Annotated in this window: 47 protein-coding genes, 1 other RNA gene and 1 pseudogene (1 of these 49 running past the window's edge); 16 read left to right on the forward strand and 33 right to left on the reverse strand. The window is 39.7% G+C overall.

Annotation, left to right across the window (positions count from 1 at the left end; translation table 11 throughout):
• The 5 genes and pseudogenes from ABD915_RS03300 to ABD915_RS03320 form a co-directional block, all read right to left on the reverse strand.
• Window positions 1–184 (reverse strand): annotated as a pseudogene (locus ABD915_RS03300) (phage tail tape measure protein); the annotation flags it as partial.
• A gap of 372 nt (window positions 185–556) precedes the next feature.
• Window positions 557–1,615 carry an ATP-grasp domain-containing protein gene (locus ABD915_RS03305; protein ID WP_345115135.1) on the reverse strand — a complete coding sequence of 353 codons (1,059 nt, stop codon included), beginning with the start codon at window positions 1,613–1,615 and terminating at the stop codon, window positions 557–559.
• A complete protein-coding gene (locus ABD915_RS03310; RefSeq protein ID WP_345115138.1) occupies window positions 1,612–2,637 on the reverse strand; it encodes an MFS transporter in 1,026 nt (341 codons plus the stop codon). The genes ABD915_RS03305 and ABD915_RS03310 overlap by 4 nt, the downstream gene beginning before the upstream one ends.
• Window positions 2,627–2,818 (reverse strand): hypothetical protein, encoded by a 192-nt coding sequence (locus ABD915_RS03315; RefSeq protein ID WP_345115141.1) that lies wholly within the window; start codon window positions 2,816–2,818, stop codon window positions 2,627–2,629. The genes ABD915_RS03310 and ABD915_RS03315 overlap by 11 nt, the downstream gene beginning before the upstream one ends.
• Window positions 2,819–2,981: 163 nt before the next feature.
• Window positions 2,982–3,170, reverse strand: coding sequence for a hypothetical protein (locus ABD915_RS03320; RefSeq protein WP_345115143.1), 189 nt, complete (start codon window positions 3,168–3,170; stop codon window positions 2,982–2,984).
• A 1,022-nt stretch (window positions 3,171–4,192) separates the two neighbouring features.
• On the opposite strand from ABD915_RS03320, the gene ABD915_RS03325 reads away from it, so the two are divergent.
• Complete coding sequence (locus tag ABD915_RS03325; RefSeq protein ID WP_345115146.1) at window positions 4,193–5,593, forward strand: amino acid permease; 1,401 nt, start codon at window positions 4,193–4,195, stop codon at window positions 5,591–5,593.
• A 100-nt stretch (window positions 5,594–5,693) separates the two neighbouring features.
• Here the strand turns inward: ABD915_RS03325 and ilvC are convergent, their stop codons facing one another.
• From ilvC to ABD915_RS03340, 3 genes are all read right to left on the reverse strand, one after another.
• The gene (ilvC, locus tag ABD915_RS03330) at window positions 5,694–6,713 is read right to left on the reverse strand and encodes a ketol-acid reductoisomerase (protein ID WP_345115149.1); all 1,020 of its coding nucleotides are present in this window, start codon (window positions 6,711–6,713) and stop codon (window positions 5,694–5,696) included.
• A 764-nt stretch (window positions 6,714–7,477) separates the two neighbouring features.
• Window positions 7,478–8,212, reverse strand: coding sequence for a pyridoxine 5'-phosphate synthase (locus tag ABD915_RS03335; RefSeq protein ID WP_345115152.1), 735 nt, complete (start codon window positions 8,210–8,212; stop codon window positions 7,478–7,480).
• Window positions 8,213–8,293: 81 nt separating this feature from the next.
• On the reverse strand, window positions 8,294–9,415 hold the full coding sequence (locus ABD915_RS03340) for an ATP-dependent DNA helicase (RefSeq protein ID WP_345115155.1): 1,122 nt from the start codon (window positions 9,413–9,415) through the stop codon (window positions 8,294–8,296).
• A 962-nt stretch (window positions 9,416–10,377) separates the two neighbouring features.
• Here ABD915_RS03340 and ABD915_RS03345 point away from each other — a divergent pair.
• The 4 genes from ABD915_RS03345 to ABD915_RS10260 all read left to right on the forward strand — a co-directional run bounded on the left by ABD915_RS03345 (window position 10,378) and on the right by ABD915_RS10260 (window position 13,768).
• Entirely contained in the window at window positions 10,378–11,304 is a 927-nt protein-coding gene (locus tag ABD915_RS03345; protein ID WP_345115158.1) for a D-2-hydroxyacid dehydrogenase family protein, read from the forward strand.
• 271 nt (window positions 11,305–11,575) lie between these two features.
• Complete coding sequence (locus ABD915_RS03350; RefSeq protein ID WP_345115161.1) at window positions 11,576–12,736, forward strand: MFS transporter; 1,161 nt, start codon at window positions 11,576–11,578, stop codon at window positions 12,734–12,736.
• Between the two features lie 204 nt (window positions 12,737–12,940).
• Window positions 12,941–13,198, forward strand: coding sequence for a hypothetical protein (locus tag ABD915_RS03355; RefSeq protein ID WP_345115165.1), 258 nt, complete (start codon window positions 12,941–12,943; stop codon window positions 13,196–13,198).
• Between the two features lie 264 nt (window positions 13,199–13,462).
• Window positions 13,463–13,768: a TauD/TfdA family dioxygenase gene (locus tag ABD915_RS10260; RefSeq protein ID WP_425548181.1), complete on the forward strand. Its 306-nt coding sequence runs from the start codon at window positions 13,463–13,465 to the stop codon at window positions 13,766–13,768.
• 671 nt (window positions 13,769–14,439) lie between these two features.
• Here the strand turns inward: ABD915_RS10260 and ABD915_RS03360 are convergent.
• From ABD915_RS03360 to ABD915_RS03390, 7 genes are all read right to left on the reverse strand, one after another.
• Window positions 14,440–16,239, reverse strand: coding sequence for an acetolactate synthase 3 large subunit (locus tag ABD915_RS03360; protein ID WP_345115168.1), 1,800 nt, complete (start codon window positions 16,237–16,239; stop codon window positions 14,440–14,442).
• A gap of 227 nt (window positions 16,240–16,466) precedes the next feature.
• Window positions 16,467–17,354, reverse strand: a complete 888-nt coding sequence (gene miaA / locus ABD915_RS03365; protein ID WP_345115171.1) for a tRNA (adenosine(37)-N6)-dimethylallyltransferase MiaA — start codon at window positions 17,352–17,354, stop codon at window positions 16,467–16,469.
• Window positions 17,355–17,855: 501 nt separating this feature from the next.
• Entirely contained in the window at window positions 17,856–19,373 is a 1,518-nt protein-coding gene (locus ABD915_RS03370; RefSeq protein WP_345115174.1) for a Do family serine endopeptidase, read from the reverse strand.
• A gap of 152 nt (window positions 19,374–19,525) precedes the next feature.
• Window positions 19,526–20,464 (reverse strand): protease modulator HflC, encoded by a 939-nt coding sequence (gene hflC / locus ABD915_RS03375; protein ID WP_345115176.1) that lies wholly within the window; start codon window positions 20,462–20,464, stop codon window positions 19,526–19,528.
• Window positions 20,465–20,466: 2 nt separating this feature from the next.
• Window positions 20,467–21,612 carry an FtsH protease activity modulator HflK gene (gene hflK / locus ABD915_RS03380; protein ID WP_345115389.1) on the reverse strand — a complete coding sequence of 382 codons (1,146 nt, stop codon included), beginning with the start codon at window positions 21,610–21,612 and terminating at the stop codon, window positions 20,467–20,469.
• Between the two features lie 119 nt (window positions 21,613–21,731).
• Window positions 21,732–22,241: a dihydrofolate reductase gene (locus tag ABD915_RS03385; protein ID WP_345115179.1), complete on the reverse strand. Its 510-nt coding sequence runs from the start codon at window positions 22,239–22,241 to the stop codon at window positions 21,732–21,734.
• On the reverse strand, window positions 22,238–23,032 hold the full coding sequence (locus ABD915_RS03390) for a thymidylate synthase (protein WP_345115182.1): 795 nt from the start codon (window positions 23,030–23,032) through the stop codon (window positions 22,238–22,240). The genes ABD915_RS03385 and ABD915_RS03390 overlap by 4 nt, the downstream gene beginning before the upstream one ends.
• A gap of 186 nt (window positions 23,033–23,218) precedes the next feature.
• Between ABD915_RS03390 and ABD915_RS03395 the strand changes: the two genes are divergently transcribed.
• The 3 genes from ABD915_RS03395 (at window position 23,219) to ABD915_RS03405 (ending at window position 28,263) form a co-directional block, all read left to right on the forward strand.
• Window positions 23,219–24,526 carry an MFS family transporter gene (locus ABD915_RS03395; protein WP_345115185.1) on the forward strand — a complete coding sequence of 436 codons (1,308 nt, stop codon included), beginning with the start codon at window positions 23,219–23,221 and terminating at the stop codon, window positions 24,524–24,526.
• Between the two features lie 576 nt (window positions 24,527–25,102).
• On the forward strand, window positions 25,103–26,410 hold the full coding sequence (locus ABD915_RS03400) for an MFS family transporter (protein WP_345115188.1): 1,308 nt from the start codon (window positions 25,103–25,105) through the stop codon (window positions 26,408–26,410).
• Window positions 26,411–26,955: 545 nt separating this feature from the next.
• On the forward strand, window positions 26,956–28,263 hold the full coding sequence (locus ABD915_RS03405) for an MFS family transporter (protein ID WP_345115191.1): 1,308 nt from the start codon (window positions 26,956–26,958) through the stop codon (window positions 28,261–28,263).
• Between the two features lie 77 nt (window positions 28,264–28,340).
• On the opposite strand, the gene ABD915_RS03410 is transcribed toward ABD915_RS03405, so the two are convergent.
• Entirely contained in the window at window positions 28,341–28,646 is a 306-nt protein-coding gene (locus tag ABD915_RS03410; protein WP_345115194.1) for a DUF2853 family protein, read from the reverse strand.
• A 95-nt stretch (window positions 28,647–28,741) separates the two neighbouring features.
• Between ABD915_RS03410 and ssrA the strand changes: the two genes are divergently transcribed.
• The 5 genes from ssrA to ABD915_RS03435 all read left to right on the forward strand — a co-directional run bounded on the left by ssrA (window position 28,742) and on the right by ABD915_RS03435 (window position 32,692).
• Window positions 28,742–29,099, forward strand: a transfer-messenger RNA (tmRNA) gene (gene ssrA, locus ABD915_RS03415).
• 170 nt (window positions 29,100–29,269) lie between these two features.
• Complete coding sequence (locus tag ABD915_RS03420; RefSeq protein WP_345115197.1) at window positions 29,270–29,815, forward strand: SspB family protein; 546 nt, start codon at window positions 29,270–29,272, stop codon at window positions 29,813–29,815.
• An 8-nt stretch (window positions 29,816–29,823) separates the two neighbouring features.
• The gene (locus tag ABD915_RS03425; RefSeq protein WP_345115200.1) at window positions 29,824–30,012 is read left to right on the forward strand and encodes a DUF4169 family protein; all 189 of its coding nucleotides are present in this window, start codon (window positions 29,824–29,826) and stop codon (window positions 30,010–30,012) included.
• Window positions 30,013–30,018: 6 nt separating this feature from the next.
• The gene (locus ABD915_RS03430; RefSeq protein ID WP_345115204.1) at window positions 30,019–30,270 is read left to right on the forward strand and encodes a ribbon-helix-helix domain-containing protein; all 252 of its coding nucleotides are present in this window, start codon (window positions 30,019–30,021) and stop codon (window positions 30,268–30,270) included.
• Between the two features lie 103 nt (window positions 30,271–30,373).
• Window positions 30,374–32,692 (forward strand): ATP-dependent helicase, encoded by a 2,319-nt coding sequence (locus ABD915_RS03435; RefSeq protein WP_345115206.1) that lies wholly within the window; start codon window positions 30,374–30,376, stop codon window positions 32,690–32,692.
• Window positions 32,693–32,752: 60 nt separating this feature from the next.
• Here ABD915_RS03435 and ABD915_RS03440 read toward each other — a convergent pair whose 3' ends face one another.
• Window positions 32,753–33,382 carry an LbetaH domain-containing protein gene (locus ABD915_RS03440; protein ID WP_345115208.1) on the reverse strand — a complete coding sequence of 210 codons (630 nt, stop codon included), beginning with the start codon at window positions 33,380–33,382 and terminating at the stop codon, window positions 32,753–32,755.
• A 129-nt stretch (window positions 33,383–33,511) separates the two neighbouring features.
• Here ABD915_RS03440 and ABD915_RS03445 point away from each other — a divergent pair, with 129 nt between their 5' ends.
• Genes ABD915_RS03445 through ABD915_RS03455 form a run of 3 tightly spaced genes read left to right on the forward strand, consistent with a single transcriptional unit; the run spans window position 33,512 to window position 36,843 of the window.
• The gene (locus ABD915_RS03445) at window positions 33,512–34,093 is read left to right on the forward strand and encodes an SCO family protein (RefSeq protein WP_345115211.1); all 582 of its coding nucleotides are present in this window, start codon (window positions 33,512–33,514) and stop codon (window positions 34,091–34,093) included.
• 30 nt (window positions 34,094–34,123) lie between these two features.
• On the forward strand, window positions 34,124–34,993 hold the full coding sequence (locus ABD915_RS03450) for a 50S ribosomal protein L11 methyltransferase (protein ID WP_345115213.1): 870 nt from the start codon (window positions 34,124–34,126) through the stop codon (window positions 34,991–34,993).
• Window positions 34,994–35,016: 23 nt separating this feature from the next.
• A complete protein-coding gene (locus ABD915_RS03455) occupies window positions 35,017–36,843 on the forward strand; it encodes an aminopeptidase P family protein (RefSeq protein ID WP_345115216.1) in 1,827 nt (608 codons plus the stop codon).
• A 406-nt stretch (window positions 36,844–37,249) separates the two neighbouring features.
• On the opposite strand, the gene ligA is transcribed toward ABD915_RS03455, so the two are convergent.
• From ligA to ABD915_RS03535, 16 genes are all read right to left on the reverse strand, one after another.
• The gene (ligA, locus tag ABD915_RS03460; RefSeq protein ID WP_345115221.1) at window positions 37,250–39,409 is read right to left on the reverse strand and encodes an NAD-dependent DNA ligase LigA; all 2,160 of its coding nucleotides are present in this window, start codon (window positions 39,407–39,409) and stop codon (window positions 37,250–37,252) included.
• A gap of 136 nt (window positions 39,410–39,545) precedes the next feature.
• Window positions 39,546–41,207, reverse strand: a complete 1,662-nt coding sequence (gene recN, locus ABD915_RS03465; RefSeq protein WP_345115224.1) for a DNA repair protein RecN — start codon at window positions 41,205–41,207, stop codon at window positions 39,546–39,548.
• A 6-nt stretch (window positions 41,208–41,213) separates the two neighbouring features.
• Window positions 41,214–42,107, reverse strand: coding sequence for an outer membrane protein assembly factor BamD (locus tag ABD915_RS03470; RefSeq protein ID WP_345115227.1), 894 nt, complete (start codon window positions 42,105–42,107; stop codon window positions 41,214–41,216).
• Between the two features lie 170 nt (window positions 42,108–42,277).
• Complete coding sequence (lpxC, locus tag ABD915_RS03475; protein WP_345115230.1) at window positions 42,278–43,150, reverse strand: UDP-3-O-acyl-N-acetylglucosamine deacetylase; 873 nt, start codon at window positions 43,148–43,150, stop codon at window positions 42,278–42,280.
• A gap of 202 nt (window positions 43,151–43,352) precedes the next feature.
• Entirely contained in the window at window positions 43,353–45,125 is a 1,773-nt protein-coding gene (ftsZ, locus tag ABD915_RS03480) for a cell division protein FtsZ (protein ID WP_345115233.1), read from the reverse strand.
• A gap of 71 nt (window positions 45,126–45,196) precedes the next feature.
• Window positions 45,197–46,498, reverse strand: coding sequence for a cell division protein FtsA (gene ftsA / locus ABD915_RS03485; RefSeq protein WP_345115236.1), 1,302 nt, complete (start codon window positions 46,496–46,498; stop codon window positions 45,197–45,199).
• Window positions 46,495–47,403, reverse strand: coding sequence for a cell division protein FtsQ/DivIB (locus ABD915_RS03490; protein ID WP_345115239.1), 909 nt, complete (start codon window positions 47,401–47,403; stop codon window positions 46,495–46,497). Before ABD915_RS03490 ends, ftsA begins: the two co-directional genes overlap by 4 nt.
• Window positions 47,391–48,311, reverse strand: a complete 921-nt coding sequence (locus ABD915_RS03495) for a D-alanine--D-alanine ligase (protein ID WP_345115242.1) — start codon at window positions 48,309–48,311, stop codon at window positions 47,391–47,393. Before ABD915_RS03495 ends, ABD915_RS03490 begins: the two co-directional genes overlap by 13 nt.
• Window positions 48,312–48,552: 241 nt before the next feature.
• On the reverse strand, window positions 48,553–49,530 hold the full coding sequence (gene murB / locus ABD915_RS03500) for a UDP-N-acetylmuramate dehydrogenase (protein ID WP_345115245.1): 978 nt from the start codon (window positions 49,528–49,530) through the stop codon (window positions 48,553–48,555).
• On the reverse strand, window positions 49,508–50,935 hold the full coding sequence (murC, locus tag ABD915_RS03505) for a UDP-N-acetylmuramate--L-alanine ligase (protein ID WP_345115248.1): 1,428 nt from the start codon (window positions 50,933–50,935) through the stop codon (window positions 49,508–49,510). The genes murB and murC overlap by 23 nt, the downstream gene beginning before the upstream one ends.
• Window positions 50,919–52,055, reverse strand: coding sequence for an undecaprenyldiphospho-muramoylpentapeptide beta-N-acetylglucosaminyltransferase (murG, locus tag ABD915_RS03510; RefSeq protein WP_345115251.1), 1,137 nt, complete (start codon window positions 52,053–52,055; stop codon window positions 50,919–50,921). Before murG ends, murC begins: the two co-directional genes overlap by 17 nt.
• Window positions 52,048–53,202, reverse strand: a complete 1,155-nt coding sequence (locus ABD915_RS03515) for an FtsW/RodA/SpoVE family cell cycle protein (RefSeq protein ID WP_345115254.1) — start codon at window positions 53,200–53,202, stop codon at window positions 52,048–52,050. The genes murG and ABD915_RS03515 overlap by 8 nt, the downstream gene beginning before the upstream one ends.
• Before the next feature lie 118 nt (window positions 53,203–53,320).
• The gene (gene murD, locus ABD915_RS03520; RefSeq protein ID WP_345115257.1) at window positions 53,321–54,736 is read right to left on the reverse strand and encodes a UDP-N-acetylmuramoyl-L-alanine--D-glutamate ligase; all 1,416 of its coding nucleotides are present in this window, start codon (window positions 54,734–54,736) and stop codon (window positions 53,321–53,323) included.
• A gap of 4 nt (window positions 54,737–54,740) precedes the next feature.
• Complete coding sequence (gene mraY / locus ABD915_RS03525; protein ID WP_345115260.1) at window positions 54,741–55,811, reverse strand: phospho-N-acetylmuramoyl-pentapeptide-transferase; 1,071 nt, start codon at window positions 55,809–55,811, stop codon at window positions 54,741–54,743.
• Between the two features lie 23 nt (window positions 55,812–55,834).
• Entirely contained in the window at window positions 55,835–57,256 is a 1,422-nt protein-coding gene (locus tag ABD915_RS03530) for a UDP-N-acetylmuramoylalanyl-D-glutamyl-2,6-diaminopimelate--D-alanyl-D-alanine ligase (protein WP_345115263.1), read from the reverse strand.
• Window positions 57,253–57,671, reverse strand: partial view of a UDP-N-acetylmuramoyl-L-alanyl-D-glutamate--2,6-diaminopimelate ligase gene (locus ABD915_RS03535; RefSeq protein ID WP_345115265.1) — the 3' portion only. 1,033 nt of this gene lie beyond the right edge of the window; the window shows 419 of its 1,452 coding nt (coding positions 1,034–1,452); its start codon lies beyond the right edge, outside the window; the stop codon is at window positions 57,253–57,255. Before ABD915_RS03535 ends, ABD915_RS03530 begins: the two co-directional genes overlap by 4 nt.

Consider the following 57,671-nt stretch of genomic DNA (forward strand, 5'->3'; position numbering starts at 1 on the left):
CGGATAAATCAATGCTGCCAATCCAGTCTCTGATGCGGCTGGGCAAGGATTTAAAAAAATCCATCAATTTTGTGATACTTCCCATAAAGCCATCGACAATCCAACTCGCCAAGTCTTCCCCTGCTTGCTCCATACCAGCTTTGGCGCTCTCTGAGAGCGTTTCGCGGGCAAAAAAGCTCCCCAACCACTCCCAAAAGTTGGAGAGACTTTGTTTAAAGCCCTCCCATACATTGCCAAACCACTTGGCAACAGCGCCAAGTCCCTGTTTGAACTTTTGCCAATGAGCAAAGAAATCAAAAGCGGCAGCAATAATGTTTTTCCACTTGGTGATGATCGCGTTTTTTCATATTTGTCTATATCTTTAATTATTTGTGCTGCTGAATCCATATTTTCCTCTCAACTGTTGTATTTTATAGGAAATTGCTACGAATTATTCTCTCTAAAGTCGATAGTTCATCATCATTCCGACCCCAAATCGCTATAATGGCTGGGCAAGTATTTAAATCGATTGTCAAGGGTAGAGGTTCGTTTTCTTTAAAAAAGAGCATACAATGAACTACATTTTCCAAGAATGAAGCTTTTGCTGCCATAGGTTAACATCTTTTATGAAGCGGCCGTCGACCTTGTTGATAAGAAAGATAATACGCCCCTTTTTCTTAAAGCGACTTGGTGCTTCCGAAAACACCCCTGCAATAAGATTAACAGAGCTTTCAAGTAAACCCTCTTCATAGCAATGTGCGAACAAAGCGGGTGCAATCCCCCCATGGAGGCGGGCTCCCACTTCGATCATCACTGGACCACGGGCGGTTTGCATGATTTCCATATGCGCGGGCCCATATTCAATCCCCACCGCACGAATGCATTGTTTTGCATAAGAGATAAGAACCGCATAAAGGGGATCTTGAGCATCAAGCACATCTAGCGATTCATAAACAAAAGCACTCCCATTATGGGCACCTTTTTTATATCGTGATAAAGCACATATCTTTATAGCCTCTCCATTTACAACGGCATCCACTATGTATTCCTCTCCCACCAATCTTTCTTGGAGCAAATAAGCCTCGTTAGGTGTGCCAAAAATATTTTTCTGCATCCAATCGATCCCAGAAACCCACGCCACCACTTCCTCACGGCTAGAGAAAAACAAAACACCATCACTCCCAGAAGAATCATTCGGCTTCACCACATAACCGCTGGGGCTTTCAAAACCATCAAGAGCACAATCGCCTTTTGTAAGAATCTTCGACCGGATGTAAGATAAACCATTTTCACAAAGGCGCTTTTGCATCACCGCCTTTTTCCGCCGCCAATCGGTGGTCAAGGGATTATTCCCAAGACAACAATAATAAGCAGCCAATAGCTCTGCACAATAAATACCTCCTTCGGCGCCCGCCACCACTGCCTCTATCGCACCAACTGAAAAGCGCTTCTTTATCTCATCTACACTATGAAGCTTTACTTCTGCCATGCTCTTACCCTGATAAGAAAGCATATAGTGTGAAAAAGGAGCTTGTTGAGAAACAACGCCGTAACAGTCATAGCCTAATTTTTGCAAAGCAGTGCCATAGAGGGCACCTGTGGAGAAAGGATCGACAATAAGAATGGGTTTGCTCATGCTTTAGCCCGCCGCGATAAAAGGAAAAGAACATAAATAAAGATTATCAGCCCTATAAGGGGTAGAAGATAAATGGCCGCCTGCGGTCCCATAAGGGCAGAGCTTGTAAGAAGACCGAGGATAACATAACCCGCCGATTGGGAAACAGTATAAAGCATGCCGCTATAACTTCCCACAAGCTCTGCCTGAGCCTCTGTCTGGGTCGCTTCAATCATATACTTGCGGGCGTTAATCCGCATAGTGTTCATCGAAAAGCCAATAAAAAAGCAAAAAACCACAGCCAAATAAGGCGATTGCGTGGTGCTAAAAATGAAATCAGCCACACCCAACATAAGGGCGGGAAGGATGAATTCAAAGCGAGGGATTTTGATAAAAGCAGCTAAAAAAGCGCCCACACCCGCAACCGCGCTGCAAAGCCCATAATATTCAGAGCCAAAATTTTTCACACTCTGAAAAAGAATAGTCGCCAGTGTATTATAGGCGCAAATATGAAAACCAATAAGGCCTATACAGACGCATAAAAGTTTAAGTTCAAGGGAGAGCCCATCTGCCTTTGACGTAGATATCGGCTTCTTCTCGGTTGCAGATGGCGCGTCGCCCGTAGCACTATATTCATCGCAAAAAATGACATATCCGGCCACAAGGCTTACGATGATATCAAACAAACAAATTACCGCAATCAAACCATTATAGCCGACTTCAGCCGCTGTCCCTCGCGGACTGATCGCTTCTAAGAGATAACCACTAAGTGCCGCTCCCAAAAAGGCGCCAATCTGCACCACTGTTTGCATAATGCGGGAAGCCTTTTGGGCACTGATATAACCACTAAGGGTTAGTTTAGTATTATAAGTCTCGAGCGTACTTAAAGTAATTAAAGAGAGATAACCGATAGAGATAGAGACAGCAATAAAACCAATGGGGGAATCAACATAATGAAAAAGAGCAATCAATAAAAGGAGGCTATAGATGATGATCCGTCTTTTGTATAAATCTACCAACTGCAGCGAAGCTTTAATACGCACAAGCCCACTTTTTTTTCAAAAGATAGGGCGTAAGCGTTCCCAACGCCATAGTCACGCCTAGGAAAACCGATGAAGATGTTATGCGATAAGCGTTCCAAAGGTTACTTAAAAATAGCACCATATCAGAAAGATACAGCACAACAACAAGCCCATAAAATCGAAAAATCAGCTCTTTGCGCATCCCCCCTCACCCTATTTAGAAACACGCGTTATTTAATCACTATATATATTTTATAAATGACTCCTACACATAATTACTGGGCACGTCAAATTTTTTCGATAGAGGCATGCTATAATAAATTTGAACGCTGACATTTATCGTAGTGATAGCTAATTTTCAGGAGTTAAGGAGCGGGGGAAGTTGGTGTTTTCACTGCACCTCTTGCGGAGCATCTTGCCGATAACTCTTTGTAAAAATTCATAATTTTGCGCACCATTTCATCTTCTAATAAATCCGCAAATTCTAATAAATCCGCAAGGTGAACCAAACTTATCGGCACCAAAACACCTTTCGCATCTTTTATATAATGCATTCCTTCAAGCGCAATTTGTTAATGTATCATGAAACTCGTCCATTTTTTCTTAAAACAGATAAAACGATACAACTTCATCCGATAAAAACGTATACTTTTCTTTTATTTACCAACAACATCACACAAATTTATGATCTAAAATGGGTTATAACCCCCGTCAATCGACGCAAATAGTCTTTCCATTCTCTGATATCTTTTGCATTCAGAAAAATACCACCCATTTCATGCTTCAAAAAACAGAGCGCATCCTAACCAGACATTCACCTACCATATAGGAGCTTAATAACGCCTATTGCAAATACCGTTGTTTCTTTGTTGGTTATATTCCCTTTACTGGTAACTAGTGCTTCTAAAATAATTTCTGTGCTTTATTTGCTCGCTTTATTTCGGATAAAATATCAATCAAAATCGTCTTTTAGTAAAAATTAAGACGAATAACAATCACGCCCCCTGAACACGATCAATGGCACAGATATCATTAAATCAACAATATCCTTCCGGAAATTGATATCAGAATTTACTTCTTTACTTATCCTATTAAACGATAATTTCCCATGAAGAAATCATTCAAAAAATTTCTTAATTTCTTAAGAAGATGATAACTTTCATAATCCGTCTGCTGAAAAATAAAAAACCCTTCTCCATGATTATACTCATCATGCAAGAAAACAATGTAACGCACTGGCTTCATCTCCAGTTTTTGTTATAAACTACGGGCAGTCTCCACAGTTTTTTACAACTGTTCACACCTCAATAGTAACTGTCTAATCACAGTTGTGCTTTCTCATTAACCATTGATCAATCCTCTAAGCTATAATCCAAACTCCACACTCAAATTTCTGTTACGTTATTTCGAAGTACTAGAATACATCGCTCCTGATTCTATATGCTTTCCCTTTTTCCACATGAAATCATAAAAAATGTTTTTCTCCTTTACGACTCACTCATATCATGCTTCGATACACAGATAACGTTTTCAATGTAATTTTGAATCTTAAATAATTAAAGGGAACCTTCAAAAAATGAATGATACACAAAATTTAGAAGCTGATCCGCATAAAAGATTGCAACGGGGACTAGATAACCGTCACGTACAGCTTATAGCCCTCGGTGGTGCTATTGGAACAGGTCTCTTCATGGGATCAGGAAAAACAATCAGTGTAGCAGGCCCTTCCATTATACTCGTTTACGCTATTATTGGTTGTGCACTATACTTCGTTATGCGCGCTATGGGAGAATTATTACTTTCTAATCCACAATATCGGTCTCTGGTTGATTTTTCAACCGATATGCTAGGACCCGGAGTTGCTTTTTTTGTTGGCTGGAACTATTGGTTAAGCTGGGTTGTGACTGGAGCTGCAGATATTATTGCTATCATTAATTATATGCATTTCTGGTGGCCAACACTCAATCCATGGATTGTTGTTTTTTCTTGCATTGGCTTCTTTTTAATCCTTAACCTCCTTGCTGTAAAATTTTTCGGTGAACTTGAATTCTGGTTTGGTCTTATCAAAGTCGTAGCAATTTTAGCATTAATCGTTGTTGGATTTTATATGATAACGACTGGCTTTACCACTCCAAATGGTACTGTTGCTTCTCTTAGTCACGTGTGGAATGGTGGAGATATATTTCCTCGAGGGCTTACAGGTTTTTTTGCTGGATTTCAAATTGCCATTTTTTCTTTTGTTGGTATAGAAATTGCCGGAACAACTGCAGCTGAGGTGAAAGAACCTAAAAAAGTTCTCCCTAAAGCAATTAATGCAATACCGGTTCGTATTGTACTTTTTTATATCTTTTCTCTCATTGTGATTATGTCCGTCATACCTTGGGATCAAATTGTTCCAGAAAACAGCCCCTTCGTCTCGATGTTCTGGCTTGCTGGCATTCCGATAGCTGCTGGTTTGGTGAACTTTGTCGTTCTGACTTCGGCTGCCTCTTCAGCAAATAGTGGTATTTTTTCTACCAGTCGCATGATATATGGGCTTGCAACACAAAAAGGTGCACCTCCGATTTTGGGTAAGCTTTCCAGATACCATGTTCCAGCCAATGCCCTCTTCTTTTCTTGCTTATGTATTTTATTAGGCTATACCATTGCATCATCATCTCCAAGCATCATAAGCGCTTTTACAATTGTGACCAGCATTTCAGCGATCGCATTTTTATTCGTATGGTCTGTCATTTTGATTAGCTATATTATTTATCGTCGCAATCACCCTCATCTACATGCTGAGTCCGTCTATAAAATGCCGGGAGGTGTTATCGTGTGCGGGATTGTTTTAGTGTTTTTTGCTTTCATGCTCTATTTGTTGACATTAGAACCTGATACTTTTATAGCTTTCAAATATAGTCTAGTATGGTTTGCTTTCTTAGGCATAATGTATTTTTTATTTATAAGAAAAAAAGCGGTTAAAAATAATAAATAAAATTCGTACATAAAAAGCATATTAAAAAAGGGTAACTTGAGTTACCCTTTTGATTTATAGATAAAGCATAAGAGCTTTTTATAGAGAAATCTCTATGACTTTAATTACGCTCTTTATCAACCAAAGCGTTAGATTTTATCCAAGGCATCATAGAGCGGAGTTTTTTGCCAACTTCTTCGATAGGATGATGATCATTTAAACGTCGCATGCCTTTAAAATGAGCAGCACCCGCTTTGTATTCTTGAATCCAATTTGACGTAAACTTACCCGTCTGAATATCCTTCAAAATACGCTTCATTTCTGCTCTCGTTTCATCCGTGATCACGCGTGGACCAGACATATATTCACCCCATTCAGCCGTATTGGAAATCGAATAATTCATATTTGCAATACCACCTTCATAGATGAGATCAACAATCAATTTAACCTCATGTAAACATTCAAAATAAGCCATTTCCGGCGCATAACCTGCTTCGGTTAGTGTTTCATAACCTGCTCGAATAAGCTCGACAAGACCACCACAAAGAACAGCTTGTTCACCAAAAAGATCAGTTTCGCACTCTTCTTTAAATGTTGTTTCAATCACTCCAGCACGTCCACCACCAAGACCACATGCATAAGATAATGCTACATCATGAGCATGCCCTGAAGCATCTTGTGCAATCGCAATTAAACAAGGAACACCGCGACCACGTTGGTATTCATTGCGCACTGTATGACCTGGACCTTTAGGAGCAATCATCACAACATCAACTGTTTTTTTCGCTTCAATTAAGCCGAAATGAATACTCAAACCATGTGCAAAAGCAATCACTGTTCCATCACGTAAATGATCATGAATATGTTCTTTATAAATATCAGCTTGCAATTCATCTGGCGTTGCCATCATAATGAGGTCTGCCCATTTTGCTGCTTCAACAACACTAACAACCTCGAAACCATCCACAGTAGCCTTTTTAGCTGTTGCCGACCCTGGGCGCAAAGCAATTTGCACCTTTTGAACACCAGAATCCTTTAGATTTAAAGCATGCGCACGCCCTTGTGAACCATAACCAACAATGGCCACTTTTTTCTCTTTAATCAGATTAACGTTCGCATCACGATCATAATAAACACGCATGAAAATACTCCCTTATCTTTACATTTAAACTGAATTTCAGATTATTTTTACTTGATAAAAAGCAAAAACCATCCTGTGCGCTTTGCAACATCACGGATGAAAAAACACGGATGAAAAAACTTTGCTCATAGCAATACAGCAATAAAATAATTTTTAAATTTACTTATTACGCAAAACAAAACTCTGCCCCCCCAACTTTCCAAAAGCATAATATTTGGATCCCCAAATAGATTTCAGTTGCTGCTCTATAAAAAACGATAAATTATACAAAAAAAATACTAATGAAGAGAAACACATACTCTAAAATTCTACTCTTCTTCTACATAATGGACCGCTGTATCCTTAAAATTAAAAGACATCACGTAGTTCTCGAACATGAACCAAATCAAAGCGGATAGCAAGAAAAATTATAAAATGAGCCAGATAGTTTTTTATTTAACGCAAAAAATCAATCTCACCTACCGCACACTAGAAATACCGCTTGCATAGCTTTACGTAATTTTTAAACACAGACAATATAAAAAATTATTTTTTACCTCCACTAAAAGATCACACAAAGAGATCTTAACGCAAAAATTTTTATAAACTGGTAGCATCGATATAATACAATGCCCTTAAAAGCCAGAAAAATGAATATCTCAAGCTGAACGTACCTCAAACAGCATAGCAGTAATATCACTCTATGCATGTACAAAATTATTCTTTTAGGATAAAACTGACAGTACTTTATAAGACCGCATTCTCGGAATTGTATAGAGGAAAAATCATACCAATAACCGAATAAAACGCTGAACAGTCTCATGCATTCCATGTTCTAATGCATCAGCAATCAATCCATGACCAATGGAAACTTCATCAAGCCAAGGAATGCGATTGACAAGAGCAGGAAGATTAGCAATCGTCAAATCATGACCTGCATTGATACCTAATTGCAACTCTTTGGCTTTTTTTGCTGCTAAGGTAAGTTTATGCAATTCCTGATCCTGTTTTACCTTATCTTCAAATGCACCTCCATAAGGCCCAGTATAAAATTCCACACGATCAGCACCAATCGCTTTAGCAATATCAAGACCTTCGAAAACGGGATCAGCAAATAACGACACACGAATTTTTTTTTCTTTCAAGCGCTGAACAATAGGCGCCAAAAATTCTGCATCATGAGTAAAATCCCAACCATGATCAGAAGTTGACTGCGCTGGATCATCCGGAACAAGAGTAATCTGATCAGCATACTTTTCTGCCATATCCAAAAATGTATCGCTTGGATAACCTTCAATATTAAACTCAGCCGTAGGAAAAGCACTGTTAATTAAACGATGTATGTCCGGCAAATCAGAAAAACGAATGTGTCGTTCATCTGGCCGTGGATGAACCGTTAAACCTGCTGCTCCAGCTGTAAGCGCTATACGCCCCATATCTTTAATGTTTGGCCATGGAAGATTACGCCGATTGCGCAAAACAGCAATAGCATTAAGATTAACTGAAAGTTTTACTGCCATGCACACTCCTATTTCCGTATACAACTCTTAAAGAAAGAAAAAGACACATTCACCAGCATAATCCTAGAAAATAAAATTTTTTTATCGAACAATTATGAGACGCTTTGCCGCACGGGTAATTCCCGTATAAAGCCAGCGTGCATGCATATCGCGAAATGCAAAACTTTCATCAAATAAAACCACATTGTCCCATTGGGACCCTTGCGCTTTATGAACAGTTAATGCATAGCCATAATCAAAATCATCATATCTTTTTTTTAATTGCCATGAAACCTCATTTTCAGGATTCTCAAACGCTGCTTTTAAAAGCTTAATCTTCACCACTCCACGTTCACTCTCTTCTGGCTTAACAAGAAGATTAACCCCCGGTTTAACAGTTTCCTTCTGTGAAGTGAGGACTTTCCATAAAGAGCCATTCAACAAACCTTTAGTGGGATCATTGCGCAAGCATACAAGCTTGTCTCCTGCTTGTGGGTAATCTGCTGTAAATCCCTTCAACTCACGCAAACGTTTATTATAAAGATAACGTGTTCGGTTAATCCCTACCAAAAGCTGATCAGCTTCTAAAACCAATTGTTGATTGACCTCTTTACGTGTAACAACGCGCGCTTCTCCATAATCGCCATAAGCAATATCGCGTCCTTCACGCACATTCATAGCTAAACGAACAATCGGGTTATCCTGCGCTTGTCGGTGAATTTCTGAGAGAAGAAAATCTGGTGCACCATTAGAAAAAAAACCACCTCCTGAAATGGGAGGCAACTGACCTGGATCACCAAGAACAAGAATTGGCGTCCGAAAACTCATTAAATCACGCGCTAATTGTTCATCGACCATCGAACATTCATCGATAATAATGAGTTTAGCTTGTGCAGCTGCACTTCTTCGATTTAATGTAAATGTTGGAGCAATAGACTTCTTTCCCGTAACTTCATCGGCAACTTCTTCTTCACCACGCGGACAATAAATCAATGAATGAATCGTACAAGCATTGCTTGCACCTTTAGAACGTAAAACCTGCGCAGCCTTTCCTGTAAAAGCAGCAAACTGGACAGAGCCATCAACTGTTTCAGCAAAATAGCGCGCAAGCGTTGTCTTGCCTGTTCCCGCATAGCCAAAGAGGCGAAAAAGTGGAGAACGCCCTTCCCTCAACCACGCAGCAACAGCTTTCAATGCATTATCCTGTTCCTGTGAAAATTGCATAGCTTACCAACATAAGATTCGTATAAAAAGAGCAAGTATTTTGCCAACAAAACCATTCTCAAGAAAAACTTTTTTATTAAGAATTGCTGACACACGCTCATCTAACAACTTTCGTAGCACAGTTATCAATTATTTATCCATTGCTTTTTCAAGATATTGTAACAATCTAAATTTTATCTATACATCGATCTTCTTGGTAAAACCTTATACTTATCAAACAAAACATTACTTTTTACAACAGTAACACCAACAACGGAATATGCATATCTTAAATTTAAAATAACACCTCTATACGCTTTTTCTAACCAAAATTTAGAATGAGAAAAAGAGCATTGCAATTTTCTTGCACATAAAAATACAGTACATCCACTCTTACGAAATAATAATGAAATATATCAAGAACCTTTGGCAGAAAGAGAAATAGCTCTCAACAAGCCTAATTAATCCTATGATGATACACCTATAAAGTTCCTAACTCCCTCTTATCATGATTTTAATAAATTGACTCTTCATGCTACAAAGAAGTTATATCTCAACGAATAAAAGAGAGACATCACGCTTATATATGAAGCACACTTTATCTCGCACAAATATGGAGCTTTTTCTATTTCTATAATAAAACCTGGTTCGTAAATATGGCCTTCTTGGTAGTCTATTATAAGAAAACTGGGATATGGTTTCAGTCCAGCGTAGCACTTCAGGCTCGTCCTCTAGAATATGAGAAAAGCGCAATTCTCCATCTCCTGAGTCAAATTTTTTCTTTTTGTCGCAATGTTTTAAAGTTTATAAAAACGAACGGATTAATGCTATTCTTATTGCTAGAAATAACAATAAAATCAAGGGATATAATTTGTTAATAGGCTTGGCGTTATGTTAAAATATCAGAGGTGAGACTGCTTTTTGGTTGTTTTAGAAATGAAATAATGAGCGCAAATATTGATGAATGAGACGGGAGATTTAAATTGAAAATATTAATTCCAGATGACTATCAAAAAGCCACCCTAACATTACAGTCTATTACAAAATTAATGAAATCGCATGAAGTGCTGGTTATAAATAATTTAGCTAAAGAATGTGATTTAGAAGATAAGCTCAAAGAGATAGATATTCTTATCTTAATCAGAGAGCGGACTATAGTTGATAAAAATCTTCTCCTGAAACTGCCAAATTTAAAATTAATCTGCCAAACAGGCCCTATAGGTTCACATATTGATATAGAAGCTTGTAGAGATTTGGGAATTGAAATATTAGACGGTGGTGGAGATCCAACTTCTGCTGCTGAATTTGCATGGCTCTTAATGATGTCTGCACGCAGAAAACTCTGTAAATCTGTGTCTGATATGAAAAAAGGACGATGGCAAACAACATTTGGCAACCAAATGAAAGGGGCTACTCTTGGAATATTCGGGTTTGGGCGTATTGGTAAAATGGTTGCTCAATATGCTCAAGCTTTTGGCATGTCCATTTTGGTTTATGGGAGCGAGCGTTCAACACAAGAAGCAAAAAATTTAGGTTATCATTTTACGCATTCAAAAGATGAATTTTTTACACGTCCTGACATTATATCCGTCCATTTACGTTTAAGCGATAAAACCAGAGAAATCATTCAATTAGAGGATCTATTGCGCATGAAACTCCATGCTCTTTTTGTCAACACAGCGCGTTCAGCTTTGGTTGAAAAAGGGGCGATAGAAAAAATACTAAGTTTGGAAAATTCAACTTACTTTGCACTGGATGTTTATGACAGCGAGCCAGTATATGAGAGCAAATTATTGCAATCAGAGAGAGTTCTTTGCACACCGCACTTGGGCTATGTGACTGAAGAAAGCTTTGAGAATTATATGGAAAAAGCTTGCCAAAATATAGCGTCTTTTATGAAGAACGCTTAATACCGGCTGAGCCAATGTTTGTAAAATTTATCTTATATCGCTAGCGTATCAAATTTGCACGGCACATAATAGCTTATTCCTTAAATGAAGCATATTCCTTAGTTTTCATATTAATACCAATCGTATTGACAGATTTTTATGTCATCAACATAAAACACCTCATTTATTGTTACAATCATTATTAAAAAAGGCTACAAACACACTTTCATTGGAGAGGTGTATAGTGAGCAATCATCAATTTATAGAAAAAAATTATCATAGATAGATTGTATTGCTTGTTGCCACTATCGCTCAAGCATCAGCCTGCTTCTTTGTTCAAGGGATTGGTCCTTTAGCTGAATTTTTTAAGAAGGATTTCTCGCTTAGTGACTCTCAGATAGGTTTGCTGTCTTCAGCAGCGCAGTTCCTACCTATTATTGGGTTACTTGTAGCTGGTGAATTACTAGACAAGTTTAACGAGCGCTCTATTGTTGGAGTTGGTGCGGTCGGTGTTTCTGTCTCTCTTTTGTTGGGAGTAATCGCAGATAACTATATTTCCCTTTTGGTCTGTTTGCTCATTGTAGGGGGATTTTATAGTTCTGCTCAACCTGGTGGCGCTAAATCTGTTTCTTCATGGTTTCCACAATCGCAACGCGGATTTGCAATGGAAATAAGGCAGGCGGGGCTACCATTAGGTGGGGCATTAGCTGGGATAGTTCTTCCTGCTAGTGCGCTTGTCTATGGCATACAAGGTGCGTTTTTGGTCGGTGCCATAGTTTCTTTTTTAGGGGGATGTATATTTATTATTTTTTATCACTCACCAGCAAAAGTTGTAGCTATCGTTCCAAAAAGCAAGGCAAAAGTTTCGTTCTATGCAAATGTAAGATCTCGTCTTACAATGTTAGCTGCGCCGCATATGAAAAATATTATTTTTTCAGGCGTTTCACTTGTGATCGTCCAATATGTTTTAACCATTTTTATAACGATTTATTTTTATAGAATCTATCACCTGTCTTTAGATAAAAGTGCTTATTTGTTTTTTGTTTCACAGGCTTCTGGTGCCTTAGGAAGAATTATTTTAGCAGCGTGGAGTGATCATTGTAGAAAAGGACGATTTTTTCCTGTCTTGTTTTGCATGATTGCAGTCGTTTTTGGATTTTTAATATTAATTTTGGGCATGAGTGGGTCCATAATTTATTTAACTATTTTATCTGCTTGGTTAGTTTTTTTTGGATTAGGATGGTATGGCCCTTGGGTTTCTTATATTATAGACTCTTCGCCGAAAGAAAGCGTTGGCTTTTCTCTAGGTTTAGCAATGTCTGTAAATCAAATCGCAATTATTACTGCGTCACCATTATTTGGATTAATCCAAGATTTTACAGACAGTTATTTACTAACATGGCTGATTTTAATTTTAATGATTGTTTTTTCACTTTTCTTAATAAAAAAGTAGGGAGATATAATTGGGGAGGAAATTATAATGATAAATGAAAATACTTTTGAGTTGAGCAATGGCGAAAGAGACAAACTTTGGGAGGCTTTAGACCATGTTATTTATGATCCATACATACGGTGATCTTGAATATTCGGTTAAGCTAAAAAAATAGCATTTTTGCTGTTACCACATAGAATATTGACAATTCTTATGAAGCAAAAGATGTCTATTACCCCTAGAGCATATTTAATCTTTGAAAACCTTCCTATTGATAGAAAAATGAATACGTCACCTAATCCTTATAATTTAGATGCCTCTTGTAAAAGTGGCTATATGAGCGAAAATTTAATTATGATGTTTTCTTTATTAATCGGAGAGCCTTATTCAATTAAGTTTGCAGGCGAACATATAGTAAATAACCTAGTTCCTTTAGAGGGTAATAAAAAAGATTATACAGGATTAGGATCTGAAGTTGAGTGAGATTTTCATAGAGAAAATGCTGCACTAAAATTTATAAGGGGTTTAAATTGATCTCCTAAAGGGATACTTTTAACTGGTATCTGCAATGATGTTGATGGCCCGTTAACGAGAATATCTGATGCACGTCTAGCTTTAAAACTTTTAAGTGAAGAGGATTTGAGGAGCTTAAAGGGTAATTTATATATAATTAATGTTCCCTATGAGATGGAGAAAAAATGGGGTCACCTCTACAAGTAAAGTGCCCCTAGTTCAAGGGGACGGTGAATTCCCAGACATCAGCGCTGTTTTTTATCCGGGCATGTTAGAGCCACAGTCAAAAAAGCCAAGGAAGCTTTAGATCATTTTTATGAAGCTATTAAGGCTGTATCTTTTGGAATTGATATACAACCAGGAAGATTATTATACATTGATAACAGAATGGCTCTACACTCTAGAGATAAATTTTTCGGATCATTTGATAGTTATGAAAATCCAATGCGGTGGATTCAAAGAGTGTTTGTGTCTGCAGATTTATGGAATCATAGAGATGTAGAACAAATAAAAGAAAGAGTATTTGATTTTCAATGTTAATGTCCTGATAATGCTATGATGTTGAGTATTATTCTGGTTTATATATATTGACGACACATCTCATATGTAGAAATTTCTCCCGCATACTCAAATGAGGTTACTACCTGATTATAAGCTATGGTGACCAAATGATTTTCCATGGCTGCATTTGATCTTTGTTATTTTTGCCCTCCCTTTTAAGCCGCTAGGGGGATTCTCCTATCAAGCCCTTGAAAGAGCGATTTGGAGTAATTTCATAATGCGAAACCAAAACAGAGTGACAAACTTTTCTATTGTTTTCACAAGTATGAGGATTTGCATGGTTGCACCCTTCAAGCACGATGGCTTTTTTCTTGCACTATGGAAGCTTTCATAGATGAGACAACATAATTAATTTATAACAGATAATTCAATATATTATCTAAAAAATGCAACGAAATAGCTCTTGATGTGAACATATGAATTAAAAAAATAAACATTGCGTACAAATAAATTCAAACATAATTGGGCACACGACTTATAACATTTTTTAGATAAACAAATAATAATACACCCCATGTCTTTAAACAAAGAATAAAAATCATAAAATGCACTCTAAGGATAATAGGAACTCTCCACAACGAAGAGACAAAGATGAAGACTCCAAAGACTTCATCATCACCATCCTTCACTATTTTGTTAACATATTCATTTTATACAAGAATCTTTCCCGCGGAAGAAACAGCATTTGCAACGGCTTCATCATTAGCTTCATCAGGTAACAGCATATCGTTATGCGCACACCCAGATGGGATCATAGGAAAACAATTTTCTAAATTATCCACACGACAATCGAAGAGAACTGGCTTATCACAAGCAATCATTTGCTGAATTTTATCATCAAGTTCATCGGTTTTTGAACAACGGATACCAACCGCTCCATAAGCTTCTGCCAATTTTACAAAATCAGGCATCGATTCTGTATAAGAATGAGAAAGACGATTACCATGCAGCAATTGCTGCCATTGACGAACCATACCCATATACTGATTATTTAAAATAAAAATTTTCACTGGCGTATTATGCTGAATTGCCGTTGCAAGCTCTTGAATATTCATTTGAATTGAAGCATCTCCAGAAATACATAAAACAAGTGCATCAGGATGTGCAACTTGAACACCAATAGCAGCAGGGAGACCATAACCCATAGTCCCAAGTCCACCAGAAGTCATCCAATGGTTTGGTTCATCAAAGCGATAATATTGTGCTGCCCACATCTGATGCTGTCCAACATCCGTTGTGATATAAGCATTCGCACCTTTACTAAGAGCATAAAGTCGTTCAAGAGCATATTGCGGCATGATAACATCTCTTTTCTCCGCATACGCCAATGAATTACGAGCTCTCCAGCGGTTAATCTGTGTCCACCACGCCTCACGAACTTTACTATTAAACGCTGGTTGCTGTATCTTTAAGAGTCGTGTCATATCTCCTAAAACACAAGCCACATCACCAATAAGTGGCACTTCCACTTTTACGATCTTATTAATAGAAGAAGGATCAATATCAATATGAATAATACGTGCATGAGGTGCAAATGCATCCAGTCGCCCAGTGATGCGATCATCAAAGCGCGCACCAACAGCTAACATGACATCACAATCATGCATGGACATATTAGCTTCATAGGTTCCATGCATCCCAAGCATTCCAAGCCAATTTTTGCCAGAAGCGGGATAAGCACCAAGCCCCATGAGTGTTGATGTAATCGGAAAATCACCCAGTTGAACTAAATCACGCAAAAGCTTTACAGCTTGAGGACCTGACGAAATAACACCACCACCAGAATAAATAACAGGACGCTTTGCTTCTACTAAGAGAGAAACAGCCTCTTCAATAGCCTGCGCATTCCCTTTCAACTTTGAAGACGAACGCATAAATGTCAGCGCTTGAGGTGCTCTATAAATTCCTGAAGCAAATTGAACATCCTTAGGAATATCAATCAAAACTGGTCCAGGGCGTCCTGATTGAGCAAGAGAAAAAGCTTCATGAATAATAGCCGCAAGATCATTGACATCTTTAACCAGCCAATTCCACTTCGTACAAGGCCTTGTAATACCAACCGTATCAGCTTCTTGAAAGCCACTTGTTCCAATCACCGTTGTCGGCACCTGACCAGAAAAACAAACAAGAGGGATAGAATCCATGAGCGCATCTTGCAGAGGTGTTACAGCGTTAGTTGCACCCGGACCAGAAGTCACAAGCATAACTCCCACCTTCCCTGTGCTGCGTGCATAACCTTCAGCAGCATGACCCGCTGCCTGTTCATGACGTACCAAAATATGCTGAAGTGAATCTTGTTGATAAAGTACATCAAAAATAGGAAGCACAGCCCCACCAGGATAACCAAAGAGATGCTTAACCCCTTGATCAATAAGAGCTTGAACCACTATTTCAGCTCCAGACATTATTTTTCCGTCCGCACTCTCTTTCGCTCTTGGATGATTTATCATTTTCCCCACTCGCTCATTTATAGCACAATAAAAAAAGGCCCCCAAAGGAGCCTATTACACACGAAAACATATATCGTATAATTATCCCCCCATTTAAAATGCACGACATACTGTCAAGAAAGATATTCCTTATAGTAAAAAGCTTTAATTCGATCAATACTATTCGTCAATCAAAAATTACCTTTTTAAAAACTTTCCATTCCAAACGCTCTCTTTTTTTTAATTTTCTACAGCACTTTATCTAAAGAAACGAGCGTCCATTTCTCATCAAATTGATTACGAAACCATGTTATTTGCCTTTTTGCATATCTCCTTGTTTGTGTTTTTGCTTTTTCAAGAGCATTTTCAAAACTTCTATACCCATCCAAATAAGCTATAAATTCAGGCACCCCAATAGCTTTCATCGCCGGTAATAAAGGAGAAAGCATAAGCTTTTTCATAGCAAACACCTCTTTTAAAGCTCCTTTTTCAATCATAGAATCCAACCGCTTGTGAATACGTTCATAAAGCCATTGACGTGGTGGCATGAGAAGAATTTTTTCTGAACAATTTGGCGAAATCAGAGGAGGCATTTTTTTCTTCTGCCACCAGCTAAGCTTCTTACCAGTTGCATCATAAACCTCCAAAGCACGTATGATACGTTGGCCATCTTGTGAAGAAATTTTCTCAGCGAGAACAGCATCAATCTGTAACAACTGACGATAAAGACTTTCAGCGCCCTCTTTATCAAGCCGAAGTCGCCATTTCTGCCGCACAACATCTGGAATATGAGGAATTTCCGAAAATCCTTCTAAAAGAGCATGAAAATAAAGCCCTGTTCCACCAACAAAAATAAGTGATTTCGACGTGAAGGTATTTAAAAGCTCTCCAACATCAGATAACCACTGTCCCACTGAATAATGAAGAGTAGGACTCACATAGCCATAGAGATAGTGTGGAACAATCACAGTATCAGCCTCCGTAGGCCGTGCTGTTAAAATATTTAAAACATCATAAACTTGCATTGAATCAGTGTTAATAATGAGAGCATTTTTTTCTTGAGCCATTTGTAAGGCAAGCGCTGACTTGCCACTTGCAGTAGGCCCAGCTATCAATGTAATCGTCCTCTGTGTCATAAATGGAAATACCCCTATGCCCATCACTCATCAACTTATTGTAACACGCTCGGCACTCCCAAAAACCCTATGTTCCATCTACATTGTCACAAAGTAAGCTTTTCAAACGAAAATACAGGCAGAACCTCTATACTTCCCACACAGAAAGCGCTTATGATATCACCCACTTAAAAATAAACACAATAACAATGCTAAAAGAATTTCTTCTTGCTATTATCATTCAATACCAAAATACAGCCATAAAACTTCTTTCCAAGGCAGCATCATAAACTATGCTTTGCAAACACGTTCTAAAATAATATTTAGTTTAACACTTATAAATAAAACACTTTATCTTTTTATAAAAAAATGGATGATATTCTGATTTATAATCAATATCCATAAAATCACTGACTTTGATATTAATCTTTTTGTATAATTTCTTTTTAAAAAACTGAAGAGAGTAAAGCATCATTTGTCACATAAGTTAATAAGCATAACAAAAACACACTCCCCAAAATATCAATCCATTGGAAGCGTTACAAACCGTAACTCTCCATCTGGACGTGCAATAATGAGTAAAGCATTTTTACGTCCTGCTTCACGTAATTTATGAACACGTTTTTTAACTTCATCAATTGTTGTGACAACACTTTGATTGATATCAACAATCACCTCACCAGAGCGAATACGCTTTTTATCTGCCGCGCTATTTTGTGCAACAGATGTTACTACCACCCCTTGAAGTTTATCCGTAATCGAATAACGTTGACGCAAATCCGCTGTAAGCTCAGATAATGTCATTCCCATAAATTGCATTGTCACGTTTTTCGATACGGCATCGCTTTTTTCATCATCGGATTCTTCTGCTGTATTTTCATTTGCATCTGTCTCGATTAAACGTCCAAGCTTAACTTTTACTGTTTTTTCTTGTCCATCCCGCAAAATCCTAATATCCACCACTTTTCCTTCTGGACTTTCCGCTACTAAACGCGGTAAATCACGCGCATGCTTAATTTGAGTATTGCCAAAGAAAAGAATGACATCTCCAGCTTGCAACTGACTATTATCTACCTCGGTACTTTCTATTTTACCTGCAATCAACGCTCCCACAGGATTTTCTAGTTTCAAACTTTTTGCAATATCTTCTGTCACCGGTTGAATACGAATAGCCAGCCAACCACGCCTTATTTCTCCAAAGTCACGCAACTGATTAATAACAGCAAGAGCCATGTCAGATGGTATAGCAAAACCAATACCAATAGACCCTCCAGAGGGGGAAATAATTGCTGTATTAATCCCAATCACTTCACCATTTCTATCAAATAATGGACCGCCAGAATTGCCTCGGTTAATCGCTGCATCTGTCTGAATAAAATTATCATAAGGACCAGCATTAAGATCACGATTGCGCGCAGAAATAATACCAACCGTTACACTTCCACCAAAACCATAGGGGTTTCCAATAGCCATAACCCAATCACCAATACGTGCCTTTTCCGAGTCACCAAAACGTACAGCTTTTAACTTTTTACTTCCTGCATCCACTTGAAGCAGCGCCAAATCAGTCTTGCTGTCTTTTCCAAGCAATTTTGCTTTTAGCTTTGTCCCATCGGTAAAATTAACTTCAATATCGTCAGCATCAACGATAACATGGTAATTCGTAACAATAAGTCCCCTTTGCGCATCAATCACAAAGCCCGACCCCAAAGAACGCACCTTTTGAAACTGGCTACCTTTTTGACCATCTTTGGGTGTAAAAAAATCACTAAAATATTCTTGCAGCAATGAATCCTTTGGGATAACGGGTACCGAAGTAAGTTCATCCTGTTCGGTTCCATCAACTGTCTGTGCTGTGGAAATATTCACAACTGTTTCCAAAAGCTCAGCAGCTAAATCAGGAATGGAAAGTGGTGTATTTTTCTCTTCCCCCGCCCAAGACAAACTCATTGCCCATAATAAAAACAAAACCACACAGACAAAAACTCTTGTGAAAAAGCACTTCACAAACGTATTTTTATCCATGACATTTTTATCCATGACATGCCTCTAACCAAATGCTGCAAAGAGCCTTACTAAATTCGTCTATGCAAAACCAGCATGGCTCGATACTCTCCACCACTTTTACCATAACAGAAAACGATTACAGATCACTCTTTTTATGTAAAAGCTCGTATCTGCACCCCATTGTTTCATCTATTTTCTTCCGATTTTTGCTCAGTTTTACTGATTCCAGTATTCATTTTCGGTAAGAATGCTTTATTTGCCTGCGGCGGATTACGAAAATAGAAAAAGAAATCCTCATTTGGTGAAATCACCATCGGAGTACGCTCTAAATTCTTGTATTGTTCCATCGCTAACCAAAAATCATAAAAGGACGGATTAGCCTCCCGCGCATTCAATAAAAGGCGAATACTTTCAGCCTGACCTTCACCACGGGTAATTTCAGCATCACGCTTTGCAGCTGCTACGATTTCTTCATATTCACGATTAGCTTCCGCCACAATACGATCTCGTTCCTGCTGTCCACGCGCACGAATATTTTCCGCAGCAGCTTCACGTTCAGCAGCCATTTGCCGATAGACATCTTCTGAAACAGCATCGGTCAAATCAGTTTTGCGAATACGCACATCAACAATGGTAATACCCAACGACCCCGCATCTACAGAAAACTGCTTCTGTACTTCAGCCATCATCGCTCCGCGTTCATCTGATAAAGCCGCCTTAAATTCTCGCTTACCATAAACAGCCCGCAAAGCATCAATAAAACGCGGTGCAAGATTTTCACGAGCAGCAATTTGCGGACGCCCAGAAGCAATGCGCTGTAAAAATAGCTTAGGATCTGTAATACGGTAAATAAAGAACGCATCCACTTCATAATACGCACCACCACGAACCTGTACAGATTGTGTAGGAACATCGTAACGCAACAAACGATTGTCAACAATAATCATCTTATCTACAAAGGGTGCCTTAAAATAAATCCCAGGATTAGACTCTACCTTAACAATTTGTCCAAAGCGCTTAATTGCTACTTGTTGACGAGGATAGACGATAAAAACAGACATCCACAAAATCATCAGAATAAACGCTATAGCACTAAAAACAAACAAAAAACGAGATTGCTGCATAATTAATGTCCTCCAGAAATGCGAGAATCCAAGAGCGATGCAGGACGTGCGGACGTTTCCTTCACTTTTCCTGATGAATTGCTACGCAACAATTCGTTCAGCGGTAAATAGGGCACGGCTGAGGAATTTGCCTGATCAAGAACCAACTTATTGGGTGAAGAAAGAATACGCCCCATCGTCTCCATATAGAAACGGTAGCGAGCAGCCTCTGGTGAAATTGCAGCCTCACGAGCTATCGCCTGAAAACGTTCAGCACGCCCAGTTGCCTCTTCAACCATTTGTGCCTTTTCACCTTTTGCGATTTCCCTTGTGCGTGAAGCTTCACCATTTGCTAAACCAATCTTCGTAAAACGCACACGATTCCCCTCTTCAATCATTCTTCCACGTTCCTGCTCCGCCTGCTGAACAGAATTAAACGCAGCAGCGACCTTTGTCGGAGGAGCAGCTTCACTGATAGACACACGGCTTATTTCAACACCAAGTTGATATTTATCTACAGTCAACTGGATAATCTTTCTGACGTCATTAGCAACTTCTTCTTTCTTGTCACGTAAAACATCATCAACCGGCCGCGAACCAATGACCTCACGCATTGCACTCTCAGCAACTTGGCGAACTGTTCCTTCTTGATCATTTACATTGAATAAAAACTGACTAGGGTATGAAATTCGATAGTAAACAGAAAAATTGACATTAACGATATTCTGGTCACTCGAAAGCATTAAACCATCACTTTGCTGCACCTGACCAGGATTTCCACCAATAGCAATTGTTTTTTCCGTTAAAGGTACTTTCATATAGGTCTCAATTGGCCAAAAATGAAAATGCAAACCATCACCGATGATGCCTTCTTTAGGAATGCCAAAACGCAACTCCACCGCTTGTTCATTCTGCTGAACAATATAAAGGGACTGGTATAGCCAAAAAAATACAGCAAGCAGAAGTAATAAAACAGAAAGACTACTTCTTCCAAATTGTTTAAACTGATCCTGCCCTTTGCGCAAAATATCATCAAGATTGGGACTATTATCACCACCATTACTGCCACCAGAACCAAAGAGATTCTTAGCCGGTGTTTTTTTGCCACCACCGAGTTTACTTTTATCGCCACTCCACGGGCCACCACCATTTTGATTTGTCCAGGGCATCATCACCTCTTTAACTGACCACTACTACTCAAATACCAATCCATTTGCTTGATCTTATAGGGTGCCTCTCACCTCATTACAATACAAATGACAGGCTCTTTCCATTTAATTAAAAATGATTAACTTCGTTCATAAACTACAAAACGTGTCGGATGACTATCTTTCTCTCCTTCTGGAATATATTGTGTTTGCACAATAGTCCACTTCTCTTTATCAAAAACAGGAAAAAAACTATCACCTTCAATGGAATCTAGGACTTCTGTAAAGAATATTTTATCAGCGATACACAACCCTTGTTGAAAAATTTCACCACCACCAATAATAAAAATTGCATCTGTACCATTTTGAGAAGCTACCCTTTTTGCAATAGAACAAGCTTGAGACAAAGAATGAGTAATAACAGCACCTTCAGCCGTAAATGCACAATTACGGGTAATAACAATATTTGTACGCCCTGGTAAAGGACGTCCAAGAGAATCCCATGTTTTCCGCCCCATAATGACAGGTTTACCCAAAGTCAAAGCCTTAAAGCGTTGCAAATCCGTGGATAAGTGCCAAGGCATCGCTCCTTCACGACCGATAACACCATTTTCTGCAACAGCTGCAATTAAACAAACTGAAAAAGTCATATCGCTACTGGTGCCTTGATATGTGGCTGCGCTTCATAATTAAGCAATTCAAAATCCTCAAATTTAAAAGAAAAAAGATCTGTTACCGCTGGATTTATAAGCATCAACGGTAAAGCACTTGGTACACGAGACAACTGATATTTCGCCTGTTCAAAATGGTTAGAATAAAGATGAGCATCACCAAGAGTATGAATAAAGTCGCCTGCTTTAAGTCCGTTCACTTGCGCAATCATCATCGTCAACAATGCATAGGATGCAATATTGAATGGAACACCTAAGAAAATATCCGCTGAACGCTGATAAAGTTGACAAGATAGTTTTCCATCAGCAACATAAAATTGAAAAAAACAATGACAAGGAGGCAAAGCCATTTCCTCTATCAATGCTGGATTCCAAGCAGATACAATTAATCGACGAGAATCGGGGGTTTCCTTAATCATAGTCAAAAGATTACTGATTTGATCGATATGGCGCCCATCAGGTGCTGGCCAAGAACGCCACTGATAACCATAAATAGGACCAAGATTCCCCTCTTTATCAGCCCACTCATCCCAAATTGATACACCATGTTCCTTCAACCATGCAATATTTGTATCACCTCTCAAAAACCACAAAAGCTCATAAATAATCGAACGCAAATGCAATTTTTTCGTGGTTAACAAAGGAAATCCTGCCTGCAAATCAAACCGCATTTGATATCCAAAAATTGATCGTGTCCCAACACCGGTCCGATCTGTACGATCAATGCCGTTATTTAAAACATGTGATAAAAGATCAAGATAGATTTCCATACAAATATTATGATTGATTCTTAACGTTACAGGAAACAGAAAATTCAATATTTATAGAAATACAATTCAAACAAATCCTCTCCTAAAACATTTTTTGTAGGAAATTATGATTGCATTTTGATGAATCGAATCGTAAATAAATTTTAAAAGAAACAATTTAGGTATGATCATAAAAGGGATAAATTTATGGATAATGAAACAACTTTAGCACCGCATGATACAAGAAAACGTATCTGGGCTATTGTGTCCAGTGCATCAGGTAATCTAGTAGAATGGTATGACTTTTATGTTTATTCCTTTACGTCCATTTACTTTGCGTCACAATTTTTTCCCTCAGAAGGCAATGTTGTTACACAACTTTTAAAAGCTGCTGGTGTCTTTGCGATTGGTTTTCTTATGCGCCCAATCGGCGGATGGCTTTTTGGCTTCATTGCTGATCGTTATGGACGCAAACGCTCAATGCTTATTTCTGTTTTTATGATGTGCGGTGGTTCCTTCTTAATCGCCTTACTTCCTACCTATGAAACCATTGGCGTAGCAGCAGGAATTCTTTTACTTTTACTCAGAATGCTTCAAGGGCTTTCTGTTGGTGGTGAATACGGTACGACAGCAACTTATATGAGCGAAATCGCCCTCAAAAATCGCCGTGGATTTTTTAGCTCTTTCCAATACACCACACTGATTGGTGGCCAACTTTTAGCCAGTCTCGTTATATTCATTCTGGCACTTTATCTCACCGAAGATCAATTAAAAGCGTGGGGCTGGCGTATTCCATTTGCCATTGGTGGACTAGGAGCAATTGTTGCGATTTATCTACGCCGCACACTCCATGAAACAACCACCAAAGAAAGTCGTTCTAGTACACAAGCTGGTAGTATTATGGAACTTCTGAGTAACCACCGAAAAGCTTTTTTTCTGGTTATCGGCTTTACAGCTGGAGGATCGCTCACATTCTACACCTATACAACTTACATGCAGAAATATCTGATCACAACCACCGGCTTTGATAAACATACAGCCACAACTGTGATGACTGCTGCGCTCTTTGTTTTCATGTTACTTCAACCTGCATTTGGTTTTATGGCTGATAAAATTGGAACAAGAACTTCACTCCTTATTTGGAGTGTTTTATCTATTATCTTTACCATCCCCGGACTTCATGTAATTGGTAGCACTGATAATACATGGATTGCTCTATCAGTCATTATTGGCATGCTGTGTATTATGAGCTTTTATACGTCCATCTCTGGCATTGTAAAATCAGAAATGTTTCCCGCTTCAGTACGGGCAATAGGAGTTGGACTCTCTTACGCTATTGCCAATGCAATGTTTGGCGGCTCTGCTGAATACGTAGCGCTTGAATTAAAAAGTCTTGGATATGAATCTGTCTTCTATTTTTATATAACTGGCATGATGATTCTTGCATTCATTGCAGTTCTCTTGATGCCCGACGCTCGAAAAGAGGGATACCTTCAAGGTGATAGTATCCATTAAAATTTTCTAAACTGAATCAAGAATCCCGAAAAATCGGGATTCTTGATTATGATAATGACAAAAAAATCAGTATTTACAACCTGCTATACACTCATCTCTCATATCATAAAGCAGCGATATCCTCCTCTTTGATATAAACCGTGATGAATAAATTGCCTCATGTCATGACCATAGATTTTTTATGATACCGCTGAATCCAGTACACTTAACTTTAAAAACATCAAATCTGTTTTAACAAAAGTTCACTTTTCTTTATCAAAAATAAGAAAAACACCGTTTCCTTATTTACATAACAAAATTAAACGGCATCTATTATCCCAATCAATTCTATCTCAACGCTCCTTTCGATTTGAACGATCAATGCAATCGTTAAAGATGCAATAAAATTCAAAACATACCTTATTTATAAATATGAGGAACGTTTTTTCTCTACGATAAAAATAAAAGCTACAAACATCACAAAAATAAGCCGCTTTTACCCCCCTTAAAAGAAAGCATCGTAATATAATTGAATTTTTATGGCTTAAACTGTAAACAACATTAAATAGAAAAATATAAAATAAAGGGGAACAATTCATGAGAACTGAAACAACTTTAGCTCCACATGATACAAGGAAACGTATCTTCGCTATCATATCCAGTGCATCAGGGAATCTAGTAGAATGGTATGATTTTTACGCTTATTCATTCACGTCGATTTATTTTGCTTCGCAATTCTTTCCTACAGATGAAGATCCCGTTACGCAGTTATTAAAAACCGCAGGAATCTTTTTTATTGGCTTTCTTATGCGCCCGATTGGAGCATGGCTCTTTGGCTTTATTGCTGACCGTTATGGACGTAAACGCTCAATGCTTATTTCTGTTTTTATGATGTGTGGTGGTTCATTCCTTATTGCCATACTTCCTACTTACGAAACTTTGGGAATAACAGCAGCATTCCTTCTACTTTTAATCCGTATGTTTCAAGGACTTTCAGTTGGCGGTGAATATGGTACAACAGCAACTTATATGAGCGAAGTCGCTCTTAAAAATCGTCGCGGTTTTTTTGCTTCCTTCCAGTATGCCACAACGATCTCAGGTCAACTTCTTGCCAGCTTCACTATATTTATTTTAGCACTTTACCTTAACGAAGATCAGTTAAAAGCATGGGGCTGGCGTATTCCTTTTGTAATTGGTGGATTTGGAGCAATAATTGCAATTTATCTGCGTCGTTCGCTCCATGAAACAAGCACCAAAGAAAGCCGCTCTAAACAACATGCTGGTAGTATAAAAGAGCTTTTACGCAACCACAAAAAAGCTTTTTTTCTGGTTATCGGCTTTACAGCTGGAGGTTCACTCACATTTTACACATACACCACTTACATGCAAAAATATCTGATCACCACCACCGGATTTGATAAACACACTGCAACAACGATAATGACTGCTGCTCTCTTTATTTTTGTGTTACTCCAACCCCTCTTTGGTTCTCTAGCCGATAAAATCGGAACAAGAGTTTCACTCATCAGTTGGAGTGCCTTATCCATTATCTGCACAATTCCTGTGCTTAAAATGATTGGGGATGCCCATAATCCATGGGCCGCACTCTTAATCATCATTGGAATGCTCTGTATTATGAGTTTTTATACATCTATCGCAGGTATCATAAAAGCAGAACTGTTCCCTGCTTCAATCCGAGCAATCGGAGTTGGACTTGCTTTTGCCATAGGGAATGCACTGTTTGGTGGTTCTGCTGAATATGTAGCATTTGGACTAAAAAATATAGGGTATGAAACTGTCTTCTTTTTTTACATAGTTGGTATGATGATCATTGCACTCATCTCAATTCTCTTGATGCCAGATATAGACAAAGGAGGATATCTTAAAGATAATGAAGTTCACTAAATTTTCTAAACACAATAAAAAAGCCCAAGCAATTGGGCTTTTTCATAATGGATGTATAAATATTCAATAAAAGAAGCACAAAACATGAAATAATTCTTTTTTTGTAGCCGCCCCGCATAAAGAAATACTGTGCTCACTTACTAAGTAAAAATATATGTATAAGACTCTGTATTGTTTAGATTTTATCAAATATCTTTAATTGTTTAGTCACTAAACAATTAAAGCTATACAACTTTTCTACACTCTCCAAACATCCCTAACTACGACTTTTAAAACAGCCTTTTAAGCACTCTTTTTACCAACATTTCATCCAGCTTGAAGCTATTTTTCAACGCACTTTCCCCCTTTAGATTCGCTGTGATGAAGTTTATCCTCCGACAAAAATAAAGTGGTCAAAAAGCATAACCCCATAATTCAAATAAGCCATCTCAAATAGCTTTCATAAGAAATTACTATGGTACAATTGAATTTTGGTGATACAAATCGTAAAACAAACTTAGTTAGAATTAGAAAAAATAAATATAGATCTAAAAGGGGAACATTTCATGAAAAGCGAAGCAACTTTAGAAGCACATGATAAAAGAAAACGTGTTTTTGCTATCATATCCAGTGCATCAGGAAATCTAGTAGAATGGTATGATTTTTATGTTTACTCATTTACGTCGATTTATTTCGCATCACAATTTTTTCCTTCAGATGGTGATGTTGTTACACAATTGCTAAAAAGCGCAGGAGTCTTTTTTATTGGTTTTCTCATGCGCCCTATTGGAGCGTGGCTCTTCGGCTTCATTGCTGACCGTTATGGACGCAAACGCTCAATGCTCATATCTATTTTTATGATGTGTGGTGGTTCTTTTCTCATAGCCATACTTCCTACCTATGAAACTATTGGAGTGACAGCAGCCATTCTTCTGCTTTTAATCCGAATGATGCAAGGACTTTCAGCGGGTGGTGAATATGGTACAGCAGCAACTTATATGAGTGAAGTTTCCTTAAAAAACCATCGCGGATTCTTTGCTTCTTTCCAATCTGGTACGCTTATTACTGGCCAACTGTTAGCCAGTTTTATTATATTTATTTTATCACTTTACCTTAACGAAGATCAGTTAAAAGCATGGGGCTGGCGTATTCCCTTTGTGATTGGTGGCTGTGGAGCAGTGGTTGCAATTTATCTACGTCATTCGCTCCATGAAACGACCACAAAAGAAAGTCGCTCTCAAAAACATACTGGCAGCCTTAAAGAACTTCTTACCAAACACAGCAAAGCCTTTTTTGTGATTGCTCTCTTTGCATCTGGAGGCTCTCTCACATTTTACACCTGTACAACCTATATGCAGAAATATCTGATCACAACGAGCGGCTTCGATAAACAGACTGCGACAATGATAATGACTGCCGCACTCTTTATTTTCATACTATTCCAACCCATAGCGGGTATTCTAGCCGATAAAATCGGAACGAAAACTTTACTCATCATCTGGAGTATACTCTCTGCAATCTCCACGTTTCCTGGGCTTAGCATAATCGGCAACACCCATAGTACATGGGTTGCCTTATCAGCCATTATTGGAATGCTCTGTATTATGAGTATGTATACATCCATCTCTGGTGTTGTGAAATCAGCAATGTTTCCCTCTTCAGTACGGGCAATAGGGGTTGGTCTTTCTCACGCCATTGGCAATGCATTATTTGGCGGCTCTGCTGAATATGTAGCACTTGGATTAAAAAATATGGGACATGAATCACTCTTTTATTTTTACGTAACCGGTGTAATGATTATTGCATTCATTGCACTTCTCTTTGTACCGGATATGAGTAAAGGAGGATATCTTCAAGAAAACGAAACCGTTTAAATCTTCTATACTAAACAAAAAAGCCCAAAATTCTTTGGGCTTTTTTGTTATTGAGCAAAATTTAGTTTTAAAATTATTTAAATTTTATGAAGAGCGTTTAATTGTTTAGCGACCAAGTAATAAAAAGTCATACGACTTTTTCTACGATCTCCCGACATCATCTCTGCAACTTTTGCAACAACTGTTTTAGAACTCTTCTCATCAGCTCCTAAAACATCTTGAACCCATTTTTCAACGCGCTCTAACTCTTTTGGATCTGATGTAGCGACAAGCGATGCATCTTGCTTTTTCATCACCAAAGCTAAACGATGACGAAGCCTTTCTATTGCAGCCTCATCGGGATTTGGATCATACAATTTAATATCTGCCAGATCATTTGTCATTCTGCAATATCTCCTCTCCAAGAATTAACGGCTGGACTTTACAACCGCATTGTATAGTTTCATAAATAACTAGAGGATTTAAAATATTAACAAGCCCCCTTTTACAAAGACTGTTTTTCATCTATATTTAAAAAGCTGGCTTGCCAGCTATGGTAATAAATGGACAATGAAATAAACTCATTGGACCCGGGGGCGGTACCCGGCGCCTCCACCAAAATATAATAAGCAAAAAATTATACTTTGGTGGGGGCGAAATAGGATCGACAAGGGCGTAAAGATTGCTCTTTTACTCGGCATAGTACCACCGTTATCGGACTAAATGAGTAGTTGCAAATGACAACTATGCGGAAGCACGTCTCGCTGCTTAATGCAGTGCGAATGTTTCAAACTAAGCCTTAAACCGTCGCAGGTTTAAGCGGGGTTCGGAGGCACCTGGCAACAGAAGCCTTCACTTTCGTAAGTATTATTGATTGATCTTTCAGACACTATTTGTCATAAAATTTCGTGTTTTTCTCAATTAATGAGGTGCATTGTAAAAAAAATATTGCTACCTTAAAGAAACGTTTTATTGCACGATATCATTTATACTCAGCCACTATGTGAAATAAAAGGAATAAACTTCTATGGTTCAAGATCAAATCCGTTACGATATTCTCGTTCAGGATGCACTCCGTGGAGTTATCCGTAAGGTTTTATCGGAAGTTTCTAAAGCAGGCCTTCCAGGTAATCACCATTTTTTTATTACTTTTTTGACAAATGCACCGGGAGTAAAAATTTCCACTCGACTTAAAAACCGTTATCCAGAGCAAATGACAATCGTATTACAACATCAGTTTAGAGATTTGAGTGTGTCAGAAACTGCTTTTGAAGTAACGCTCTCTTTTAGGGAAATTAGCGAAAAATTGGTGATTCCTTTTACTTCCGTCCAAGTATTTTATGATCCTGTTGCAGCATTTGAAGCAGCATTTGACTTACCTTCAAATCTTAACTCTAAAGAAGATGAGAGCTCAGAAAACACCACGTCTACACCTGTCATTCTATCGGACAAACAACAGAAAGAAACCACATTAAATAAAGACCAAAATCTCAAAACAAATAAAGAGCCTTCAAACAATGATGCCAAACAAAGTGCTGATGTTGTTTCCCTAGATTCTTTTCGGAAAAAATAATTTAACTTATGGCTGAACTGATTAACCTTCGCCAATTTCGAAAACAAAAAAAGCGTGCAGAACAAGCTGTTCATGCAGAGGAGAATCGCTATCGTTTTGGACGGACAAAAGCTGAAAAGCTTTTTGAACAAAAAGAATCCCTAAAGACTCAAAAATTTCTTGATCAAAATCGTTTATTTAACGATGAAGAAGAGTAAAAGTGAATGCAAATAGATGCTTCTATCGATTGGTCAACCGTAATCTCACGAAAAATATCTGTTCGAATTGATGGACATGCAACAAGCGTATCTTTAGAACAACCATTTATAGATATTCTCAAAGCTCTAGCACGCAAAAAAGGACAATCTTTAGCCTTTATTATCACTGATATTGACAGTAAAAGACCACCGGAACTAAATCTTTCGGCTGCGTTACGCGTTTATGTACTCCAGAGCGTTCTCACCCAACGCCTTTAAATTTATTTTATCTTTTACGATCTCTGTCTCCTATGCAACTGAAGGTATTATGGCTTTTTTAGATCTAGCGTTCAGATAAAAAAAATACTACACAAAAGGTACAATGAATAATTTTTCCGATGATATACCATTTTTCGAAGATGAATCCCCGCCCCCAAAGCGTGAAGATAACCCTAGGTTAATTGCTCATACTGCACAATGTGATGCTGACTATTTAGAACAACTCAATCCCGAACAACAACAGGCCGTCATGACTACAGAAGGGCCTCTTTTAGTTCTTGCAGGAGCTGGTACTGGAAAAACGCGTGTTCTCACTACCCGAATTTCTCATATTTTGCGCTCAGGGCTTGCTTCCCCTAGGCAAATACTATCTGTAACATTCACCAATAAAGCAGCACGTGAAATGAAAACACGTATTGGCGAACTTATTGGTGAAATTGTTGAAGGCATGCCTTGGCTTGGAACCTTCCATTCCACCGGCGCGAAGATTTTGCGCCGCCATGCAGAACTTGTTGGCTTAAAAAGCAATTTTACAATTCTTGATAGCGATGATGTACTTCGTCTTTTAAAACAGCTTATTCAAGCTGAAGGCTTGGACGATAAGCGTTGGACAGCACGGTCCTTTGCAATGATGATTGATTCTTGGAAAAATCAAGGGCTTTCACCAGACCGTATTTCAGAAAGTGATGCCCATTCCTTTGGCAACGGCATGGGACGCATACTTTATCGCAGCTATCAAGAGAGATTAAAGAGCCTTAATGCCTGTGATTTCGGAGACCTTCTGCTTCATTCTATCTCTATCTTCCAACACAATCCAGATATTCTTCGCCAATATCATTCCCAATTCCGCTATATTCTTGTCGATGAATATCAAGATACAAATACAGCACAATATCTTTGGCTTCGCCTTTTGGCGCAACAGCCAAAAGGACAACATGTCAACCTTTGTTGTGTCGGCGATGATGATCAATCCATTTACGGATGGCGTGGCGCTAAAGTCGATAACATATTACGTTTTGAGAAAGATTTCCTTCCTGCAAAAATTATTCGTTTAGAGCGCAATTATCGCTCAACATCACATATTCTCAAAACCGCTTCTCATCTGATTTCTCATAATCAAGGAAGACTTGGAAAAACACTTTTTTCTGATCAGATAAATATCGAAGAAGAAAAAGTAAAAATTCATGCGGCATGGGATTCTCAAGAAGAAGCCCGCGCCATCGGAGAAGAAATTGAACAAGCACAACAAGCCGGTCATTCATTAAATCATATAGCAATATTGGTGCGCGCATCATTCCAGATGCGTGAATTTGAAGATCGTTTTGTGACGCTTGGCCTTAATTACCGTGTCATTGGTGGTCCACGCTTTTATGAACGAATGGAAATACGTGATGCCATGGCTTATTTACGCGTTGTTGTCCAACCAGCGGATGATTTAGCCTTTGAACGTATTATCAACACCCCTAAACGCGGCTTAGGAGATGCAACCCTACGCACCCTCTATGAAAGTGCACGAGCACGCTCTATTCCTCTCTTTGCAGCTGCTACTGAAATAATTGAAACGGATGAGCTAAAACCCAAGGCACGCAGTGCTTTACGGAGCATTGTCGAAGATTTTCGCCGCTGGCAAAATATGCTGCAATATACACCGCATAAAGAGCTTGCCGAAACAATTCTTGATGATTCAGGCTATACAGCTATGTGGTTAGAAGATCGCTCTCCAGAAGCACCAACGCGACTAGAAAATCTCAAAGAAATGATCCGCTCTATGGAACAATTTGAAAGCCTTCACAGCTTTTTAGAACATGTTGCACTGGTTATGGATGCTGAAAACAATGAAAATACCGATGCAGTCAACATCATGACTCTTCATTCAGCCAAAGGGCTTGAATTTGAAACAGTTTTTCTTCCTGGCTGGGAAGAAGGGCTTTTCCCCCATCAGCGTTCTTTGGATGAAGGAGGCCGTTCCGGTTTAGAAGAAGAACGCAGATTAGCTTACGTAGGACTAACAAGAGCAAAAAAACATCTGCATATATGGTTTGTATCTAATCGAAGAATTCATGGATTTTGGCAATCTACACTTCCCTCACGTTTTTTGAATGAATTACCAGAAGAACATGTAGAATTAGTAGAAATGGAAACATCTTATGGTGGTTATGGGAGATCGCACTTTAAACATCAAAATCCCTTTTATAATGATTATCCTAAATCAGAATGGAAACGTACGCAAAAAAATATTGAAGGAAAAGTTATTGCCCAATCAGTCTCTGAACCTCCTTCAGATTTTTCAATCAATGATCGGATTTTTCATATAAAATTTGGTTATGGCCATATTTCCGCAATAGACGGTCATAAATTAACCATTGTGTTCGAGAAAGCTGGAGAAAAACGCGTGCTCGATAATTTTGTAAGTAAAGCTTAGCATGAAATTGATAGAACCACTTCTCTCAACGAAAAATATTTTTTCATTTTATTTTGAATATTACTTCCATTTGCGAATAAAAGCTTCGATTGATAAGCTTTGCATATCAGGCAATGCATTGTAAATTTTATCAAGCGGCCAATTCCACCAAGCCATCTCCAAAAGTGTCTGGATCACATTATCGGAAAAACGCATACGCAACGGCTTTGCAGGAACACCAGCAACAACCGCGTAAGGCAAAACATCTTTTGTTATAACAGCATTAGCACCAATGACAGCGCCATGCCCAACTGTCACCCTAGGCATAAGAACAGCACCATGTCCAATCCATACATCATGCCCGATGATAACACGTTTTGCGCAACGCCTTTCGCGAAAAGCACTATCTAATGCCATATAACGAAAATATTCATTAGGGCGATAGGTTATTTTATGCGTTGAAAGGCGTTCCATGGGATGTTCTAGCGCATTCACACAGACATGAGATGCAATAGAACAAAAACGCCCTATATCACTGTAAATAGCCTGACTGTTATGCTCAAAATAAGAGAAATCCCCAACAGTTACATCACGCAAAACCACCCGCTCATTGATTTCCACATAGCGTCCCAATTTACAACCATGCAGCCGTGCTGTCGTATGGATACGAGGCGCACTTTCATGAAATCGAAGATCTTTCTCTCTATCCATTCATCTTCCACCAATTGTTTTTCCATAAATAAACAAACTACCAAGTAAACAAAATCAATTATAAAACAGAGATTGCAAAGTTAACCAGCCAATGTTACAATTTTCTCATCTATCTAAGAGAGTCAAACTATGAAAAATGTAATACGCATCTTGGGGCTGACAATCATATTTCTTGCGGGCATTTTTATTTATGATGCATTAAAAAATAAGCCTTTAGGTGATAATTTTACACTCACTGATTCCAATGGAAAAACTATTACTGAAGCTGATATTCGAAGCAAGCCTTCAATCATTTTTTTTGGCTTTACTATGTGTCCTGAAAGCTGCCCTACCACACTGATCAATCTTGATCGGTGGCTTGCAGCACTTGGCCCAGATGCCGATAAATTAGGGATATGGTTTGTTACTGTTGACCCCGAACGTGACACACCAGAAGTACTCCATAATTATCTCAGTAATTTTAACGATAAAATCATTGGTATCAGTGGAGACCCTGATAAAGTTCATAAAATGGTAGATTCTTTTAACATCGTTGCTGAAAAAGTTCCTGGAACAGATGGAAACTATACATATAACCATACAGCAGCAATTTTTTTACTCAAAAAAGGTGGAAAATTAGCTGGCGTTATTCCTTATGAAATTAGAGAAGATAACGATGATTTAAGAGATGATATCGCCATTGAACGGCTTAAAAAACTCGTCTCAAATTAAATTTAAAGCTGATTTAAGAGAAAGAACAGCATGTCGCAGCAAATTCGTTTGTATTGTACTGCTTTCAAAAATGAAGCAGAACAATTGTACACACTTATGGAAACAGCCTTTGATGAAGAAGGCTATCCTCTTTCTCTGGCAGAGATAGATGAAAAGAATTCTATATATGAGCTTTCAATTTATGTAGATCAAGAAAGCCAAGAGAATGCTTCGAAACGTTTTGCACACATCCTTTCTATGGATCCTGATAAAATTAAAAGTGAAATTTTACCTAATATTGATTGGGTAAAGAAAAGCCTTGAAGGGCTAAAACCGGTGCAAGCTGGTCCTTTTTTTCTTCATGGAAGCCACAATAGAGGCGACATTCCACCTGATGTTTTTCCTATTGAAATTGAAGCAAATCAAGCCTTTGGTACAGGACATCATGGGACAACAGCTGGTTGTTTAGAAATGATTGCCAAAGTGATAGAAAATGAAAATCCAAAAAATGCTCTTGATCTTGGTACCGGCAGTGGGGTGCTCGCTATTGGCATCGCAATGCTTAAACCTATTGCGATACTTGCATCCGATATTGATCCAATCGCTATTCAAGTTACACAACACAATATCCAACTCAATGGCGTAAAGGAATATATCACAGCTGTCACAGCAACGGGTTTTGCCCATGATGAAATTGCTTCACGTGCGCCCTTTGATCTCATTGTTGCTAATATCCTTGCCAATCCTCTTATTGAACTTGCACAAGAAATAGTAAAGGCACTCCAAAAAGGCGGATCACTGATACTCTCTGGAATCCTTGAAGAGCAACATGCCGATGTTTTAAAAGTTTATATAAAACAAGGCTTGAAACACATTGAAACATACCATCGGCAAGGATGGGTTACGATACATCTCAAATAAAAGAAAAAGAAAAGGACGTTGTTATGTATCAATCTTTCGAAGCAACAACAAATCCCACGCATGCTCTCGAGCGCATTGCCTCTCTTCGTAAAGAATTAGACCGCCTTGAGCTAAATGGTTTTCTGGTTCCACGTGCAGATGAACATCAAGGAGAATATGTCCCTCCACATGCTCAACGTCTTAGTTGGTTAACCGGCTTTACTGGCTCAGCTGGTATTGCTCTCATCTTAAAAAACAAAGCCATTATATTCACAGACGGACGGTATAAACTCCAAGTTCGCCAACAAACTGATCCTCATATTTTTGATTATGAAGATCTAATAGCCTGTCCCCCCTCACAATGGCTTGAAACAAATGGGCAAAAACTCTCTATTGGCTTTGATCCATGGCTTCACACCATTGCTGCCACCGATACATTGAGAGACGCATTAGAAATTAAAGTCGGTGGAAAACTTGTAGCAATTCACTCCAATCCTATTGATCTTATCTGGCATGATCAACCACAATCACCGCAATCTACCCTATCGGTTCATCCTCTCAAATATGCAGGATGCAGTTCAGATGAAAAATTAACATTGATTTGCAAAGATATACAAAAAGCCAATGCAGATGCCTTTATTTTTACAGACCCCTCCTCTATTGCGTGGATATTCAATATACGTGGCAATGATGTTTCCAACACACCTTTTGCCCTTTGTTTTGCTGTCATTTCAATCAAAGAAACGCCAGCCTTATTCATTGATAGCAAAAAGCTTAGTGGAGAAGGAAAACAATATCTAGAACATTATGCAAAACTGTATGAACCAGAGCAACTTATTCCAAAGATCAAAGATTATGTTCAAAAAGGAACAGTTTTTGCCTTAGATCCACGGCTAACATGCGAAAAATTTCGTACTGTTATTGCAGAAGAAGGGTGCTCTTTCATTACACTTACCGATCCGGCTACCCTGCCACGTGCCATTAAAAATAGCACCGAACAAGATGGTGCACGCAAAGCACACTTGCGCGATGGTGTAGCCCTTACTCGCTTTTTTTCTTGGTTAGATAAACAAGCACCAGGCACAATAAGTGAAATTTCTGCTGCTCAAAAATTAGAAGAATTTCGCATAATAGCAGCAGAAGAAATGGGAGAAAAGCTTGAAGATCTGTCTTTTGATACGATCTCAGCAGCAGGCGCAAATGGTGCTATTGTTCATTATCGTGTCACAACTAAAACAAATAAATTACTGAAAGCTGGTGAACTTTATCTTGTTGATTCAGGTGGACAATATCGTGATGGCACCACGGATATCACGCGTACAGTAGCAATTGGAAATATTGGAGAGGAAGAAAAACGCTGTTTTACTCTTGTTCTCAAAGGCATGATTGCTCTTTCAACCGCACGCTTTCCAAAAGGCACACGTGGACAAGACATTGATATCCTAGCACGTATAGCATTGTGGAAAGCTGGTTTTGACTATGCCCATGGCACTGGTCATGGAGTTGGATCTTATCTCTCTGTTCATGAAGGTCCACAAAATCTTTCACGCAATGGGTGCCAAGAACTCATTCCAGGAATGATTATTTCTAATGAACCTGGATATTATCGCGAAGGTGCTTTTGGGATTCGTATTGAAAATTTGATGATTGTAAAACCAGCGCAAAAAGTTAACGGTGGAGATAGAGAAATGCTCTCATTCGAAACACTCACAAATTGTCCCATTGACCGAAAATTAATCCTCTCAGAGTTTTTAACACAACAGGAACGTCAATGGCTCAATGATTATCATGCGCATGTTTATCAGGTTAATGCACCTTACTTGAACGAAGAAGATAAAAAGTGGGCAAAAGAAGCAACAATGCCGCTTTAAATGAAGCAGCGTATAACTTTTACTCTTTCGAAAAAACACTGTAGCTTCTTTTTTTAGGAAAAAATGTGTATTTACGTCAGGAAATACAAAAAATATTTCTACAAGATGCTTCAAGTTTTTTGCTGGTATGACAAACACTAACCTCGGCGGAATTAGAGTGGAATGCACTTGCACTTGGTAATGCTTATCTTGGCTACATCCTCCACCATCTACACATGATTATACCCCTTATTTCTTTATATGGAAACTTTCATTACATCACCGTTTTGAAGAACGATGTTTTACAACATTAAAAATAATTATAAGATTCCTTAAGAGTCACATGTTGACTTTTAATGTCAGTAAATCACACTCGAAGAAGCATGACAAATACGAGTGAATTATTGTTCTTGAAGAAGATCTACCTTTAAACATAATGTCCCGCAATCAACTGCAACCAAGACTCTTCATCTATAACCTCAACACCTAATTCTTGTGCTTTAGCTAACTTTGATCCTGCTCCAACTCCAGCAACGAGAAGATCCGTTTTTTTAGAAAGAGACCCTGAAGTCTTTGCACCTAATCGTTCAGCTAAGGCTTTTGCTTCATCGCGTGACATCCGTGCCAAAGTTCCTGTAAAAACAATGACCTTTCCTGCTACTGGTGAAGCATCTGTCATCACAAGTTCTTCATCAAGAGGCGTTACTTCCTGAAGTAAGACAGACAAAACCTCACGGTTATGGGCTTCTTGATAAAAATCAATAATTGCGCTCCCTACCTGTGGTCCAACACCTTCGATATTGGTAAGCTCTATCCAAGCCTCATTGCCTTCTGTATCAACCTCATCGCATGGCATAATAGCTGCCATTGCCGCAGTTTCGAAAGAAACATAATTTTGATAAGCGCGTGCGAGACGTCGTGCATTAACCTCTCCAACATGGCGAATTCCTAATGCAAACAAAAAACGGCTTAAAGGAATTTCTCTGCGTGCATTAATAGCATCATAAAGTTTACGAACCGAAACAGTACCAAAACCTTCCATATTTTCCAAACGTACCAGAGATTTTTCTTGGCGCCGTTGTAAAGTGAAAATATCGGCTGGTGTATGAATACACAAGGTGTCATCTTGAACATGAAAAAAGAACTCCACCTGTTTTTTTCCAAGTCCCTCAATATCAAAGGCATTACGTGAAACAAAATGACGAATACGCTCAATCGCTTGTGCAGGACAAATAAGCCCACCTGTGCATCGACGCACAGCTTCCCCCACTTCACGAACAGCATGACTCCCACACGCTGGACACAGATGAGGAAAAACAAAAGCAGAAGCGTCTTTTGGACGTTTTGCAGCAACAATATCAACAATTTGAGGAATCACATCACCAGCACGTTGTACAATCACTGTATCGCCTACACGGATATCACGCCCTTCACGAATGGGCTCTCCCTTATGACCAATTCCCTTAATATAATCTTCATTATGCAGACTTGCATTGGTAACCACCACACCACCAACAGTAATAGGCGCAAGACGTGCAACAGGAGTTAATGCTCCAGTTCGCCCCACCTGAATATCAATGCCTTCCAAAAGCGCCATAGCTTTTTCTGCTGGAAATTTATGCGCAATTGCCCAACGTGGCGAACGAGAGACAAATCCCAAACGCATTTGTAGCATCAAATCATTAACCTTATAGACAATTCCATCAATATCATAACTTAAGGAATAACGGCATTCTTCGATGTCATGATAATAGGAAATAATCTCTCCTACTGTCTTAAAAACTTTCGTTAATGGATTGATAATAAAGCCATATTCTTTTAGCTTTTTCATCATCCCTATTTGGCTTTCTGCAGGCATTTCACTCACTTCACCCCAAGCATAAGCAAAAAATTTAAGCTTTCTACTTGCGGTTACACGTGAATCGAGCTGACGTAAAGAACCAGCTGCGGCATTCCTAGGATTAGCAAAAGCTAATTTTCTCTCTCTCTGTTGATTCATATTAAGTGCTTGGAAATCCTCCCTCCCCATATAAACTTCACCGCGAACCTCAAGAATATCAGGAAAACTACCTCGCAAGACTTTTGGAATATCAGAAATTGTCCGCGCATTCGCAGTAACATTTTCACCGACATACCCATCACCGCGGGTTGCAGCACGCACAAGCCTCCCTTTCTCATAGCGCAATGATAAAGACAAACCATCAATCTTTGGCTCAGCTGTTATTTCTAATATCTGTGTTTCTGGAAATCGTAAAAAACGACGAACGCGCTCAACAAACTCACTGACATCTTCAGCACTAAATGCATTGTCAAGAGAAAGCATCGCCTGTGCATGAACAGATTTTTCAAACTTTTCAGAAACCGGTGCACCAACTTTATATGAAGGAGAATCAGCACGAATGAGCTCTGGAAAGAGAGATTCAATTTCTGCATTACGGCGGCGAAGAGCATCATATTCCGCATCAGAAATTTCAGGTTGGTCGTTATTATTATAAAGCACATCATGACGTGCAATCTCTTTTGCCAACCACTCTAATTCACTTTCTGCTTCAAGAGCAGTGAGGTTTTTAATTGCATCCTTGTGCATAAAATCTATTCCAAATTATGGGCCACAGCTATAAGAATTTCAGCTCCTTATTACAAATAGAAACCCAAATGAAAACAGCTGTCTACCAGTAAATATCATTGATAAGCGCTTATAAAAGTGCTCTTACCAGTGATATCTATGCGAGAAGCTTTTGAGCAGCTGCACGTGCCTCTTTTGTAATTTGTTCTCCTGCCAACATGCGAGCAATTTCTTCTGCGCGCTCATGCTCCTCCATTTTATGAATACCCGTAACAAAGCAACCTTTATCAGCACTTTCCATTTTTGAAATAAGAAAATGACTATGCGCTTTCGAGGCGACCTGAGGCGCATGCGTAATAGCAAAAACCTGAACACTTTCTGATAAACGCTGTAACCGTTGTCCAATGGCAGCTGCAACAGCCCCCCCAACCCCCGTATCAATCTCATCAAAAATCAATGTGGGAGCTGAACCACGATCGGACAAAACAACCTTTAATGCCAATAAAAAACGAGACAGTTCACCACCAGAGGCGACACTAAGCATTGGTCCGGCGCGTGTTCCAGGGTTTGTCCGAACCCAATACTCAATACGATCTATCCCCTCTGCAGTACGCTTTTCAGCATCACTCTGCATTTCAACGATAAATTCTGCTTTTTCCAATTTCAATGCTGGCAGCTCAGCCATAACGCTTTCAGACAAATGCTTTGCTGCTTCTCGACGCTTTATTGACAACGCTTGCGCCAATGTATCATAATCTTTTTGTGCTTGTCCTGCCTCATTTTCTAAACGCATCAATAGAGCCTGAGCGTCCTCGAAAGCGGCGAGTTCAGCATCCATCTTATCACGCAGCTGAGCCAATTCATCCGAAGAAACTTGGTATTTACGCGCAAAACCACGAAGAGCAAAAAGACGCTCTTCTATCCGTTCCAATTCACTAGGTTCAAAATCCAATGCCCGCATTGCCGTTTCAATACCTTCTTGTGCTGTTGCAAGTGCATGCAATGCATCATCAACAGATTTCACAACAGGTGCAATCAGTTCTTGCGCCTCAGGAATTTTCCGTTCCAAACGCCTCACCAAATTGGAAAGAACAGGAATTGGTGACTTCGGACCACTTAAAAGATCATCCGCCTCCTTAATATCCGTTGCTATTTTTTCTAATTTAAGCATATCCGCACGACGAAGAGAGAGAGCTTCTTCTTCGCCAACTTGAAAATCAAGCTTTTCAAGCTCTTCCACACACGCACGAAGATAATCCGCCTCACGTACCGCATCTTCTACTTTAGTCCGCTGTTGTTGCAAGCGCTCCTCAAATTCACGCCATATCCGATAACAACGACGCAAATTCTCCGTTTCATTCTCAAGCCTACCGAAAGCATCTAACAATTGACGATGTGTCGCAACATCCACAAGCGCACGATCATCATGCTGCCCATGAATTTCAACCAACAGACGTCCAACATTGCGCATCAAGGCAACACTAGCTACCTGATCATTGATAAAAACGCGACTACGGCCATCACTTGACTGCACACGCCGTAAAATAATATCGCCTTCATCATCAAAACCATTTTCACGGATAAGTTGGCGCACAGGATGTGAAATAGGTACATCAAAGACAGCTGTCACCTGCCCGTGGCTAGCACCATGGCGCACAAGCGAAGCATCACCACGTCCACCAAGAGCCAATGACAAAGCATCAAGTAAAATAGACTTTCCAGCGCCCGTTTCTCCAGTCAAAACTGATAAACCCGCTGTAAAATGAATATCAAGCGTTTCGATCAAAACAATATTATGAATCGAAAGCTGTACCAGCATAGAAAATCAACGTACCTTATTCTTATTACCACTCAAAGCATGTGAGATCCAAGAAGATTTATGCTCCTGTGGCGCTATACTATTCTTTCGCAGTAAATTGTAAGAAAATTTATACCACTCACTTTTGGGATAATTACGTCCTAAAATAGCTGCTGCTGTCTGTGCTTCCGCAGTTAACCCAAGAGCGAGATTAACTTCCGTCAAGCGGAAAAGCGCTTCTTCAATTTGATTAGTATCGGAGTACTCTTCAACTACTGTACGAAATCTTCTACTTGCAGCAAGATAGCGTCGACCTTCTTCATAATAGCGCCCAACCTGCATCTCTTTACCAGCCAACTGCTCCCGCCCAAAGCGTATTTTAGCTTGAGCATCCTTGACATACTCAGAGTTCGGATAACGCTCCACGAGAAGCTGCATAGCAGCAATAGCACGTTTCGTATCGCGTTGATCACGTGTAACATCAGGAATTCGACGGAAAGAAGAAAGACCAATAATATAATAAGCATAAGCCGAGTCATCTGACCCTGGATAAAGAGTAATGTAGCGCTGTGCCATGCTAATTGCTTCATCATATTTGCCAAGTCGGTAATTTGTAAAAGCACCCATCACGAGAGATTTACGCCCCCAATCGGTATAAGCATACTGCTTTTCAATTGTAAGAAACTTTTTCGCTGCCTCCCCAAGTCGCCCACTATCAAGGTTAGCAAGTGCTTGGTTATATAAAACATCTGGTGGATCCATTTTTAAAACATATGCAGATGGATCTAGGGTATTCTTTTCTTTAAATAAGCACCCTCCTAGCAAGCAGGTGCTTCCCAAAAGCATCACTCCGAATACCTTGCGTACAACGCTAGACTTCCTATATGCTATATTTCCAATACAGAGATGAGATTTTGTCATAGTTCTTCCGGCCTCCAGAGAGTGTCACCTTGTAGCAAAAATTATTTATTAAAATTTTTTATACCATATCACTTTAAAATCCACTAACCAATTTAGTGGTTTAGGTCAATCATCCCCTTAAAAATCAAACAGACCGCAAGAGAATTTTTTCAATTGTTCTTTTACTTTCCCTATAAATGAATTTTTTCATAATATGATTCGTCTGCCAAAATAGTTTTCACCAATTGCGCATTAATTCTATGCCCGCTACAATAAGAACGAAATAATCCAATAAAAGGAGCTCCAAGCAAAGCAGTATCACCAATTGCATCAAGCATTTTGTGCCGAACACATTCATCTTTCCAATAGAGACCATTTGGATTGATGATTTCGTCATCAAGACCGATAATGAGGGAATTTTCCAAAGAAGCCCCTAAACCTTTTCCAGAAGCCCATAATTTTTTCGCGTCTTTGATAAAACCAAAAGTGCGTGCACGTGACAAATCATCTCTAAACCCTTGTGTAGTAAAATCAAAACTTAAATGTTGTTTACCGATAGCAGGAGAAGAAAAAGAGAGCGTTACATCAAAACGACGTCCATCAAATGGCAAAAACTCAGCAATTCCACCATCTACATCAACTCGCAGTGGCTTTCTTATAAGAAAATAGCAACGCAACGCATCCTGCTGCACAATGCCAACGTCTTCAAACCCTCGACAATATTGCCATGACGAACCATCCAAAATTGGTATCTCATTACTCGAAACTTCAATAACAAGATTATCCAAATTATAAGCAGCGATCGCAGCCATTAAATGCTCAATCGTTTCAATTCTGGACTCTCCCTGTCCAAGTACTGTTGATAATTCAGTCGCTCCTATTTGCGATGCATGTGCTTGAAATATTTGCTCTGTTCCATCCACCCCACAACGCTTAAAAACAATACCACAGCCAATATCAGCTGGACAAACCTTCACCACAGACAAACACCCACTGTGAACCCCATAACCTTTAAATGTCACTGTTTTTTTAAGAGTAGACTGATATTTTTGTAGCAACTTCATCTTATTACTTCATTGGGTAATTTTTACGCCCTTTAAAAATGTTTATAAAACCATAAAAGCCATATGCATAGCAAACAATAAACCCGCTTATTATAAGCGGGTTTATAAAAAACAGAATACCTTTTCCAAAGTGCGGTATATCTCACTATACAAAGCTTTTACGCATCATAAAGATAGGTGCCATCTCTCATCTTTTTGCTCATTAATTTGCTTGGCGCCGTAAAAACGCTGGTATTTCCAACTGATCTTCTTCACTCATAAAAGTACGCTGATCTTGGGGTATATGGGGATGCAACTCACCAGAACGACGTGGAACATAAACAGAAGCATCCTGAGAAAGCGCCTGAGAATTTTTATTATAAACATGCCCTTCTTGCTGCTGAGATGATTTCACAGCGGGCTCTAGACGCGCTTCCGGCTCAGTTTCCTCACGATGTGTCAAGCTCTGTTTCAAACGCTGCCAAAGATTGCGTGGTCCTTGGTCGGCAACAGATGGTCTCTCACTTTGAGCATGAGCAACCGTGGGAAAATCTTTTAACTCAGGCATACGCATCGGTGCTGAACGCGCCTGCATCTGTTGCATTTGCTTTTGTTGTACTTGCATCTCCTTCTGCTTCACAACCCCTGTCATCTCATCAAGAACATGCGCCGTCGCTTCCATACTGACTGGTGCAGCCATAGAGTGCTGAGAGCCACGGTTAATTTGCATACGTGGCGCATTTGACATCTGCCCATGCACAGTACTAGATCCATAAGGCGTAGCATTCGCACTTCGTGCAGCAACACTCTCTGCAGACTGTGCAAAAATTTGACTTTTAGGTCGGAACTGTTCTCCAACAGATTTACCCTTTTCTATTTCAAGTGCTTCTATCACTTCTACCATTGACTCAGAACGCAAAGGAGGCGACTGGATAGGAAAAGAAGACTGCGACATTCCAGAGTCGCTCTTACGAATTGAAGATGCAGGTCTCTGCAGTTGAGGATGAGAGGACTGGACCACATCACTAACCTCACGATCAATACCCGTTGCAACCACAGACACACGAATAACCCCCTCTAGTGACTCATCATCAATGGCACCAAAAATAACATTTGCATCAGCATCCACTTCTTCGCGAATACGATTAGCTGCTTCATCTACTTCAAAGAGAGTCATATCACGACCACCAGTAATAGAAATGAGTAAGCCACGAGCACCACGCATAGAAGTATCATCCAACAGTGGGTTCGCAATAGCAGCTTCAGCAGCTTGCAGAGCCCGCCCTTCACCAGACGCCTCACCAGTTCCCATCATAGCACGCCCCATTTCATGCATAACAGAACGAACATCCGCAAAATCAAGATTAATGAGTCCCTCTTTAATCATTAAATCTGTTATGGAAGCAACACCAGAATAAAGCACTTGATCAGCCATAGCAAAAGCATCAGCAAATGTTGTTTTTTCATCCGCAATACGGAACAGGTTTTGATTGGGAATAACGATCAGTGTATCAACAGACTTTTGCAATTCTTCAATGCCAGCCTCCGCTGTTTTCATACGGCGTGCACCTTCAAACTGAAATGGTTTTGTCACAACACCAACGGTCAAAATACCCTTTTCACGCGCTGCCCGCGCCACCACAGGCGCCGCCCCCGTTCCGGTACCTCCCCCCATACCAGCAGTAATGAAAACCATATGGGAATCCGCGAGATGATCAATAATTTCATCAATACATTCATCAGCAGCCGCTTGTCCAACTTCCGGTAAAGCACCAGCACCTAATCCTTCTGTAACTGCAGCACCAAGCTGAATGACACGTTCAGCCTTTGACATAGCCAAAGCCTGTGCATCCGTATTCGCAACAACAAAATCAACTCCCTGAAGACCAGCATTAATCATATTATTCACGGCATTCCCGCCACCACCTCCAACACCAAAAACGGTAATGCGTGGCTTCAATTCCGCGATATCTGGCCGATGCAGATTAATCGTCATTTTCTTTTCCTTCTCCTAAGACATCGCAAGCCAAAGCGATGAAAATTAACTTTACCTCAATAGACTCTTACTTAAAAACTCTCACGCAACCATTGACCAACACGCTGAAAATACCCACGCGTACCCGTCGATAAATGTTTCACTGCAGCCTGTACTGTTTTTTCTTCAAACCCCACCAATTGCGGATAAATCAACAATCCAACAGCAGATGTAAATGCCGCCCCTTTTGCAAGAGAAGGAAGCCTCGAAATACCTAAAGGCCGCCCGATACGAACATTTCTTCCCAATATAGTACGTGCCATCTCTGGCAGTCCCGTTAATTGGCTTGCTCCCCCAGTTAAAATAACACGCTTACCAACAATGTGACCAAAACCAGAACGGTTCAAACAATCACGCACCATCTCTAAGATTTCTTCAACACGTGCACGAATGATACGACCAAGAACAGCACGTGGATATTGGATTTCACGATTCTCGTTACCAATCTCAGCTACATTAATCATCTGTCGTTCATCAGCACTTGTCAGAAGTGCCGAACCAGAGACAACCTTTAAACGTTCTGCTTCTTCAATAGACATAGAGAATCCACGCGCAACATCAAGAGTCACATGCTGTCCACCAACTGCAAGTGCATCTGCATGAACAAACTTTCCCTCAGAAAACACTGAAAACGTTGTTGTTCCACCACCAAAATCAATGCACGCTGCTCCTAAATGCGCTTCATCGTTCATTAAAACAGCAAGACCACTTGCAAAGGGAGTTGCAACCATTGCTTCAACACTCAAATGTGCACGATTAATACAAGCTTCTAAATTACGCAAAGATGCCGTTTCCGCTGTTACAACATGCACATCCACACCGAATAATTCGCCCGTCATTCCGACAGGGTCAGAAATTCCTTTATCTCCATCCAACACATAAGAGACAGGAACGGAATGCACAACATGGCGCTCAGCATCAAAAGCTTTGCGCGAAACATCAGCAAATGCCACGCGCACATCACGCTTAGTGATTTCACGACCACTTAAACGTACCATGCCATTGATAAGAGCGCTTTGTAATCGGCTTGAAGAAAAGTTTACAATCACTGAATCAACCACCAAACCAGCCATTTTTTCTGCCGCATCAACAGCTAACCGTATGGATTGTTCTGCCGCAAACATATCCATCACAATACCAGATTTGATACCGCGTGAGCGTTGCACTCCAAAGCCTAGAATTTCCATAGAGTGCGTACGACCGTGTAAATAGTGTGCATGCTTTAAAGGACGTAAACAAGCGATAAGGCATACAATCTTACTTGATCCGACATCAAGAACTGTCAAAAAGCGTGTTTTGCGCCCCCCCATATGATGTGACCCTAACAACATCATAGGACTCCTGCCTTTCTCGCTTGCAAAACGCGTTCTTCGTCTGCCACAGCAGCATGATGACGTTCCAATGCCTCATCCGACAAAGAAACTGTAATGCGATCAGAAAGACGTAAATCAATATGCAGAACATCGCGAGAAAAAAGATCTTGCGCTTTACCTGACTCAATAAGAGAAGCAAGTCTTTCAAGTGGAGCATTTTCAGGCAACATAACGCGTATCCCATTATCCAAGATAAGATCCCAACGCCGATCACCTACACGCACATAAGCGCGAACACGACTAGACAATTGCGGATAAACCGAAAGTGCTTGAATAAATCTTTCGGCAGCATTTTGCGCACCCTGCCCAACCACGAGAGGCAAATCCTGAACACCACTTCCTTGGAAGGGCACAATGACTCGACCCACATTATCAACAATATCCATCATGCCATCATGTTGCCAAATTGCATATGGTTTACGTTCCACAACTGAAATACGCACAAGATTGGGATAAACCTTCTGCACACTAGCCGACTGAACCCAAGCCTGCTGTTCTAAAAGAGAACGCGCCCTATCAACATCAAAAGTGAATATGGATGGAGCACTATCAAGCCCTAAAAGCTTCAAAACTTCCTGTTTTACCAAGCGTTTATCACCACTTATATCGACATTAGTGACCACAAAACCCGCATTTGCCATTGCGTTCCGCATAATGGGCTCCATACGACCACTCGATACAACCCCATAAAGCAACGTAATGAAGAAAAAAAACAAAACTGCAAAAGAACCGAAATGACGCGGAACATGAATGTTAATAAAGACGAACTCAAACATAAACCGGAGAAAACGACGATAAAGACGTGGCAAAACCGGCACTGACAGTACCATCGGAACATTTGTTTTATCAACATTCAACGCATACACGACGCGTCCTCCACCATCCACTGAACAATATCGCAGTAAGTACGACCACTTACCTTTGCAATATCAGGCAAAAGAGAAGTCGGTGTCATACCGGGCTGCGTGTTAATTTCAAGCCAAACCAATTCTCCCGTTTCCTCATCAAAACGGAAATCAGAACGGCTAACACCTCGACAACCTATCGCCTGATGTGCTGCTAAAGACATTCTTTGCACATTTTGGTAAATATTTGATGAAAGTTGTGCAGGACAAATATGAAAAGAACCACCAGATTTATATTTCGAGTCATAATCATAGAACTGAAAACTCTGATCAGGAAGAATTTCACAGACATCCAAGACCTCATTCCCTAAAACAGCACAAGTAAGCTCACGACCAGGAATATATTTTTCAACAATCACTTCGTCTGCATAAACCCAATCAGCCCCCACAACACTATGCGGCGGCACGGATTCATTTTCTTTTACAATCACAACACCAAAACTCGACCCTTCGCACACAGGCTTAATCACATAAGGTGGCTCCATAGGATGTGCTCGCCCAAAAGCAAAGCGACTCATGACACAAGAAGGAGCAACAGAAACCCCAACACTTGCCACAACAATTTTTGCACGCCCCTTATCCATTGCTAATGCTGACGCCATCACTCCAGAATGGGTATAGGGAATTTTCAAATATTCAAGAATACCCTGAATACGACCATCTTCACCAAATGGCCCATGTAATGCATTGAAAGCAATATCAGGCTGCAATTGTTCAAGAACAGAAGCAATATGACCATCCACATCTACGCGGCTCACACGATACCCCTGCGCTTCAAGAACATCAGCACAAGCAGTTCCTGAAGACAAACTTACAGACCGTTCAGAGGAAAAGCCCCCCATTAATACAGCTATATGCTCATCTTTCATAACAACTTACCCTCTTTTGTATACTATATATAGACAACACAAAAATCACTAACACTATATACAGAAAAAACTAGGATTTATCCTTGCGAATCAATAGCCTAGCATTTTGCATAATGAATCAGACTCAGGCGCATGACGCAAGAGTTTCTTTGTTAATTTATTGATTCTTAATGGATTTTTTTCATTATCTCTTTGAAATGACTCAATTTTTTACTACAATTTTTTTTCACACTGAATCAATTTATGAAACGGGGTCAAAAGAGGGAACAATACGACCTTGTTCAAATTGACCGATACGCTGGATTTCCCACTGTAAGAGATGAGCTGAGTGAGAAAAAACGCGAGCACGCACTGTTTCTCCCAAAGCTTCAAGATCATAGCCTGTTGCTTGCCCTGTATTGATCATAAAATTACAATGCATTTCACTCATTTGAGCTCCACCAATCCGCAAACCACGGCATCCAGCTTCATCAATAACACGCCACGCAGATGTACTTTCAGGATTTCGGAAAGTTGACCCACCTGTCTTTTCGCGAACAGGCTGTACTGTTTCCCGATGAAGAGCAACTTCATCCATGGCAGCACGAATATCGTCTCTATTTCCTGATTGTCCTTCCAACAAAGCAGCAGTAAAAATAAAACCTTCAGGAATACCACAATGACGATAAGAATAATGCATATCTGCCAAACTCAAGATATGACGCTGTCCTTTACGATCAAGTGCATAAACCTCAACAACACGTGCAGCTGTCTCAAGTCCATTAGCCCCTGCATTCATTTTGAGCGCCCCCCCAAGACCCCCAGGAATACCATGATAGAAATGAAAACCTGCAATTTCGGCCTCTAAAGCTGCCGCTGCTAAATGTTTATCCGCCGTAGCAGCACTAACCCAAAAACGCTTTGGAGAAACTTGCTGTATTTTCCCAAAACTTTTAGCCGAAAGACGAATAACAACACCAGGAATTCCTCCATCACGCACCAAAAGATTAGAGCCGATCCCTACAATTGTTACAGGAACAGATTCAGGTAAATTTTGAAGAAAAAGAGCTAAATCTGCTTCATCAGCAGGTTGATACAAAAGCTCTGCCAATCCACCAGTACGAAACCACGTCACCTTACGCATACTAACATTGGGCGTAAGTTTACCTTTTATTCTGGTTAACACTGGTTGCAAACGTGCCAACAGCGCTTCACCATCAATTAGCTGAAAATTCATCATTGTTATCAAGCACCATCAAATGGTGAGGCAAAGCACAAGCCCACTGTGTGATATTGCCAGCACCAAGAAAAACAACATAATCCCCCGATTTTGCAAAAGTAGAGACAATTGCAACAACATCTTCCAAACAATGAATCAGACGCACATCACGATGACCAGCCATTTGAATATGTTCTACCAATTCTCTAGCGCCAAAACCAGCAACTGGCTCTTCACCAGCCGCATAAACGGGTGCAATCAACACCGTATCGGCATCATTAAAACAAGCAGCAAAATCATCAAATAAATTATACAAACGTGAATAACGATGTGGCTGAGCAATCGCAATCACACGCCCTTTTGCACTCTCACGCGCTGCACATAAAACAGCCTTTATTTCAACGGGATGATGCCCATAATCATCGAATATTTCAATGCCGCGCCAACTTCCTGTTTGCGTAAAACGCCGCTTTACTCCACCAAATTCTGCTAAGCCATTTTTTATGGCTTCATTTGAAATCCCCAGTTCATGAGCAATGGCAATTGCTGCTGTCGCATTAGAAACATTGTGCTGTCCAGACATTGGCAAAACCAAATTTTTCAACTGAGTCTCTTTACCTGTTTTCCGCGAGCGAATAAAGACATCAAAATGCGCCTTTTGACCATCCATAGAAAGATTATGAAAACGAACATCTGCTTGCGGATTGGCACCATAAGTGATCACCCAACGATCATCAATACGACTAGCCAACGACTGAACTTCTGGATGATCAAGACACAACACAGCAAAACCATAAAAAGGAACATTCTCTACAAACTGCCGAAAAGCCTCACGCACAGCACCAAAACTTCCGTAATGATCTAAATGCTCACGGTCGATATTGGTAACAACAGCGATATCAGCAGGCAACTTCAAAAAAGTACCATCACTTTCATCGGCTTCAACAACCATCCAGTCACCATCCCCCATACGAGCATTCGTACCATAAGCATTGATAATACCACCATTAATCACCATTGGATCAAAACAACCAGCATCAAGAAGCGCTGCAACCATTGATGTAGTCGTTGTTTTACCATGCGTACCACCAACAGCAATTGCCCGACGAAAACGCATCAGCTCCGCAAGCATTTCGGCACGTCTTACAATTGGTAAATGCCTCTTTTTCGCAGCAATATATTCAGAATTTGTTTTTTTTATAGCAGTAGAGATAACAACAACCTTTGCGTCACCTAAATTTTCAGCATAATGACCTATATGAACATCAATTCCTTTTTCCCGTAAACGTTCAACATTCGCACTCTCAACTTGATCAGATCCTTGAACTTTATAGCCAAGATTATGAAAAACCTCCGCAATTCCACTCATGCCAATCCCACCGATTCCAACAAAATGGATAAGGCCTATATTAAGGGGCATCTTCATCAAAAAACTCCTTTTTTATATCAGACAGTGATCGCCCCATAACCAACGCTTCAGCCATATCAGCAAGACGACTAGTTGCATAAGGTTGCCCAACCTTTTTAGCAGCCAATGCTTGTGTTTCTAACAGATGCGGATCACCACAGGCTTTTGTTAAGAGAGAAGCAAGCCTTTGTGCATTCAAATCTTTTTCTGCTATAATTTGCGCGCCTCCCGCAGCAGCGAGCAGTGCCGCATTTGCTGCCTGATCGTGATCAAGAGCATAGGGATATGGAATAAGCAAAGCGGGACGACCAATCACAGCTATCTCACAAACAGATGAGGCACCAGCACGTGACAAAATAAAATGAGCACGTGCCATACGTTCAGCCATATCATCAAAAAAAGGAGCAACTTCTGCTTGCACACCCATCTTATGATAGATTTCTATCAGCTCGAAAGCTTCACCGCGAACTTGCTGAACAATTCGCAAGCGTTTACGAATGTTTTCATCCAGCAAAGCAATTGCAGCAGGAACAATTTGTGAAAAAGAAGTAGCCCCTTGGCTACCACCAAAAACCAAGAAATGAAATGGCTCTTCATCCGCAGAAGCATGATAAGGAATTTCCGCTGCCTTAAGAACAGCTTCGCGCACAGGATTACCAGTCAAAAGTGTTTTATGAGCATAAGTATTCTTTTGCGATAACAAACCACCTGCTATTGCATGTACAAATGCTGCTAATGCCCGATTAGCACGTCCCATAACAGCATTTTGCTCATGAATAAATGTTGCACGCCGCATTAAGGCAGCAACCAAAAGAGGAGGAAAAGTAGGATAACCGCCAAACCCACCAACAAGAACAGGACGCAATTTATAAAAAAGCATTAATGATTGCCCCATTCCTTTTAACAAAGTCCAAAATGTTTTTATAAGTGCAAAAGGGTTGCGTCGTGTAAACGTTGCCGACGAAACTATATGTGTATGTTCTTCATCAAAGCAGCGTACAAAACGTTGCGCTCTTCCATCCGTTGCCAAATGAACATCATATCCACGCTGCCTTAATTCAACAGCAAGCGCTTCAGCAGGAAAAAGATGCCCACCTGTACCACCAGCCACCAAAACAATAACTTTTTTATCAGTCATAAGTGGTATCCAAGATAGCAGGAGAGGAAAAAGCTGAAAGGCGCGCTTCTGGCCAGCGGCGTGTTAAACTGAGCAAAATTCCCATTGAAAGTGCAATAGCCACCATAGATGAACCACCATAAGAAATAAACGGCAATGTCATTCCCTTTGGAGGTATGAGATGAAGATTAACAGCCATATTAATAGCTGATTGAAAACCAATCATCATCGCTACACCAGTAATGCCGAGGCGTATAAATGAATCACGCGTATGCAATGCTATATACAATGAGCGCATGACGATAAAGGCAAAAAGCATCATAATCAAAAGACAAAGGATAATACCATATTCCTCAGCAGCAACGGAAAACACAAAATCTGTATGGCTATCAGGAATGATACGTTTTACCGTTCCCTCGCCTGGTCCTTGTCCAAACCAACCACCATTCAAAATAGCCTCACGCCCTACATCTACTTGAAAGGTGTTGCCTTCACCTGTTAAAAAACCATTAATACGTTCACGCACATGATGAAGGAAAAGATAGGCTAAAATAACTCCTACAATACCTAAAATGAGAAACAAAAAAAGAATGCTAAGAGATACACCAGCAACAAAAAACAGACCACCCCATGTTGCACTGATTAAAAATGTTTGGCCAATATCAGGCTGTAGAACGAGAAGCACACAACAAAAAGCATAAAGAGCAGTAGCTAACGTGTAACCAGGAATGCCCCTACGACGCACCTGTTCTGAAAAAAGCCAAGCTGACATAATCACAAAAGCTGGCTTCATAAACTCTGAAGCTTGCACAGAAAAACCAAAGAGAGGAATCCACCGCCGCGCTCCCTTTAATTCTGGACCAACGAATAAGGTTGCAACCATAAGAACAAGAGTTACAATTAATAAAAGGGCGCATAAACGGCGAATATTACGAAGTGAGAAAAAAGAAACAGTAACCATCGTAAAAAACGCTGGAATACTAAAAATGATATGCCATCGAACAAAATAAAAACTATCAGCAATTCCGATTTTTTTTGCAATAGTAGGACTAGCAGCAAAAGAGAGCATAATGCCAATCCCCATTAAAATCAAACAAGCTGCAAAGATAGAGCGATCAATTGTCCACCACCAGTTCGCAATTGGATCTCTATCTGCACGCGTAAACATCTTATTTACTTGATCCTTTTCATAATTCTACTCAAAGTGACTATAGTTTTCCCATTTTTTAGCAAGCACTTCAAAAGTTGAATTACACGAAAAAGGATTCTGGAGTGTTAACACAGAATCATTTTTTACAATTTACGCTTCTTTTTAACTGCATAACAAAAGAGACAAAAGCTTCCCCACGCATTTCATAATTTTTAAATTGATCATAACTTGCGCAGGCAGGTGAAAAGAGGACTACAGCTTCTTTCACCTTACAACGCATTGCATCAGCTGCTGCTTCATGTACCGCATTTTCCAAAGTTGCGCTTATCGAGAAAGGAAAAGCAGAACCAATAACACTAGCAAATTCTTCCGCCGCACTCCCGATCAAATAAGCCTTACGAATTTTATGAAAAAATTCTCTAAGAGAATCAATCCCACCTTTTTTTGCCTGCCCTCCAACAATCCAAAAAATATCATTAAACGAAGAAAGTGCAGGAGCGGATGCATCTGCATTGGTAGCCTTGCTATCATTGATAAACAAGACTGATCCCATTTTACACACCTGCTGCATACGATGGGGTAACCCTTTATAACTTGCTAAATGCTTGTTCATATATGGATGAGTAATTTTTAAAGCCTGCAATGTTGCTAACGCCATAAGGGCATTTTGCGCGTTGTGACTACCGCGCAACGCAATCATAGGGGAGAGATCTGCAAGCATATAGCACTGCCCTTGTCGAACAGAAAAAAGCTTCGTACCCTCCGCATAAAAACCATTTTCAACAAAATGTTCCTTGGAAATTGCCTCGACTTGACGACCTTCATGAAGCAATTGTTGATACAAATCCTGACAAGCAGTATCATCAACCGAAATCAAGGCATGAGAAGCCCTAGCCACTAAATGCCTTTTAGCTTGCACATATTGAGTAAAGCTACCATGGCGATCAATATGATCAGGCGTAAGATTTAATAAAAGACCAACAGTCGGCTGAAGAGAGGGTGTTAGATCAATTTGAAACGATGAACATTCAATCACATAAATACGTTTTTTTACAAACGGCTTAAGGGTCAATATTGCATTTCCGATATTTCCCCCCATCTGTACATCATAGCCCATTTGTTCTAAAAGATGGGTAAGCAAAGCCGTCGTTGTCGATTTTCCATTCGTGCCGGTAATAGCGATAAATGGAACATCCTGATCGCAAAAACCATAGTGCTGTAAAAAATGATTGCGCGCACGAACAAATAATTCAATATCACCGATAATTTCTATATCTTTTTGACGTGCTTTCTCAACAATCCAATGAGGCTTAGGATAATTTAAAGGAACACCAGGCGCTAAAATCAATGCAACAAATTCTGACCAATCTTCATAACGGAGATCTCGCGTTGGAATATTTTGCTGAAAAGCTGCTTGCACGCTGGAAGGACTATCATCCCATGCAATCACTTCTGCACCACCACGCATCAACGCTTTCGCCGCCGCTAATCCTGATTGCCCTAATCCAAACAGAGCAACTTTTTGACCTTTATAACACGTAACAGAAATCAAAATCTCACCGCAATTTAAGTGTTGAAAGACCAATCAGAGCGAGAACAATCGAAATAATCCAAAAGCGTATGACGATTTGGCTTTCAGTCCAGCCTTTTTTTTCAAAATGGTGGTGTATTGGTGCCATAAGGAATACACGCTTTTTTGTTAACTTGAAATAACCAACCTGAATAACAACCGAAAATCCTTCCAGAACAAAAAGCCCACCAATAAGAGCCAAAACAATTTCATGCTTGGTTGCGACAGCAACAGTACCCAAGAGTCCTCCAAGCGCCAACGAACCGGTATCTCCCATAAAAATAGCTGCCGGCGGTGCATTAAACCATAAAAAACCAAGTCCCGCACCAACAACAGCGCCCAATAAAACAGCCAATTCACCTGTCCCCGAGACATAATGGATTTGGAGATAATCAGCAAAATTGATATTACCCGAAAGGTAAGCAATAAGAGCAAAAGAAAGGGCAACAACCATCACAGGAACGATAGCTAAGCCATCAAGACCATCGGTCAAATTAACTGCATTACCAGTCCCTACAATGACAAAAGCAGAAAAAGGAATAAAAAACCAGCTCAAATTAATCAAATAATCTTTCACAAAGGGCAAAGCTAATCCTGGCGAACCAACTTGCAAGAGAATAAAAGCAGCAATTGCTGCAATCAGAAATTCCAAGCTTAACCGTGCTTTACCGGAAAATCCTTTATCCGTTTGCTTTGTTACCTTAAGATAATCATCATAAAAACCAATTGCTCCAAAAGACAGCATAACAAACAACGACACCCAAAAGTAAATATTCAATAAATTACACCACAAAAGCGCCGATACCACAGTACCAGCTAGAATCATCAGCCCCCCCATAGTAGGCGTCCCAGCCTTTTTAAAATGTGTTTGAGGACCATCAGCACGAATTGGCTGCCCCTTTCCCTGTCGCAGTTTTAGAGAAGCAATGATGCTAGGACCAAACAAAAATACAATGAGCCCCGATGTGAGCATCGCTGCTATAGTACGAAAAGTAATGTAACGAAAAACATTAACGCCTGGAAGCCAGTCACTAAGCGAAGAAAAAAACAGCATCATAATATAAAAAAACCTATTTAAAATTATAGAGAAACCACTTTATAGTGATCAAGCAGTGCCGTCACAATATCTGAAGAATTAAGGCCACGAGATGATTTAATCATAAGCAGATCCCCATGGGAAATTTCTGCAAAAAGAAGTGGTAAAATTTTTTCAATATTTTCAGCATAATGAACCTTAACGTAAGCGGATAGATCAATGGCTAAAAATTTCATTGCCTCACCAAATAAAAAAACGAGATGAGCACCAGAAAGACATATTGGCTTTACTAAATCACGATGGAGTTTTTCACTATAAGCTCCCAATTCGAGCATATCACCCAGAATAGCGATCCTCCGCCCCTCCTCCCCTACTGGCCCTGTAGCAAGCAGATCAAGAGCAGCACGCATAGAAGCAGGATTAGCATTATAGCTTTCATCAATTAAATAAAATTCGCCCCCATTGGATAAAGACAACTGGTAGCGGATACCACGCCCCTTTTGGAGAGAAAAATGGCTCAAAGCAAGTGCAATACACTCCAAATCAACACCAATAGCATCACAAACAGCAAGAATACCTAAAGTATTTTGGGCAATATGCCGTCCCGGAGCACCAATTTTCATTGCTCTATCTTGCCCAGAAATACGCACAATCATAGAGGAAGAATCTGTTAAAAGACGTATATCTCTAGCCTGATAATCAGAATTTTCAGCCTCACCAAAGCTTAAGATCTTTTTCACCCCACATTGCTTTGCTTTTTTAGCTAAATAAGGAAAAAAATCATTATCCGCATTTAAAATGGCGACACCTTCCTCATCTAATCCTTCAAAAATTTCAGCTTTTGCATCTGCTATTTCTTCAAGATTTTTGAAAAACCCCATATGTCCAGCGGCAATGCTGGTAATCAAAACAACATGCGGACATACCAACTTTACCAAAGGGCGAATTTCATCTTTATGATTCATACCAATTTCAAAGATGCCATAATCACACTCCGCTGGCATCCGTGCCAATGTAAGCGGCACTCCCCAACAATTGTTCAAAGAAGCAAGATTCGCATGAACCTTTCCAACCGTCGCAAGCACTTGTTTAAGAGCTTCTTTTGTCGTTGTTTTTCCAACAGAACCTGTTACCGCAATAATTTTAGCCTTTGAGCGCCTACGTGCGGCTTGTGCAAGTTTTTCTAAGGCTTGTAAAACATCAGGAACAACAATCAATGGAGCGGATATTTTTTTCATGTCAATCAAACGATCTTCCGCAACAATAAGAACGCCCGCTCCTCGTGCATAAGCTTGCAGAGCAAAATCATGACCATCAAGATGATGCCCTTTAATACAGAAAAAAATATCGCCTTTTACAAGGGTGCGACTATCAATAGAAATCCCAGAAAAAGTTTCTGGTAGACATCCAATTACAAAGCCATCAATTGCTGAAATAAGTGCTTGTTTATCCCATAAAGCTGTCATCTCTTTCGTTCCTGCAAAGCCTCAATTGCTTTCAAACGATCTGAAAAAGGATATGTTTTTTGCCCTATGATCTGGCCATTCTCATGACCTTTTCCAGCAATGATTAATGTATCCCCTGCTTTTAAAAGCCCAACTGCATAAGTAATAGCTTCACCACGATCTGCTATCTCAATGGCTTTTGGTACTGCTTCTAAAATACCTTTACGAATCTTTTCTGGCATTTCTGTGCGAGGATTATCATCCGTTACAATAACAATATCAGCCCTACCCATTGCAATTTTTCCCATTAAAGGTCTCTTTCCCCGATCACGATCACCTCCGCAACCAAAAACAAGGATTAAACGTCCTTGCGTAAAAGGACGCACAGAGAGCAATACCTGCTCCAAAGCTTCTGGTTTATGCGCATAATCTATAT

Source organism: Bartonella jaculi, from assembly GCF_039543045.1.
Lineage (GTDB): Bacteria > Pseudomonadota > Alphaproteobacteria > Rhizobiales > Rhizobiaceae > Bartonella > Bartonella jaculi.

What these genes read in the sequence shown, in the direction of transcription:
- ABD915_RS03305 (WP_345115135.1), bottom strand. Translation starts at nt 1,615, where the DNA reads ATGAGCAAACCCATTCTTATTGTCGATCCTTTCTCCACAGGTGCCCTC.
- ABD915_RS03315 (WP_345115141.1), bottom strand. Translation starts at nt 2,818, where the DNA reads ATGCGCAAAGAGCTGATTTTTCGATTTTATGGGCTTGTTGTTGTGCTG.
- ABD915_RS03320 (WP_345115143.1), bottom strand. Translation starts at nt 3,170, where the DNA reads ATGCATTATATAAAAGATGCGAAAGGTGTTTTGGTGCCGATAAGTTTG.
- ABD915_RS03325 (WP_345115146.1), top strand. Translation starts at nt 4,193, where the DNA reads ATGAATGATACACAAAATTTAGAAGCTGATCCGCATAAAAGATTGCAA.
- ilvC (WP_345115149.1), bottom strand. Translation starts at nt 6,713, where the DNA reads ATGCGTGTTTATTATGATCGTGATGCGAACGTTAATCTGATTAAAGAG.
- ABD915_RS03335 (WP_345115152.1), bottom strand. Translation starts at nt 8,212, where the DNA reads ATGGCAGTAAAACTTTCAGTTAATCTTAATGCTATTGCTGTTTTGCGC.
- ABD915_RS03340 (WP_345115155.1), bottom strand. Translation starts at nt 9,415, where the DNA reads ATGCAATTTTCACAGGAACAGGATAATGCATTGAAAGCTGTTGCTGCG.
- ABD915_RS03355 (WP_345115165.1), top strand. Translation starts at nt 12,941, where the DNA reads ATGTCTATTACCCCTAGAGCATATTTAATCTTTGAAAACCTTCCTATT.
- ABD915_RS03360 (WP_345115168.1), bottom strand. Translation starts at nt 16,239, where the DNA reads ATGATAAATCATCCAAGAGCGAAAGAGAGTGCGGACGGAAAAATAATG.
- miaA (WP_345115171.1), bottom strand. Translation starts at nt 17,354, where the DNA reads ATGACACAGAGGACGATTACATTGATAGCTGGGCCTACTGCAAGTGGC.
- ABD915_RS03370 (WP_345115174.1), bottom strand. Translation starts at nt 19,373, where the DNA reads ATGGATAAAAATGTCATGGATAAAAATACGTTTGTGAAGTGCTTTTTC.
- hflC (WP_345115176.1), bottom strand. Translation starts at nt 20,464, where the DNA reads ATGCAGCAATCTCGTTTTTTGTTTGTTTTTAGTGCTATAGCGTTTATT.
- hflK (WP_345115389.1), bottom strand. Translation starts at nt 21,612, where the DNA reads ATGCCCTGGACAAATCAAAATGGTGGTGGCCCGTGGAGTGGCGATAAA.
- ABD915_RS03385 (WP_345115179.1), bottom strand. Translation starts at nt 22,241, where the DNA reads ATGACTTTTTCAGTTTGTTTAATTGCAGCTGTTGCAGAAAATGGTGTT.
- ABD915_RS03390 (WP_345115182.1), bottom strand. Translation starts at nt 23,032, where the DNA reads ATGGAAATCTATCTTGATCTTTTATCACATGTTTTAAATAACGGCATT.
- ABD915_RS03395 (WP_345115185.1), top strand. Translation starts at nt 23,219, where the DNA reads ATGGATAATGAAACAACTTTAGCACCGCATGATACAAGAAAACGTATC.
- ABD915_RS03400 (WP_345115188.1), top strand. Translation starts at nt 25,103, where the DNA reads ATGAGAACTGAAACAACTTTAGCTCCACATGATACAAGGAAACGTATC.
- ABD915_RS03405 (WP_345115191.1), top strand. Translation starts at nt 26,956, where the DNA reads ATGAAAAGCGAAGCAACTTTAGAAGCACATGATAAAAGAAAACGTGTT.
- ABD915_RS03410 (WP_345115194.1), bottom strand. Translation starts at nt 28,646, where the DNA reads ATGACAAATGATCTGGCAGATATTAAATTGTATGATCCAAATCCCGAT.
- ABD915_RS03420 (WP_345115197.1), top strand. Translation starts at nt 29,270, where the DNA reads ATGGTTCAAGATCAAATCCGTTACGATATTCTCGTTCAGGATGCACTC.
- ABD915_RS03425 (WP_345115200.1), top strand. Translation starts at nt 29,824, where the DNA reads ATGGCTGAACTGATTAACCTTCGCCAATTTCGAAAACAAAAAAAGCGT.
- ABD915_RS03430 (WP_345115204.1), top strand. Translation starts at nt 30,019, where the DNA reads ATGCAAATAGATGCTTCTATCGATTGGTCAACCGTAATCTCACGAAAA.
- ABD915_RS03435 (WP_345115206.1), top strand. Translation starts at nt 30,374, where the DNA reads ATGAATAATTTTTCCGATGATATACCATTTTTCGAAGATGAATCCCCG.
- ABD915_RS03440 (WP_345115208.1), bottom strand. Translation starts at nt 33,382, where the DNA reads ATGGATAGAGAGAAAGATCTTCGATTTCATGAAAGTGCGCCTCGTATC.
- ABD915_RS03445 (WP_345115211.1), top strand. Translation starts at nt 33,512, where the DNA reads ATGAAAAATGTAATACGCATCTTGGGGCTGACAATCATATTTCTTGCG.
- ABD915_RS03450 (WP_345115213.1), top strand. Translation starts at nt 34,124, where the DNA reads ATGTCGCAGCAAATTCGTTTGTATTGTACTGCTTTCAAAAATGAAGCA.
- ABD915_RS03455 (WP_345115216.1), top strand. Translation starts at nt 35,017, where the DNA reads ATGTATCAATCTTTCGAAGCAACAACAAATCCCACGCATGCTCTCGAG.
- ligA (WP_345115221.1), bottom strand. Translation starts at nt 39,409, where the DNA reads ATGCACAAGGATGCAATTAAAAACCTCACTGCTCTTGAAGCAGAAAGT.
- recN (WP_345115224.1), bottom strand. Translation starts at nt 41,207, where the DNA reads ATGCTGGTACAGCTTTCGATTCATAATATTGTTTTGATCGAAACGCTT.
- ABD915_RS03470 (WP_345115227.1), bottom strand. Translation starts at nt 42,107, where the DNA reads ATGACAAAATCTCATCTCTGTATTGGAAATATAGCATATAGGAAGTCT.
- lpxC (WP_345115230.1), bottom strand. Translation starts at nt 43,150, where the DNA reads ATGAAGTTGCTACAAAAATATCAGTCTACTCTTAAAAAAACAGTGACA.
- ftsZ (WP_345115233.1), bottom strand. Translation starts at nt 45,125, where the DNA reads ATGACGATTAATCTGCATCGGCCAGATATCGCGGAATTGAAGCCACGC.
- ftsA (WP_345115236.1), bottom strand. Translation starts at nt 46,498, where the DNA reads ATGATGTTGTTAGGGTCACATCATATGGGGGGGCGCAAAACACGCTTT.
- ABD915_RS03495 (WP_345115242.1), bottom strand. Translation starts at nt 48,311, where the DNA reads ATGAAAGATGAGCATATAGCTGTATTAATGGGGGGCTTTTCCTCTGAA.
- murB (WP_345115245.1), bottom strand. Translation starts at nt 49,530, where the DNA reads ATGATGAATTTTCAGCTAATTGATGGTGAAGCGCTGTTGGCACGTTTG.
- murC (WP_345115248.1), bottom strand. Translation starts at nt 50,935, where the DNA reads ATGAAGATGCCCCTTAATATAGGCCTTATCCATTTTGTTGGAATCGGT.
- murG (WP_345115251.1), bottom strand. Translation starts at nt 52,055, where the DNA reads ATGACTGATAAAAAAGTTATTGTTTTGGTGGCTGGTGGTACAGGTGGG.
- ABD915_RS03515 (WP_345115254.1), bottom strand. Translation starts at nt 53,202, where the DNA reads ATGTTTACGCGTGCAGATAGAGATCCAATTGCGAACTGGTGGTGGACA.
- mraY (WP_345115260.1), bottom strand. Translation starts at nt 55,811, where the DNA reads ATGATGCTGTTTTTTTCTTCGCTTAGTGACTGGCTTCCAGGCGTTAAT.
- ABD915_RS03530 (WP_345115263.1), bottom strand. Translation starts at nt 57,256, where the DNA reads ATGACAGCTTTATGGGATAAACAAGCACTTATTTCAGCAATTGATGGC.